This window comes from Sphingomonas sp. BK069 (assembly GCF_014193405.1).
Classification (GTDB): domain Bacteria; phylum Pseudomonadota; class Alphaproteobacteria; order Sphingomonadales; family Sphingomonadaceae; genus Sphingomonas.
On the sequence record NZ_JACHZH010000006.1, the window covers coordinates 113167 to 169909 of the forward strand.

Annotated in this window: 49 protein-coding genes and 1 pseudogene (2 of these 50 running past the window's edge); 30 read left to right on the forward strand and 20 right to left on the reverse strand. The window is 70.0% G+C overall.

The features are described 5' to 3' along the window. A protein-coding gene (locus tag FHY02_RS17475; RefSeq protein ID WP_183924594.1) for a long-chain fatty acid--CoA ligase crosses the window boundary here: on the reverse strand, positions 1-698 show its beginning. It extends 1135 nt beyond the left edge of the window; only the first 698 of its 1833 coding nucleotides appear in the window; it begins with the start codon at positions 696-698; the stop codon falls past the left edge of the window. 68 nt (positions 699-766) lie between these two features. On the opposite strand from FHY02_RS17475, the gene FHY02_RS17480 reads away from it, so the two are divergent. After that, positions 767-2065, forward strand: coding sequence for a M20/M25/M40 family metallo-hydrolase (locus FHY02_RS17480; RefSeq protein ID WP_183924596.1), 1299 nt, complete (start codon positions 767-769; stop codon positions 2063-2065). Between the two features lie 4 nt (positions 2066-2069). Here the strand turns inward: FHY02_RS17480 and FHY02_RS17485 are convergent, their stop codons facing one another. Beyond that, the gene (locus tag FHY02_RS17485; RefSeq protein WP_183924598.1) at positions 2070-2555 is read right to left on the reverse strand and encodes a GAF domain-containing protein; all 486 of its coding nucleotides are present in this window, start codon (positions 2553-2555) and stop codon (positions 2070-2072) included. Between the two features lie 216 nt (positions 2556-2771). Then, positions 2772-3077, reverse strand: coding sequence for a hypothetical protein (locus FHY02_RS17490; RefSeq protein WP_183924600.1), 306 nt, complete (start codon positions 3075-3077; stop codon positions 2772-2774). A gap of 188 nt (positions 3078-3265) precedes the next feature. Between FHY02_RS17490 and arfB the strand changes: the two genes are divergently transcribed. Continuing rightward, the gene (arfB, locus tag FHY02_RS17495; protein WP_183924602.1) at positions 3266-3688 is read left to right on the forward strand and encodes an alternative ribosome rescue aminoacyl-tRNA hydrolase ArfB; all 423 of its coding nucleotides are present in this window, start codon (positions 3266-3268) and stop codon (positions 3686-3688) included. Between the two features lie 21 nt (positions 3689-3709). On the opposite strand, the gene FHY02_RS17500 is transcribed toward arfB, so the two are convergent. Then, entirely contained in the window at positions 3710-4363 is a 654-nt protein-coding gene (locus FHY02_RS17500) for an RluA family pseudouridine synthase (protein WP_183924604.1), read from the reverse strand. On the opposite strand from FHY02_RS17500, the gene FHY02_RS17505 reads away from it, so the two are divergent. The 5 genes from FHY02_RS17505 (at position 4362) to FHY02_RS17525 (ending at position 8361) form a co-directional block, all read left to right on the forward strand. Then, positions 4362-5174: a M15 family metallopeptidase gene (locus FHY02_RS17505; RefSeq protein ID WP_260172968.1), complete on the forward strand. Its 813-nt coding sequence runs from the start codon at positions 4362-4364 to the stop codon at positions 5172-5174. The two genes, FHY02_RS17500 and FHY02_RS17505, sit on opposite strands and share 2 nt — an antisense overlap. Positions 5175-5487: 313 nt before the next feature. Next, positions 5488-6849: a S41 family peptidase gene (locus FHY02_RS17510; protein ID WP_183924606.1), complete on the forward strand. Its 1362-nt coding sequence runs from the start codon at positions 5488-5490 to the stop codon at positions 6847-6849. Then, positions 6846-7367 (forward strand): disulfide bond formation protein B, encoded by a 522-nt coding sequence (locus tag FHY02_RS17515; RefSeq protein ID WP_311722138.1) that lies wholly within the window; start codon positions 6846-6848, stop codon positions 7365-7367. Before FHY02_RS17510 ends, FHY02_RS17515 begins: the two co-directional genes overlap by 4 nt. Then, complete coding sequence (locus FHY02_RS17520; RefSeq protein WP_183924608.1) at positions 7364-7897, forward strand: demethoxyubiquinone hydroxylase family protein; 534 nt, start codon at positions 7364-7366, stop codon at positions 7895-7897. Before FHY02_RS17515 ends, FHY02_RS17520 begins: the two co-directional genes overlap by 4 nt. Before the next feature lie 11 nt (positions 7898-7908). Next, positions 7909-8361, forward strand: coding sequence for a hypothetical protein (locus FHY02_RS17525; protein ID WP_183924610.1), 453 nt, complete (start codon positions 7909-7911; stop codon positions 8359-8361). Between the two features lie 166 nt (positions 8362-8527). On the opposite strand, the gene FHY02_RS17530 is transcribed toward FHY02_RS17525, so the two are convergent. From FHY02_RS17530 to FHY02_RS17550, 5 genes are all read right to left on the reverse strand, one after another. After that, positions 8528-9388, reverse strand: a complete 861-nt coding sequence (locus tag FHY02_RS17530; RefSeq protein WP_183924612.1) for a DUF4394 domain-containing protein — start codon at positions 9386-9388, stop codon at positions 8528-8530. Between the two features lie 215 nt (positions 9389-9603). Next, positions 9604-10347 carry a MauE/DoxX family redox-associated membrane protein gene (locus FHY02_RS17535; protein WP_183924614.1) on the reverse strand — a complete coding sequence of 248 codons (744 nt, stop codon included), beginning with the start codon at positions 10345-10347 and terminating at the stop codon, positions 9604-9606. Between the two features lie 251 nt (positions 10348-10598). Beyond that, positions 10599-11606, reverse strand: coding sequence for a glycosyltransferase family 4 protein (locus FHY02_RS17540; protein WP_183924616.1), 1008 nt, complete (start codon positions 11604-11606; stop codon positions 10599-10601). Between the two features lie 177 nt (positions 11607-11783). Continuing rightward, complete coding sequence (locus FHY02_RS17545; protein ID WP_183924618.1) at positions 11784-13355, reverse strand: alpha-amylase family glycosyl hydrolase; 1572 nt, start codon at positions 13353-13355, stop codon at positions 11784-11786. A gap of 337 nt (positions 13356-13692) precedes the next feature. Further along, positions 13693-13881, reverse strand: coding sequence for a hypothetical protein (locus FHY02_RS17550; protein ID WP_183924748.1), 189 nt, complete (start codon positions 13879-13881; stop codon positions 13693-13695). On the opposite strand from FHY02_RS17550, the gene FHY02_RS17555 reads away from it, so the two are divergent. Genes FHY02_RS17555 through FHY02_RS17575 form a run of 5 tightly spaced genes read left to right on the forward strand, consistent with a single transcriptional unit; the run spans position 13847 to position 19206 of the window. Continuing rightward, on the forward strand, positions 13847-14671 hold the full coding sequence (locus FHY02_RS17555) for a c-type cytochrome (protein WP_311731875.1): 825 nt from the start codon (positions 13847-13849) through the stop codon (positions 14669-14671). The two genes, FHY02_RS17550 and FHY02_RS17555, sit on opposite strands and share 35 nt — an antisense overlap. Further along, complete coding sequence (gene ctaD / locus FHY02_RS17560) at positions 14668-17193, forward strand: cytochrome c oxidase subunit I (RefSeq protein ID WP_183924622.1); 2526 nt, start codon at positions 14668-14670, stop codon at positions 17191-17193. Before FHY02_RS17555 ends, ctaD begins: the two co-directional genes overlap by 4 nt. Beyond that, positions 17190-17591, forward strand: a complete 402-nt coding sequence (locus FHY02_RS17565) for a hypothetical protein (RefSeq protein ID WP_183924624.1) — start codon at positions 17190-17192, stop codon at positions 17589-17591. The genes ctaD and FHY02_RS17565 overlap by 4 nt, the downstream gene beginning before the upstream one ends. Next, positions 17588-18154, forward strand: a complete 567-nt coding sequence (locus FHY02_RS17570; RefSeq protein WP_183924626.1) for a cytochrome c oxidase assembly protein — start codon at positions 17588-17590, stop codon at positions 18152-18154. Before FHY02_RS17565 ends, FHY02_RS17570 begins: the two co-directional genes overlap by 4 nt. Beyond that, complete coding sequence (locus tag FHY02_RS17575) at positions 18151-19206, forward strand: c-type cytochrome (RefSeq protein WP_183924628.1); 1056 nt, start codon at positions 18151-18153, stop codon at positions 19204-19206. Before FHY02_RS17570 ends, FHY02_RS17575 begins: the two co-directional genes overlap by 4 nt. Before the next feature lie 341 nt (positions 19207-19547). On the opposite strand, the gene FHY02_RS17580 is transcribed toward FHY02_RS17575, so the two are convergent. Together FHY02_RS17580 and FHY02_RS17585 are read right to left on the reverse strand one after the other, a co-directional pair. Next, a complete protein-coding gene (locus tag FHY02_RS17580) occupies positions 19548-20306 on the reverse strand; it encodes an arginyltransferase (protein ID WP_183924630.1) in 759 nt (252 codons plus the stop codon). Positions 20307-20439: 133 nt separating this feature from the next. Then, positions 20440-21681 carry a threonine ammonia-lyase gene (locus FHY02_RS17585; RefSeq protein ID WP_183924632.1) on the reverse strand — a complete coding sequence of 414 codons (1242 nt, stop codon included), beginning with the start codon at positions 21679-21681 and terminating at the stop codon, positions 20440-20442. Positions 21682-21746: 65 nt separating this feature from the next. On the opposite strand from FHY02_RS17585, the gene FHY02_RS17590 reads away from it, so the two are divergent. Continuing rightward, entirely contained in the window at positions 21747-22073 is a 327-nt protein-coding gene (locus FHY02_RS17590; RefSeq protein ID WP_183924634.1) for a hypothetical protein, read from the forward strand. A gap of 185 nt (positions 22074-22258) precedes the next feature. Here the strand turns inward: FHY02_RS17590 and FHY02_RS17595 are convergent, their stop codons facing one another. Continuing rightward, positions 22259-22966, reverse strand: a complete 708-nt coding sequence (locus tag FHY02_RS17595; protein ID WP_183924636.1) for a DUF4163 domain-containing protein — start codon at positions 22964-22966, stop codon at positions 22259-22261. Positions 22967-23008: 42 nt separating this feature from the next. On the opposite strand from FHY02_RS17595, the gene FHY02_RS17600 reads away from it, so the two are divergent. After that, on the forward strand, positions 23009-24691 hold the full coding sequence (locus FHY02_RS17600; protein WP_183924638.1) for an amidohydrolase: 1683 nt from the start codon (positions 23009-23011) through the stop codon (positions 24689-24691). 270 nt (positions 24692-24961) lie between these two features. On the opposite strand, the gene FHY02_RS17605 is transcribed toward FHY02_RS17600, so the two are convergent. Beyond that, positions 24962-25231 (reverse strand): hypothetical protein, encoded by a 270-nt coding sequence (locus FHY02_RS17605; RefSeq protein WP_183924640.1) that lies wholly within the window; start codon positions 25229-25231, stop codon positions 24962-24964. A gap of 220 nt (positions 25232-25451) precedes the next feature. Between FHY02_RS17605 and FHY02_RS17610 the strand changes: the two genes are divergently transcribed. Further along, positions 25452-28385: a TonB-dependent receptor gene (locus tag FHY02_RS17610; RefSeq protein WP_260172969.1), complete on the forward strand. Its 2934-nt coding sequence runs from the start codon at positions 25452-25454 to the stop codon at positions 28383-28385. Between the two features lie 151 nt (positions 28386-28536). Here the strand turns inward: FHY02_RS17610 and FHY02_RS17615 are convergent, their stop codons facing one another. Together FHY02_RS17615 and FHY02_RS17620 are read right to left on the reverse strand one after the other, a co-directional pair. Continuing rightward, positions 28537-31272, reverse strand: coding sequence for a TonB-dependent receptor (locus FHY02_RS17615; protein WP_183924642.1), 2736 nt, complete (start codon positions 31270-31272; stop codon positions 28537-28539). Between the two features lie 215 nt (positions 31273-31487). Then, the gene (locus FHY02_RS17620) at positions 31488-31652 is read right to left on the reverse strand and encodes a hypothetical protein (protein ID WP_183924644.1); all 165 of its coding nucleotides are present in this window, start codon (positions 31650-31652) and stop codon (positions 31488-31490) included. 128 nt (positions 31653-31780) lie between these two features. Between FHY02_RS17620 and FHY02_RS17625 the strand changes: the two genes are divergently transcribed. The 6 genes and pseudogenes from FHY02_RS17625 to FHY02_RS17650 form a co-directional block, all read left to right on the forward strand. Further along, positions 31781-33769, forward strand: a complete 1989-nt coding sequence (locus FHY02_RS17625) for an autotransporter assembly complex family protein (protein ID WP_183924646.1) — start codon at positions 31781-31783, stop codon at positions 33767-33769. Positions 33770-33774: 5 nt separating this feature from the next. Beyond that, the gene (locus tag FHY02_RS17630) at positions 33775-37884 is read left to right on the forward strand and encodes a translocation/assembly module TamB domain-containing protein (protein ID WP_260172977.1); all 4110 of its coding nucleotides are present in this window, start codon (positions 33775-33777) and stop codon (positions 37882-37884) included. 87 nt (positions 37885-37971) lie between these two features. Next, positions 37972-39063 carry an alpha/beta hydrolase gene (locus FHY02_RS17635; protein ID WP_183924648.1) on the forward strand — a complete coding sequence of 364 codons (1092 nt, stop codon included), beginning with the start codon at positions 37972-37974 and terminating at the stop codon, positions 39061-39063. Positions 39064-39074: 11 nt separating this feature from the next. Further along, positions 39075-39560 (forward strand): DUF4142 domain-containing protein, encoded by a 486-nt coding sequence (locus FHY02_RS17640; RefSeq protein ID WP_260172970.1) that lies wholly within the window; start codon positions 39075-39077, stop codon positions 39558-39560. Positions 39561-39769: 209 nt separating this feature from the next. Beyond that, positions 39770-42055: a TonB-dependent receptor gene (locus FHY02_RS17645; RefSeq protein WP_183924650.1), complete on the forward strand. Its 2286-nt coding sequence runs from the start codon at positions 39770-39772 to the stop codon at positions 42053-42055. Between the two features lie 109 nt (positions 42056-42164). After that, positions 42165-42365, forward strand: a pseudogene (locus tag FHY02_RS17650) (DDE-type integrase/transposase/recombinase); the annotation flags it as partial. Positions 42366-42434: 69 nt separating this feature from the next. Here FHY02_RS17650 and FHY02_RS17655 read toward each other — a convergent pair. Further along, positions 42435-45044 carry a TonB-dependent receptor gene (locus FHY02_RS17655; RefSeq protein ID WP_183924655.1) on the reverse strand — a complete coding sequence of 870 codons (2610 nt, stop codon included), beginning with the start codon at positions 45042-45044 and terminating at the stop codon, positions 42435-42437. 337 nt (positions 45045-45381) lie between these two features. Between FHY02_RS17655 and FHY02_RS17660 the strand changes: the two genes are divergently transcribed. Genes FHY02_RS17660 through FHY02_RS17695 form a run of 8 tightly spaced genes read left to right on the forward strand, consistent with a single transcriptional unit; the run spans position 45382 to position 52156 of the window. Beyond that, the gene (locus FHY02_RS17660; protein ID WP_183924657.1) at positions 45382-46479 is read left to right on the forward strand and encodes an ABC transporter substrate-binding protein; all 1098 of its coding nucleotides are present in this window, start codon (positions 45382-45384) and stop codon (positions 46477-46479) included. Then, positions 46476-47351: an ABC transporter permease gene (locus FHY02_RS17665; RefSeq protein WP_183924659.1), complete on the forward strand. Its 876-nt coding sequence runs from the start codon at positions 46476-46478 to the stop codon at positions 47349-47351. The genes FHY02_RS17660 and FHY02_RS17665 overlap by 4 nt, the downstream gene beginning before the upstream one ends. Beyond that, a complete protein-coding gene (locus FHY02_RS17670; RefSeq protein ID WP_183924661.1) occupies positions 47348-48115 on the forward strand; it encodes an ABC transporter ATP-binding protein in 768 nt (255 codons plus the stop codon). The genes FHY02_RS17665 and FHY02_RS17670 overlap by 4 nt, the downstream gene beginning before the upstream one ends. Further along, positions 48108-48965 carry an NADPH-dependent oxidoreductase gene (locus tag FHY02_RS17675; protein WP_183924663.1) on the forward strand — a complete coding sequence of 286 codons (858 nt, stop codon included), beginning with the start codon at positions 48108-48110 and terminating at the stop codon, positions 48963-48965. Before FHY02_RS17670 ends, FHY02_RS17675 begins: the two co-directional genes overlap by 8 nt. 27 nt (positions 48966-48992) lie before the next feature. Then, positions 48993-50099 (forward strand): LLM class flavin-dependent oxidoreductase, encoded by a 1107-nt coding sequence (locus FHY02_RS17680; RefSeq protein WP_183924665.1) that lies wholly within the window; start codon positions 48993-48995, stop codon positions 50097-50099. Between the two features lie 26 nt (positions 50100-50125). Next, the gene (gene soxC, locus FHY02_RS17685) at positions 50126-51340 is read left to right on the forward strand and encodes a sulfite dehydrogenase (RefSeq protein ID WP_183924667.1); all 1215 of its coding nucleotides are present in this window, start codon (positions 50126-50128) and stop codon (positions 51338-51340) included. Beyond that, on the forward strand, positions 51327-51908 hold the full coding sequence (locus FHY02_RS17690) for a c-type cytochrome (RefSeq protein ID WP_260159373.1): 582 nt from the start codon (positions 51327-51329) through the stop codon (positions 51906-51908). The genes soxC and FHY02_RS17690 overlap by 14 nt, the downstream gene beginning before the upstream one ends. Before the next feature lie 2 nt (positions 51909-51910). Next, entirely contained in the window at positions 51911-52156 is a 246-nt protein-coding gene (locus tag FHY02_RS17695; protein WP_183924669.1) for an SDR family oxidoreductase, read from the forward strand. 16 nt (positions 52157-52172) lie between these two features. Here FHY02_RS17695 and FHY02_RS17700 read toward each other — a convergent pair whose 3' ends face one another. The 4 genes from FHY02_RS17700 to FHY02_RS17715 form a co-directional block, all read right to left on the reverse strand. Then, a complete protein-coding gene (locus FHY02_RS17700; protein WP_221190305.1) occupies positions 52173-52865 on the reverse strand; it encodes an EAL domain-containing protein in 693 nt (230 codons plus the stop codon). 107 nt (positions 52866-52972) lie between these two features. Continuing rightward, positions 52973-54106: an AMP-binding protein gene (locus FHY02_RS17705; RefSeq protein WP_183924673.1), complete on the reverse strand. Its 1134-nt coding sequence runs from the start codon at positions 54104-54106 to the stop codon at positions 52973-52975. Between the two features lie 23 nt (positions 54107-54129). Next, positions 54130-55419 carry a sensor domain-containing diguanylate cyclase gene (locus tag FHY02_RS17710; protein WP_183924675.1) on the reverse strand — a complete coding sequence of 430 codons (1290 nt, stop codon included), beginning with the start codon at positions 55417-55419 and terminating at the stop codon, positions 54130-54132. A gap of 10 nt (positions 55420-55429) precedes the next feature. Further along, positions 55430-55798, reverse strand: coding sequence for a phosphonate transporter (locus tag FHY02_RS17715; RefSeq protein WP_311731876.1), 369 nt, complete (start codon positions 55796-55798; stop codon positions 55430-55432). Between the two features lie 604 nt (positions 55799-56402). Here FHY02_RS17715 and FHY02_RS17720 point away from each other — a divergent pair. Next, positions 56403-56743, forward strand: partial view of a phosphatase PAP2 family protein gene (locus FHY02_RS17720; protein ID WP_183924677.1) — the start only. Its footprint extends 496 nt past the window's final position; 341 of the gene's 837 nt are visible here — the first part of the coding sequence; it begins with the start codon at positions 56403-56405; its stop codon lies off the right edge, out of view.

Below are 56743 nucleotides of genomic sequence, written 5' to 3' on the forward strand. Positions count from 1 at the left end.
TCGGCGATGATCACGATGCAGCCGTTGACGTTGTGCAGGATCGCGCCGTGATGCTGCATCACCCCGCGCGGCGCGCCGCCCGTGCCCGAGGTGTAGATGATGCAGGCGAGGTCGTCGCGCCCCAGTTCGGCGACGGCGCGATCGGCGGCGGCGCCCACCCCGGCGGGATGGCGCTCGATGAGCGCGCGCCAGTCGTGCACCTCTACGGGCGTCTGGCCGAGCCGCATCGGGTCGATGCCGATCAGCATCTGCGGGCGGATCGAGCGCAGGATTGCGGGCATCAGCGTGCGGGCGAGCTTGTCGGTCGAGACGATCACCGCCTTGGCGCCCGAGTTCTCGATCACGTGGGCGTGGTCGCGCTCGGTGTTGGTGGTGTAGGTCGGCACCGTCACGCAGCCCGCCGCCATGATCGCGAGGTCGGACAGGCACCATTCGGGGCGGTTCTCGCTGACCAGCATGACGCGGTCGCCGCGCTCCAGCCCGATCGCGCGCAGCCCGGCGGCGAGCCGTGCCACCGTCTCGGCCGCCTCGCGCCAGCTGGTCGCGCGCCACGCGCCGTCGCGCTTGCTCCACAGGAAGGGCGCGTCGCCCTTCTCGGCGGCGCGGGTGAAGAACATCGTCACCAGGTTGGGGAAATGTTCGAGGCGTCGAGTGATGGCGCCGCTCCTCTCGCTGATCGTTCCTGTGCGTCGCGTCATGCCTGAGATGCGGCGGCCTCGTCCAGCGAGTGATTGCGCCGTCCGCCGCGGCCCGCCACAAGCGACGGATGACGCTCCGCTTTCCCGCCGCCGCGCTGCTCGCGCTGACGCTCGCCACCCCCGCCGCCGCGCGCGATGCGGTGTCGCAGGAGCGGCAGCGCGCCACGGTGGAGAAGCTCGTTTCCTTCGGCACGCGCCACTCGCTGTCTTCGGCGACCGATCCGAAGCGCGGCATTGGCGCGGCGCGGACCTGGGTGGCTGGCGAGTTCGCGAAACTGTCGCGTGACTGCGGCGGCTGCATCACGACCGAGCGCCTGTCGCGCCGCTTTACCGGCCCGCGCGCGCCCGACGGCGTGGTGATCGAGGACGTGCTCGGCGTCCAGCGCGGCACCGATCCGGACCGCTACGTCATCGTCGGCGCGCACATCGACAGCCGCGTCACCGACGTGATGAACGTCACCAGCGACGCGCCCGGCGCCAACGACGACGCCAGCGGCGTCGCGCTGGTGCTCGAGGCGGCGCGACTGCTCCACCGCGAGCGCTTCCGCGCCAACATCGTCTACGTCGCTTTCTCGGGCGAGGAGCAGGGGCTGTGGGGCGCGACGCTGCTGGCCGAGACCGCGCGTGCGCGCGGCTGGCAGGTCGATGCGATGCTCAACAACGACATCGTCGGCAACTCGCTGGGGCAGGGCGGCGTGGTCAACGATCGCTACGTCCGCGTCTTCTCCGAGGGGATCCGCGCCAGCGAGTCGCTCCCCGAAGCGATCGAGCGGCGCGGCATCGGCGGCGAGGACGACGGCCCCAGCCGCGCGCTGGCCAAGATGATCGGCGGCGTCGCGACGACGCTGCCCGGCGGCTTCGCCGTCTTCGTCGATCGCCGCCCCGACCGGTTCGGCCGCGGCGGCGACCACGAGCCCTTCCTCAAACAGGGCTATCCGGCGGTGCGCTTCTCGGTGGCGGCAGAGAATTGGGACCGCCAGCACCAGGACGTGCGCACCGAGAACGGCCGCGTCTATGCCGACACGATCGAGGGGATGGACTTCGGCTATCTCGCCAAGGTGACCGCGATCAACGTCGCGACGATCGCGCGGCTCGCCGCCGCCCCGGCCGCCCCGGCGAGCGCGGCGATTTCGGGCGCGCTGTCGTACGACACCAAGGTGAGCTGGGCGCCGGTCGCGGGCGCGGCGCGCTACAAGGTCTATTGGCGTCGCGCCGACGCCGCGGCGTGGAGCGACTCGCGCGAGGTGACCGGCACGACGCTCGACGTCGCCGGTGTGCCGGTGGACGACCATTTCTTCGGCGTGGCCGCGATTGGCCCGGACGGCGCGGAGAGCCTCGTCACCTTCGCCGGCCGCGAGAAGAAGTAGCGCGTCAGCCCGCCAGGCGCGGGGCGAGCAGCGCCATCAGCCGCTCGCAGCCGCTCGCGTCGTCGGCATCGAACCGCGCCGGTGCCGGACTGTCGAGGTCGAGCACCCCGAGCAGCCGGCCCTCGTGCACGATCGGCACCACCAGCTCCGACCGGCTCGCCGCGTCGCAGGCGATATGGCCGGGGAAGGCGTGGACGTCCTCGACCAGCTGGGTGCGTCGCTCGGCGGCGGCAGTGCCGCACACGCCGCGCCCCAGCGCGATGCGGATGCACGCGGCTTTACCCTGGAACGGGCCGAGCACCAGCTCGTCGCCGATCATCCGATAGAAGCCCGCCCAGTTGAGCTCGGGCAGATACTGCCACAGCAGCGCCGCGGCATTGGCCATGTTGGCGATCGGATCGCGCTCGTCGCCGGTCAGCGCGTCCAGCGCGGCGAAGAGATCGTCGTAGCGGTGGGGCTTCGACTCGGCGGTGACGGCGAACTCGTACATGCCGCCGACCTAGGAGCTCACCCAGGATCGCGCCAGAGGCGGGTGCGTCGGGCGGCGCGGGGCCGCCACGACGCCGCCGCGCCGATCAGCTACGCACCGTCCAGTGCACCACCACCCGGCTGTAGCCGGCCTCGCACAGCGGCCAGGGAGGGTTCTCGCTTTGCGCAAGCGTGACCGCTGGTCGGGAAGCGCCGGCGCCCCAGTACCGCAGCGCCGTCACTGGCTGCCGCCTCCGCGCGCCGGGGCGAGCCCCTGCTGGTCGAGGAACTGGTTCAGCCCCGCCGCCAGCGCCTGCGCCCCCGCGACCGTCAGTGCGATCCGCCCAGCGACCACCCGCTCCACCACCGGGGTCTCGCCGGAATGATCGCAGCGTGCCGCCTCCGGCGTCAGCACCACCGTGCCGCCCAGGCTGGTGAAGCCGGCGCAGCCGGTCGCGAACAGCTCGGCGGCGAAGGGATTGTCGACCAGCGGCGGCGGGGCCTGGCGCGGCTGCGGCGCGCGGCTGCGGGACGAGATGTACATGCCAACTTCCTCGTTGCGCCGGCAGGGGAGGCCGGCGCGGGGCGAGGTGCGCCGCGCGCGTCTCGCTCGCGTGTCGCTGTGTTGCGTCCGTTTGGCCGTCATGTTGCGGCGGTGGCGGCTCGGCGCGAGGGCGCGGCATCGGCCTTCCGGGCCCATCGCACTCGCGCCAGTCGGCGTTATATACCGCCATGGCCCGCATCCCCGTGACCCGCTCGCTCTCGATCGAGGACGATCTGATCGACTATACCGCGACCCGCTCCGGGGGCGCGGGTGGCCAGCACGTCAACACCACCGACTCGGCGGTGATCCTGCGCTTCGACGTCACCGCGAGCGACCTGCCCGAGCGGGTGAAGGAGCGGCTCGCCGCGCTGGCAGGATCGCGGATGACGGCGGCGGGCGCGCTGGTGCTGCGGAGCGAGGGATCGCGCTCGCAGCACGTCAACCGGCAGGAGGCGCTGGAGCGCCTCGTCGCGCTGATCCAGGAGGCGACCGTGGTGCAGGCCAAGCGCCGCCCGACGCGACCGACCCGCGCGTCGCAGACCCGCCGCGTGGACGCCAAGAAAGGCCGGTCGGGCGTGAAGGCAGGGCGCAAGAAGCCCTCGTTCGACTGATCGGCGCCGGAGCGCGGCAGCTCAGCCGGCGGCGAAGCCGAGCGCGGCGAAGCGCTCGGGCCAGGGCGCCTCGGCGGCGGCATCCTCCTTGCCGGGTCGCGGCAGCGCGATCGCGGCGGCGTGGAGCATCATGCCCGCCGGATCGGCGCGGCCATAGACCGGATCGCCGACGATCGGCACGCCCAGCCCCTCGCGCGCGTGGACGCGCAGCTGGTGCGTCCGCCCGGTGTGCGGGGTGAAGGCGACCAGGGCGCGGCCGTCACGTGTGTCGAGCAGCTCCCAGTCGGTTCGCGCCGCCTTGCCGCGTGGGTCGACCGCGATGCGCCAGCCGCGCTCGGCGCTGGAGACCTTGCGCAGCGCCAGCTCGACCGTGCCGCGCTCTCCCTGGGGCAGGCCGTCGAGGATGGCGAGGTAGCGCTTGCGCACCTGCCCCGCCTCGAACGCCTGCTGGAAGCGCGCCTGCGCCTTGGGATTGCGCGCGAGCAGCAGGCAGCCGCTGGTGTCGCGGTCGAGCCGGTGCACCGCGACCGGCCAGCGGTGGAAGCCGAAGGTGAGCGAGCCGAGATGGTTCTCCAGGCTGAGCCCGCCGTCGCGCGGGGGATCGACCGGCAGCCCGGCGGGCTTGTCGATGATCAACGCCTCGCCGTCGAGGAACAGGACTCGGTCGCCTAACATGCGCCACGCCCTTGCCATCGCCGCGCCGCCGTGGCCAGAGGGCGCGATGCGCCGCGCCTCCCTGATCCTCGCCGTCCCGCTGTTCGCGCTGGCCGCGCCGGCACAGGCCCAATTGTGCGACAACAGCAACGTGCGCATGGGCGCGGACGGGCGCGCGTTCGGGCACCTGCCTTATGGCGACGCGCCGCCGGGCGAGCTGGTCGCGGTGCCCGAGGGGCTGGCGGTCGGGTCCTGCGTGCTGCGCCGCGACGTGGTGCCCGATCTCGCGCGGCTGATCGCGGCCTCGGGCGGGCAGGTGCGCGCGCTGTCGTGCCACCGTTCGATCAGCTACCAGCAGGCGGTGTTCTGCCGCGAGGCGCAGACCGCGGCGGGCGAGCGCGCGCTCTCGGTGGCGCCGCCGGGGCACAGCGAACATGCCACCGGCTACGCGCTCGATTTCGCCTTCCGCCCGCGCGTCAACGACTGCCCCGACGCCGAGGCGTGCGGCGCGGCGACCCCGGCGTTCCGCTGGCTCGTCGCGAACGCCGCGCGCTACGGCTTCGAGATGTCCTTCCCCGCGGGCAATCGCCAGCGGGTCAAGTGGGAGCCGTGGCACTGGCGCTGGGTCGGCGCCAGCGCGACCGCGCCCGGGGCGGCGCGCGCCCGAGCGCTGTTCGCCCGGGCGCGCGCGGCCTTCCCGGCCGAGCCGCCGGTGGAGCGCGACCCGGTGGTGATCGCGAGCGTGGCGGCGCCGCCGGTCTATGTCGGCGCCTATGCGCCGCCCGAGTGCCGCAAGGGCAAGTGCCGCCTGCCGAAAGCAAGGCGGCCGTAGCTCGCTGATCCTGTCCTTGCAGCGTTTTTCTGCGCTCTCCTCGGAACGCTTGTCACTCACCGTCGACCCGGACTTGTTCCGGGATCCACCTTTCCGCGTGAACTACGCTTTCAAAGTCTGCGGCACGGTGGATCCCGGACCAAGTCCGGGATGACGGAAGGGTTTTGCAGAAGAATCCTCCTTGAGGCGGATCAGCAGTAGAGCGCGACCGCCCTCATCCGCTCAGCCGCGGTTCAGCCGCGCGGGCGCTAGGATCGGTCGTGCAATTCCGCTACATCGCGGGATCGCTCTCACCGGGGTCTCGACCGTTCGCATGAAGTCCAAGCTGCTCCAGGCCGCCGCGCTGGTCACCACGATCGCGATGGTGCCGGTCGCCACCGGCGCGATGGCCGCCGCCGATACCAGCACCTATCGCGAGATGGACAAGTTCCTCGACGTCTACAATCGCGTGAAGGCCGACTACGTCGACAAGGTCACCGACGAGCAGCTGATCAAGGGCGCGATCGACGGCATGCTCGCCGCGCTCGACCCGCATTCCAGCTACGTCGACGCCTCCGACTTCGACAATCTCCGCATCCAGACCGAGGGCAATTACGGCGGCCTCGGCCTCACCGTCTCGATGGAGGACGGCGCGGTGAAGGTCGTCTCGCCGCAGGAGGACACGCCCGCCGGGCGCGCCGGGATCAAGTCGGGCGACTTCATCACGCATATCGACGGCAAGCTGATCTACGGCGGCACGCTCGACGAGGCGACCGCGCAGATGCGCGGCAAGCCCGGCACCAAGATCTCGCTCACGCTCGTGCGCCCCGGCCGCGACAAGCCGATCGACGTGACCCTCGTGCGCGAGGTGATCGTGCAGCGCCCGGTCAAATGGGAAGTGAAGGGCGACGTCGGCTACATCAACATCAACACCTTCTCGGAGGCGACCGGCGCCGACACGCGCGCCGCGGTGATGGCGATCGACAAGTCGCTCGGGCACAAGCCGCTGGGCTATGTCGTCGACCTGCGCGAGAACGGCGGCGGGCTGCTGACCCAGGCGATCGAGGTCTCGGACGCCTTCCTCGAGCGCGGCGAGATCGTCAGCCAGCGCGGCCGCGAGAAGGACGATATCGAGCGCTATTTCGCCAAGCCGGGCGACGTCGCGCACGGCCTGCCGATCATCGTGCTGACCGACTCGGGCACCGCCTCGGCCAGCGAGATCGTCGCCGGCGCGCTGCAGGACCATCACCGCGCTTTGGTGATGGGCGAGCGCAGCTTCGGTAAGGGATCGGTGCAAACGCTGCTCCAGCTCGGCCCGCGCACCGCGCTGCGGCTCACCACGGCGCGCTACTTCACGCCGTCCGGGCGGAGCGTGCAGGAGGGCGGGATCGAGCCCGACATCCGTGTGCCGCAGCTCTCCGACGCAGACTACAAGTCGCGCCCGGTATTCCGCGAGGCCGACCTGCGCCGCCACCTGATCAACGAGATCAAGTCACCCGACAACGCCGTGCTGGAGGAGGACACCAAGGACGACCCGCGCTTCACCGCGACCCCTGAGTCGCTCAAGAAGCAGGGCGTCGAGGACTTCCAGCTGTGGTACGCGCTCAAGACGATCGCGCGGCTCGGCGGACCGCAGCAGGTCGCCGCGGTGACCCAGTCGATGGCGAGCAATCCGCCGGCGGCGAGCAAGAAGTGACCGGGGCGGCGCTCGACCGGCCGTTCGGCGCCCGCTTGAGCCGGGGGCTGCGCACCGCGCGGCTGCTCGCGCTGCTGGTGCCCGCGGCGCTGCTCGCGGGCGCCTGGGCGTTCCAGCTGATCGGCGGGCTCTATCCGTGCGAGATGTGCCACTGGCAGCGCTGGCCGCATTACGGCGCCGCGGCGATGGCCGCGCTGGCCTTCGTGATCGGCACGCCGCGCGTCCAGGCGACGTTGGTGGCGGGGGCGGCGGCGCTGATCGTCGTCTCGGGCGCGATCGGCGTGTTCCACGCCGGGGTGGAATATCACTGGTGGCAGGGCGTGACCGCCTGCACCCAGACGACCAGCACCGTAGGCCTCTCCACCGACCAGGCGCTCAAGGACCTGCTCGCCGCGCCGATCGTTCGCTGTGACGCGGCGCAATGGTCGCTGCTCGGCGTGTCGCTGGCGGGATGGAACGCTCTGCTCTCCTTCGCCGGTGCCGCGCTGATCGTATCGCAGCTGTGGAGGCGCGCATGACCTGGAAACCCGGCGACAAACCCGCGGCGAGCGACTCGATGATCCGAGTCGACCAGGCGGGCGAGTTCGGCGCGATCCGCATCTATGCGGGGCAGCTCGCGATCATGGGGCAGCGCTCGCCGATGGCGCGCAAGATCTCGGCGATGGCCTTGCAGGAGGAGAAGCACCGCGCCTTCTTCGATCGCATGATCGTCGAGCGCGGGGTGCGACCGACGCTGTTCCAGCCGTTCTGGGACGTCGCCGGCTTCGCACTGGGCGCGGTGACGGCAGCGATCGGCCCGGAGGCGGCGATGGCCTGCACCGCCGCGGTCGAGACCGAGATCGACAAACATTATGAGGAGCAGCTCGTCGCGCTCGGCGACAGCGACCCCGAGCTGTCCGAGGCGATCCGCGAGTTCCAGGCCGAGGAGTTGGAGCATCGCGACACCGCGCTGGCGCACGGCGCCGAGAACGCGCCCGCCTATCCGCTGATGTCGGCGGTGATCCGGCTCGGCTGCCGGGTGGCGATCGCGACCGCCAAGAGGATCTGAGAGGGAAGGTGATGGTAGGACGGGTCTTCGCCGCGGCTTTGCTGCTGACCGCACCGGCGGCCGCGCTGGCGCAGAGCGGGCCGCCGTCGCCCAACGCGGTCCGCGCGCCGCGCACCACCGCCGCGGAGGGCGTGTCGCGCAACGCGCCGGTCAACGGCGTGCTGGTGCTCTACGGCAACGAGCGCTGCCCGACCAACGCCGACGGCGCCGAGGTGGTGGTCTGCACGCGCCGCCCCGCCGAGGAGCAGTTCCGCATCCCCAAGGAGCTGCGCAACTTCGAGGTGACGCCCGAGAACCAGGCCTGGGCGGCGAAGGAGGCGGCCAACTCGGGCGTCGGCGCGGTCGGGGTCGGCAGCTGCTCGACGGTCGGCGCGGCGAGCGCCACGGGATGCGTGGTGCAGAATGCGACGCGGTGGAAGCGCGAGCGCAAGGCCGCCGCCAAGGCCGCCGAAGATCAGCCCTGAGGGTGTCGAGGAGCGCGTGAGCGGCTGATCCCTTCGAAGTGAGACGTGCTCCCGCGCACGCGGGAGCCCAGGGCAGCAGGTGTTGGCGTCAGTGTCCCTGGGCTCCGGCTTCCGCCGGAGCACGCCTTCGCTTCGATGAATGACGCTCTCGCGCCCTCGATCCCGTTCAGACCAGCTGGGTGACGCGCACGCGCGCGGTGCGACGGCGCAGCGAGTAGCCCACCGCGCCGAAGCCCAGGATCATCATGGCCCAGGTCGCCGGCTCTGGCACGGGCGCGACCGCGATGCCGAACAGCTGGCGCGACGTGGTGCCGAGCGTCGCGAGCGCGCCGCTCTCGAGATTGACGCTGTAGAGCGAGCGGCCGTTGTACGCGAACGCCTCGCTCCCCGCGATGTCAAAGCTGGTGCGCGAGCCCAGGTCGCGGCCCAGGCCGCCCACCGTCGTCAGCACGCCACCGTTGTTGTTCTGCTTGGCGAGCACGTCGAGATCGGTGTCGATCACGTAGAGCTGGGTCGAGGTGCCCGGCGCGCCGAAGCTCGAGCTGGTATAGGCCGCCGCGCTCACGCCCGGGTCACGCCCGGCGTTCGGATCGCCCGCGGCATAGCCGAGCGGGCTGGTGGTCGGCGCACCGGTGAGCGAGCCGTCGTTGGGATTGTAGACGTAATTGTTGTTGGTGTTGCTGACGATGCGGACACGATCGATCGTCGGGTTGAAGTCGAAGCCGAAGACGCTGCCCTCGATCCCCAACGCGGCGCTGGCGGCGGTGGCCACGCCCGTCATCGTGTTGATGGTGTAGACGACGCGATCGGTGCCAAGGCCGTAGAGCATGCCGTTGAGCGGGCGAAAGTCGAGCGCCTCGATGCTGCTGTTGGTGCCGGTGATCTTCACGGAGGACGTGAACGTGCCCGGCATCGCGCTGCTGAACGTCACCAGCCTGTTGGTCTCGTCCACGCCGAAGATCGTCGCCGCCGACGCGCTCGCCGGCGCGAGCACGGCCGCGGTGGCCAGTAGAACTGCCTGTCTCATGATTGCAACTCCCTCTGTTGTCGTCGGGCGAAGCAGAGATCGCGACGTCTCCCGGATCGCGCTCGCCCGCGACCAGACAGCTTCTGGTTAACGAGGAGTCAACGACTTCGCCGTGACAGGCGTCCTCCAGCAGGATTACGTTTTGTGTCTGCGCGAACGGCGCATCTATTTGCGGAAAGTCTCGTATCTTTCCTCTCGCGCGTCGGCGCCGAGGGTCATCGCGCCGCCATCCATAGCGCCATCGCGACCATCATCACGTTCTCGGTGAGCGACACGAAGCCGAGCGGCACGCGGGTGGCGCCACCGACGCACGCGCATTTCAGCTCGCGCCGGTCGATGTAGACCGCCTTGACCACCGAGACCGCGCCGATGCCGCCGATCACCAGCGCGATCGGCACCGACAGCCAGTCCGCCGCGTGCGCCGCCATCAGCACGCCCGCCAGCCCCTCGGCATAGGGATAGACATAGCCGTAGCGCACCCAGCGTTGCGCCAGCAGGTCGTAGTTGAGGAACATGGTCGAGAAGGTCTCGACGTCCTGCAGCTTGAGCAACGCGAGCACGCACATGCTGAAGGCGATGAACCACTCGCCCGCGCGTACCGTCAACGGCGTGCCGTAGGCGGCGTGACTGGCCGCGAGCGCCATCAGCGCGGTCATCGCGAAGACCGCAACCACGGGGCGGTAGCTGGTCTCGCCCGCCGCCGCGACGCGCTGGCCGAAGTGGCGGCGCAGATCGTCGTAGCCGCCGACGCGCTCGCCCGCGATGAAGGTCTGCGGTGTGGTCCTGACGCCGTGCGCGGCCTTGAAGGCGTCGGTCTCCTCGCGCGTGCGCAGCGGATGGTCCACGACGGTGTAGCCGCGGCGCTCCAGCAGATCCTTGGCCTTGAGGCCATAAGGGCAGGTGTGGCCGGGCATGACCATGCGGTAGAGCGTGGCGCGGCGTTCGGGCGAAGCGGTCATGCCGTGGGAGATAAGGGCCGCGGACGCCGCTCGCCAGCGCGGGGTGGGTGCTAGTGGTGAGCGGCGGCTGATGGAGCTGAATGTCGGCCGCGCTCCGACGCTCTTCACCCGCCCTTCCGTCATCCCGGACTTGGTCCAGCATCCACCCCTCCGCCTGCTCGACGGCCGCTGAGGGCGCGGCGCCGTGGATCCCGGACCAAGTCCGGCATGACGGTACGGGTTGAGGCGAGCCGGGCGTCCGACTCGCGCCCTTAGCCGATAGTCCGCCGGTACAGCGCGGCATAGTCGTCGGCCATGCGCTCGACGCTGAAGCGTTCCTCGACGCGGCGGCGGCAGGCGGCGCGGTCGAGGTCGCCGACATGCTCGATCGCCTCCACCGCCTGGTCGACGTTCTCGACCAGGAAGCCGGTGACGCCGTGCTCGATCAGCTCGGGCATGGCGCCGCGACGGTTGGCGATCACCGGCGTGCCGCACGCCATCGCCTCCACTACGGAGAGGCCGAACGGCTCGTCGAAGTTGATCAGGTGCAGCAACGCGCGCGCACGCCCCAGAGCGGCGATCCGCTCGGCGCCGCCGACCGCGCCGTGCCACGTCACCCCCGCGCCGCCGAGCGCGGGCGCCACCGCGCGCTCGTGATAGCCTTGATCCTGGACGATACCGTAGAGATGGAGCTGGCGCCCGCTCGCGCGCGCCGCGGCGATCGCCTCCTCGGCGCCCTTGTCGGGGTGGATGCGGCCGAAGAAGAGCAGGTCGTCGCTGCCGTGCGGGTCGAAGGCGAAGTCGTCGAGCGGGATGCCGTGGTGGATCGTCGCGGCGTAGCGCAGTGCGGGGTGCCGGTCGGCGTCGCTGATCGCGACATAATGGACGCGATCCTGGAACGGCTGGTACATCGGCAGGATACGGTCGGACGAGAAGCCGTGGATCGTCGTCACCAGCGGCGTGTCGACCAGCCGCGCGAAGGCGTGCGCGGGGAAATCGGCCTGGTTGTGGATCAGGTCGAACTGGTCGGCCTGCTCGAACACGTGCGCGAGATGGCGGTATTCCCATACCTTGGCGTCGATGCTGGGATCCTCCGAATAGGGCGCGGGGACGACGCCGTCGAGCGTGCCCGCGGTGAGGCTGTCGACCGTGGCGAACAGCGTGACGTCGATGCCGCGCGCGACCAGCGCTTCGGTGAGCAGGTGCGTGACGAGCTCCCACGGGCCATAATGGCGCGGCGGGGTGCGCCAGGCGATCGGGGCGAGCATGGCGATCTTCATATGTGGTCCTTCGTCATGCGGGGCGTGGGCGTTCCCCCTTCTCCTGACGTCATCCTGAACTCGTTTCAGGATCCACGTCACCACGGGCATCGCGGCCGGTTCGTCTGCGGCACGGTGGATCCCGGACCAAGTCCGGGAAGACGGATGAAGCGACGGTGTCGGCGTGCGCGTACATACCTAACGCACCACCACGCCCTCGTCCCCTCGCAGCACGCCGTCACCCGCGCCGTCGAGCGTCGACAGCAGCACCTCGCCGCCGAACGGCAGCGGGCGCGGCTCGGCCGAGAGGTTGAGCGCCACGCGCAGCATCGCGTCGCCGTCGCGCCGCTCGTACGCCAGCACGTCGGGCGCGGCGTCGACCAGCGCGAAGTCGCCGACCGCCAGCGCCGGGTGCGCGCGGCGCAGTGCGATCAAACGGCGGTAGAGCGCCAGCATCGATTGCGGATCGGTCTCCTGCGCGGCGACGTTGCGCGTGCGCCAGTCCGGGTTGAGCGGCAGCCACGGCTCGACCGTGGAGAAGCCGGCGAACGGGCTCGAGTCCCACGGCATCGGCGTGCGCGAGCGGTCGCGGCCGATGCCGATGCCGGGCTGGCGCAGCTCCTGCGGGTCGCGCACGCGCTCGGGCGGTATATCGACTCGGCCGATGCCGAGCTCGTCGCCCTGGTAGAGCGTCGGTGTGCCGCGTAGCGTCAGCAGCAGCATCGCCGCGACGCGTGCCTGCGCTTCGCCCACCCGCGCGGCGATGCGCGGCGCGTCATGGCTGCCGATCACCCAGTTGGGCCAGCCGTGCGGCGGCAGCGACGCCTCATAGTCGCCGATCACGCGCCGCAGCGACGCCGCGTCCCACGCATTCTCGATCAGCTGGAAGTTGAAGGGCAGGTGTACCTGCGGCCGCTCGGGCGTGCCGTACCAGCGCGCGTGGCGCTCGTTGGGCAGGAAGATCTCGCCGATCAGCACGCGCTCTCCGTAGCTGTCCGCCAGCGCGCGCATCTCGGCGGCGATGGCGTGCGCCTCGGGCTGGTCGGTGGAATGCTGCTGGATCAGCCGGTCGCGCTCGGTGATGCCGGGGCGCCAATAAGGGTTGGCTGGGTTGTCGGGCAGTCCCTCCGCCTTGATGATATGCCACAGCACGTCGATGCGGAAGCCGTCGACGCCGCGGTCGAACCAGAAGCGCATGACGTCGAGCATCGCCGCCTTCAGCGCCGGGTTGCGCCAGTTGAGATCGGGCTGCTGCCTGAGGAAGGCGTGCAGGTAATATTGCCCGGTCGCGGCGTCATATTCCCAGGCCGAGCCGCCGAAGTCGCTGATCCAGTTGTTGGGCGGCCCGCCCTCGGGGGCGGGATCGCGCCAGATATACCAGTCGCGCCTCGGGTCGGTGCGGCTCGAGCGGCTCGCCTGAAACCAGGGGTGCTGGTCGGACGAGTGATTGGGGACGAAGTCGAGCAGCAGCCTGAGCCCGCGCGCGTGCGCGGCGGCGAGCAGCCGGTCGAAGGCGGCGAGGTCGCCGAACATCGGCTCGATCCCGCAATAGTCGGCGACGTCATAGCCGAAGTCGGCCATCGGCGAGGGGAAGATCGGCGACAGCCAGATGGCGTCGACGCCGAGCGCGGCGACATGGTCGAGCCGGCGCTCGATTCCGGCAAGGTCGCCGACACCGTCGCCGTCGCTGTCCTGGAACGAGCGCGGGTAGATCTGGTAGACCGTGCCGCTCTCCCACCAGGGCGGCAGCGCTTCGTCGGGGTGGCGCATCGCTGGGATAACCTTCCGGCGGACGAGATGTTGCGTGGGCTGGTCTCGTGCTCGGAGCCGGGAGGGATCGTAGGGATCGGGCGTCATCCTGAACTGGTTTCAGGATCCACTGTCGCGCAGGCGCCGCCGCGCTCTGTTGGGCGGCATGGCGGATCCTGAACCGAGTTCAGGATGACGCAACTGGGGAGAGATGCCGCTCGTCTTCATTGGCTGTTCCCCGGCGCAGGCGGGGCCCAGTTAGGCGACGCTGTTAAGTCGCACCGACGTTCCCCACCTGGACCCCGGCCTGCCCCGGTGTGCAAAGAGATGATGCAATCGATACCGCAGCAACATTTCGTCACCGCGCGGTCAGGAACAAAGCTTTATCAAGATCCTTCTCGACCGAGGGGGACAGGATCATCGGCTCGGGGCGCCAATCCGCATTCACGACATTCGGCACGGAGGCCGCCTGGCTCGCCGGGCTGACCGGATGGATGGTGCTCGGCGCGGTCGTGATCGCGCTGGCGCTCGCCGCGCTGATGGTCACCGCGTCGCGCTCGCGCGAGGGCGCGCTGACCCACCGGCAGGGGATGCGGCTGGTGTTGTGGGCGGGTGGTATCGTGCCCAGCGTCGTCCTGCTCACGTTGCTCGTCGCGACTTTGCCCGCGATGCGCCCGATCCGCGCCGCCCGCGATGACCTGCGCGTCACCGTGACGGGCGAGCAATTCTGGTGGCGCATGGCCTATCGACCCGCCGGCGCCGCCGCGGTGACCTCGGCCAACGAGCTGCGCCTGCCGGTCGGGCGGGACGTCGTGCTCGCGCTCGAGGGTGGCGACGTGCTGCACAGCTTCTGGGTGCCAGGGCTCGCCGGCAAGATGGACATGGTGCCGGGGCGCACCAACACGCTCGTCGTCCACGCGACGCGCGCGGGGCGGTTCCGCGGGCAATGCGCCGAGTTCTGCGGGCTGAGCCACGCGCTGATGGCGTTCGACGTGATCGCCATGGAGCCCGCCGCCTTCGACGCCTGGCTCGCCGCCGAGCGCCGCCCGGTCACCACCGCCGCCACGACGGGCGCGCGGCTGTTCGACGCCCATGGCTGCGGCGGCTGCCACGCGGTGCGCGGGACCGGCGCGGCGGGCGCGATCGGCCCCGACCTCACGCATCTCGGCAGCCGCGCGACCATGGCGGCGGGGATCCAGCCGCTCACCACCGCCAACCTCGTCCGCTTCATCCGCGATGCGCCCGCGGTGAAGCCCGGCGCGCGCATGCCCGCTTACCCGCAGATGTCCGTGCAGGACGCCGCCGCGATCGCGCGCTGGCTGGAGACGAACCGATGAGCCTCCACGCGCAGGACGATCCCGCACTGCGCGCAGCCCAGGAAGAGCGGCTGCGCGCCGTCTGGGCGCCGCCCAAAGGCCTGTTCCTGCGCTGGACCGACACCAACAACAACCAGGTCGGCGTGTGGTACACGCTGACCGCGTTCGGCTTCATGCTGTTCGCCGGCGTGCTCGCGCTGATCATGCGCGTGCAGCTGGCGCAGCCGGGCAACGAGCTGGTCACGCCGTCGACCTTCAACCAGCTGTTCACGCTGCACGGCTCGATGATGATGTTCCTGTTCGCGGTGCCGATGTTCGAGGCGGTCTCGATCATCCTGCTGCCGCAGCTGCTCGGCGCGCGCGACCTGCCGTTCCCGCGGCTCAGCGCGTTCGGATACTGGAGCTTCCTGATCGGCGGCGTGTTCGTCTCGGGCTCGATCTTCTTCGACGCCGCGCCCGACGGCGGCTGGTTCATGTACCCGCCCTTCACCACGCGCACCGACCTGAGCGGGCTCGGCGCCGACATCTGGATGCTGGGGCTGAGCTTCATCGAGGTGTCGTCGGTCGCCGCCGCGGTGGAGCTGATCACCGGCGTGCTCAAGTGCCGCCCGCCAGGCATGCGGCTCAACCTGATGCCGCTCTACGCCTGGTACATCCTGGTGGTCGCGGTGATGATCCTGTTCGCCTTCCCGCCGCTGATCGCCGGCGACGTGCTGTTCGAGCTGGAGCGGTTGCTCGGCTGGCCCTTCTTCGACGCGGCCAAGGGCGGCGACCCGATCCTGTGGCAGCACCTGTTCTGGATCTTCGGCCACCCCGAGGTCTATATCGTCTTCCTGCCCTCGATCGCGCTGTTCGCGATGATCGTGCCGACCTTCGCGCGACGCCACCTGCTGGGCTACCCGTGGATCGTGCTCGCGGCGGTGGGGACGGCGTTCCTCAGCTTCGGGCTGTGGGTGCATCATATGTTCACCACCGGGCTGCCCAAGATCAGCCTGGCGTTCTTCTCCGCCGCGTCGGAGGCGGTGGCGATCCCCACCGGCATCCAGATCTTCGCCTTTATCGCGACGCTCTGGGCCGGGCGCGTGACCTGGTCGACGCCGCTGCTCTACGTGACAGGCTCGATCGCGATCTTCGTGATCGGTGGGTTGACCGGCGTGATGGTGGCGATCGCGCCGTTCGACTGGCAGGCGCACGACACCTATTTCATCGTCGCGCACCTGCATTACGTGCTGATCGGCGGCACGCTGATCCCGCTGTTCGGCGGCCTCTATTATTACTGGCCGCTGATCACGGGAAAGAAGCTGTCCGACCGGATCGGGCGCACCGCCTTCTGGCTGCTGTTCGGCGGCGCCAACCTCACCTTCTTCCCGATGCATTTTTCCGGGCTGATGGGGATGCCGCGCCGCGTCTTCACCTACCCGGAGGAGCTCGGCATCGGCGGGCTCAACCTCGCCTCGACGATCGGCTCCTGGGTGTTCGCCGCGGGCGTGCTGCTGGTCTGCGTCGACCTCGCGCTGAGCCCGCGCCGATCCAAGTCGCCGCGCAACCCCTGGGCCGCGGGAACGCTCGAGTGGCTCGCCCATCCCGACGACGAGGACTGGGGGATTCGCTCGATCCCGCTGATCGAGAGCCGCTACCCGATCTGGGACCAGACGAACTTCGTCGCCAAGGTCGACGAGGGCCGCTTCTTCCTGCCTGACGCGGAAGAAGGCCGGCGCGAGACGATCGTCACCAGCGTGCTCGACGCACGGCCGGTGCAGGTGCTGCGGCTCGGCGGGCCGAGCGTGGTGCCGATGCTCACCGCGATCGCGCTGGGCAGCGTCTTCATCCTGACGACCTACCATCTCTACTGGCCGGCGCTGGTCGGGGCGGTAGTGACGCTGGCGCTGGTGCTCTACTGGCTGTGGACCGGCACCGCGGAGATCCCCGAGAAGGACTGCAAGCCGATCGGTCACGGCATCGTGCTGCCGCTGTATATTTCGGGCGCGTCGGCGAGCGGCTGGTGGGCGATGTTCATCACGATGATGGCAGATGCCACCGCCTTCTCGGGGCTGGTGTTCGGCTATTTCTTCTTCTGGACGCGGCACGAGGACTTCCCGCCCAGCGGCCCCGGCCTGGACGGCCCGGGCAGCTTCTGGCCGATGCTGGCGATGGCGGTGATGCTGGCGAGCTGGGCGCTGACCGTCGCCGCGCGCGAGCTCAACCGGCGTGAGGCGGTCGGCGCCGCGCGCGCGGCGCTGGGAGTGGCGGCGCTGCTGTCGCTCGGCGCGATCGGCGCGGGGCTGGCGGGGCCGTGGCTGAGCGGCCTGCAGCCCGAGCTCCACGTCTATCCCGCGATCGTGTGGACGCTGGCGATCTGGACGACCGCGCACTGCGGCGTCGGTGCGATCATGCAGCTTTATACGCTGGCGCGGAGTCTCGCCGGGCGGATGACGCCTCGCCACGACGCCGACCTGCGCAACATCACCGTCTACCAGCATTTCATGGCACTGACCGCGGTAGTGACCTACGCCACGATCGGCCTGTTTCCGGGGGCGGCATGAAAGAGGACGCCCCCCGCGGCCGGCAGAGTCTGGGTGAGCGCGTCCGCGGGCTGCGCGTCACCTTGTGGACGCTGATCGTGCCGCCGACCGTCTGGGCGGTGCACTTCCTCTTCTGCTACCTCTGGGTGGCGGTGAGCTGTGCCAAGCTCGGCGCCTTCCCGCGCTTCCCGGTCGCCTTCGTGGTCGGCACGGGGGCGGCGCTGGCGATCATCCTCGCCTCGGGCTGGATCGCCTGGGTGCAGTCGCGCACGCCGGGTGACGACCCGCCGCACGACGAGGGGACCGACATCGACCGGCTGCGCTTTCTCGCCACGGCGACATTGCTGCTGGCGGGGCTGAGCTTCGTCGCGGTGCTGTTCACCGCCGCGCCCGCGCTGCTGCTGACGGACTGCCGGTGAGAGCCGCGCCCGGCCTCGCGCTCGCGCTCGCGCTCGGCGCCACGGCGCTCGGCTTCGCCGGGCTCGGCATGACCGGGCATATGGCGGCGCACATGGGCGCGGTCGCGGTCGCCGCGCCAGCGCTCGCCGCCGCGCTGCCGCGGCGTCCGCGCGGCGCGGGGGCGCCGCTGCTCTGGGCGATGGTGGAGTTCGCGATCGTCTGGGCGTGGCATTTCCCCGCGCTGCGCGCGCTCGCCGACGCGCACGCCTTCGTCTCTCTCGCCGAGCAGGCGCTGTTCCTCGCCGCGGGCGTGGCGCTGTGGCGCGCCGCGCTGGCGCAGCCCGCGGCCGGCGCGGCGGCGCTGCTGCTCACCTCGATGCACATGACCCTGCTGGGCGCGCTGATCGGGCTGGCGCCGCGCCCGCTCTACGCGATGATGGCGATGCACCCCGCGCCGGGGCTCGACGCGCTCGCCGACCAGCAGCTCGGCGGTGTGGTGATGCTGGTGGTGGGCGGCGCGAGCTACTGTCTCGGCGGGCTGTGGCTGCTCGCTACCCTCTTGCGGGAGCCGCGTGCGGCATGACGATCCGGGTGACCTGGAAGCGGCTGGTCGCCGCGCTGGTGACGCTGGCGGCGGCAGGGCTGCTGTTCGCCTGGTCGGGCATCTTCAACATCGCCGCCTCGTCGGGCCATTGGGCGGTCACCGAGTGGTTCCTCCACTGGACCATGCGCAACTCGGTCAAGACACACAGCTTCTTCGACTCGCCCGACGACTCGATCGCGCGCGACGGCGCGATGGTGAGCGCGGCGGGCCATTTCGCGGCGGCCTGCGCGACCTGCCACGGCGCACCGGGCCAGCGCCCCTCGCCGGTGATGCAGCGGGCGATGCCGCCCGCGCCCGACCTCGCGGTCAACGCCACACAGTGGACCGACAAGCAGCTGTTCTACATCCTGCGCCACGGCGTGAAATATAGCGGCATGCCGGCCTGGGGCGGGAAGGGGCGCGACGACGAGATCCGCCGCATGGTCGCCTTCGTGCGGCGGCTTCCCGTGATGTCGGCGGCGGGATATCGTCTGCTCAGCGGCGGCGCGACCGGCGCGGGGACGACCGACGCGCGCACGCTCGCCGGCGCGACGCTGGCGGGCTGCGTCGCCTGCCACGGCGCCGACGGGCGCGGGCGCGGCCAGCCCGACATCCCCGTGCTCGGCGGACAGCGCGGCGGCTATCTCGAGGCGACGCTGGCGGCCTATGCCGACGGGCGGCGGCAGAGCGCGGTGATGGCCAATGTCGCCGCGGTGCTCACGCCCGCGCAGCGCCGCGCGCTGGCGGCGCATTTCGCCGCGATGCCGGGGCTTGGCGCGGCTCCGGCGCGCGACGCGCGCGCGCGGCTGATCGTCGAGCGCGGGTTGCCGGAGCGCCAGCTGCCGGCCTGCGCGAGCTGCCACGCGCCTGGCAAGCCGCAGCCGGTGCTCGCGGGCCAGCGCGCGGTGTATCTCGCCGAGCGGCTGCGCCACTGGCGCGGCGACGAGAAGATCGTCGACGCGCGTCAGCCACAACAGGTGATGCCGGTGATCGCACGCCGCATCCCCGAGGAGATGATCGAGCCGCTGGCGCGCTATTTCGCGGGGGAGTGAGGGGGGCGTCTTTCTCGAAGCGGTGTTCCCGCGGAGGCAGGAACCCAGAGTCGCGGGCGGTGCGCGCGGTGGCCTCGGGCTCCTGCGCAAGCGAGATCCTTGCAAGAACCCTCCGTCATCCCGGACTTGGTCCGGGATCCACCGTGCCGCACACTCATGTCGCGTTATTCTTGCGGAGGAGTGGATCCCGGACCAAGTCCGGGGTGACGGGAAGGGGGAGCCGCCTCTGCGACAATGAGCATACTGGGTTCTGAGCCGCGGTGCGAATCCTGAGACGACCTCAGAATGACGCCAGTGGACGGGGGCAGGCGTGCCGAGCGACCACACCGCTCCCCGATCCCTCACACCCGGAACGCGGCGCTCTCTTCCTCCGGCATCAGCGTCCAGCCGCGCGGACCGAGCATCTCGAGCGGGCGATAGCGCGTCTTGTACGCCATCCGCGCCGAGCCCTTCACCCAGTAACCGAGATACACGTAGGGCAGCCCGGCCTCGCGCGCACGCGCGATGTGATCGAGGATGATCAGGTTACCGAGCCCCGGCCGCGCATCCTGCTCGGTGGCGAAGAAGCTGTAGACCATCGACAGGCCGTCGGTCTGGCGATCGGTGAGACAGGCGCCGACCAGCCGACCGGGGCGGTCGCCGACCGCGGGCTCGCGATATTCCACCACCACCGAGTTGACCGGCGACTGCTCGACCATGTCGGCATAGTCCATCTCGTCCATCCCGATCATCCCGCCGCCGGGATGACGCGCCGCGAGATACTGGCGCAGCAGCTGATATTGCTCGTCGGTCGCCCAGGGGCGGCACGCGCTCACCTCGAGATCGGCGTGGCGGCGCATCAGCTTGCGCTGGCTCGCGTTGGGCTCGAACTGGTGCGTGAGCACGCGCACCGACACGCAGGCGGCGCAACCCGCGCAGCTCGGCCGATAGGCGACCGACTGGCTGCGGCGGAAACCGATGCGACCGAGCGCGTCGTTGAGCTCGCCCGCGTTGGGGCCGCTCAGCTCGGTGAAGACCTTCCGCTCCTGCCGGCCGGGCAGATACGGGCACGGCTGCGGGCTGGTGACGAAGAAGCGGGGGAATCGAAATGGCGCGGTCACCGCCTTCAGCCTCCTCTTCGACTCCGCCCCGGTGCGTGATCTCCCATATGTAGGGTCGCGCCGATGGTGAAAAGTGGATTCACCAAGATTTCCACGCCATTGCCCCGCTCAATTCGGTTCAGGCGAGATCGACTCAGGCGAGGTCGACGGGGCGCACCTCATAGCCGGCCTCGCGCAGCGCGACGATCAGCCGGTCGAGATGCGCGCGGTCGCGCGCCTCGCATTCGATGTCGGTGATCAGGCCCTTCGCGGGCAGCGTCGTGAACACGCGCTGGTGATAGATCTCGATGATATTGACCCGCTCGCGATCGAACACGCGCATCACGCCGTACAGCGCGCCGGGCTGGTCCTGCAGCTGGAGCCGCAGCCGCGCCAGCCGGCCCGAGCGCGCGAGGTCGCGCAGCAGCACGTTGGCGAGCAGCCGCGTATCGATGTTGCCGCCGCACAGCACGACACCCACGGTGCGCCCGCGGAAGCGCTCGGGATGCGCCAGCAAGGCGGCGAGCCCGGCCGCACCCGCGCCCTCCACGACGGTCTTCTCGATCTGGAGCAGCAGGCTCACCGACTCCTCCAGGCTGCGCTCCGAGACGAGCACGATCTCGTCGACCAGCCGCGCCACCATCTGCGCGGTGATGCCGCCCGGTTCCTTGACCGCGATGCCCTCCGCCAGCGTGTCGCCGGCGCAGGTGAGCTGGGTGGCGTTGATGCGGTTGTACATCGAGGGGTAGAGCTCGGCCTGCACGCCAACCACCTCGATCGGGCGCGCCGCCGCGCGCGCCACGGTCGCCATGCCCGAGATCAGCCCGCCGCCGCCGATCGGCACCACCAACGTATCGATGTCGGGGTGATCCTCGAGCATCTCGACTGCCACCGTGCCCTGGCCGGCGATGATCCGCGGATCGTCGAACGGATGGACGAAGGTGAAGCCGCGCTCGGACTCGAGCAGCCGCGCGTGCGCGTAGGCGGCGTCGAACGTGTCGCCTTCCAGGATCACGTCGGCACGGTGCGCCTGCGTCTGGGTGACCTTCACCGTCGGCGTGTTGCGCGGCATCACGATGGTCGCGGGCACGCCGAGCCGGTTGGCGTGATAGGCGAGCCCCTGCGCGTGATTGCCCGCCGAGGCCGCGATCACGCCCTTGGCCCGCGCTTCGTCGGGCAGCTGGAGCAAGGTGTTGAGCGCGCCGCGCTCCTTGTAGGCCGCGGTGAACTGGAGGTTCTCGAACTTGAGATAGACGGTCGCGCCGGTCAGCTCGGAGAGCGTGCGGCTGATCAGCGTCGGCGTGCGCACGATCGAGGGCGCGATGCGCGCGTGCGCGACGCGGACGTCGTCGATCGAGACGGGCAGGGCGGGATCGGACACGGGAAGGCTGGCCATCGCGCCGTGCTAGCCGATGATCGGGGAGAGAGGAACACCCCCGCGCCGACGCGCATTGGTCATCGGTGCAGCGCTACTTCTTCTCGCTCCGGATCGCGCTGCTGGTGATCGTCGCCGGCGTAGCGGTGAGCGCGATCGACCTGGCCACCCGCGGCTTCGTGGTGGTGTACGATCCGCGTGCGCTGATCGCGGGAGCGGTACTGGAGGACGGGCTCGGCGCGAGACGCCGGCCGCTGCGCGCGTTCGCCCGCGATTATTGGGCGACGCGCCCGGCGTTCGACGGCCAGGTGCGGCTGCTGTGCCGCAGCGGTCGCGAGGTGCTGCGCGGCGACGTCAGGCCGGGCGAGCAGACGAGCTACACCGTGTCGGCGGAGGACTGCCGACGGGGGTGACGGGCGCGATGTATACGCTGCTCGGGCGGTCTGCCCTCTTCGCCGTGCATTTCGCGGAGGCGGGGATCCAGACACGCGGACGTGGCGACTCCAGTATCGGCGCCAGCGCGACTGGATACCCGCCTTCGCGGGTATGACGAAGGAGAAGTAAGGAGAGGCTTGATCGCGGCCCGAGCGCCCCGGTCTCACCGTCCGACGCGAAACACCTCCTGCCAGGCGGGTCGCACCGCGGTTAGCAGCTCGGGCGTTACCGGCACGGTCATCTCGTACATCCCCTCGGCGTAGGCGCCCGCGACATATTGCCCGGCGATCAGCCCGACGCGGTCGATCGCGCGCCGGTCGCTCGAGCCGAGCAGCAGCGTCAGCTCGGCCACCTTCGGGCAGGGGAAGACGGGATCGTCCACCTCGTCCGCCTGCAGCCGGCGTGCGCGCTCGCGTGACAGCCAGACGCACCAGCGCGCGCCGAGCACGCGTTGCAGCGCCTCCGCCGACACGAACAACGCGCGCGGGTCCAGCCGCCGCGACCGCGCCTTGTCCCACACCAGCGACTCGATCGCGGTGCCGCCGTGCGCCCCGCCGGTGTAGCGATAGGTCTCGGCGGAGAGGCTGAGCAGGAACGGCGTCTCGGTCACCACCTTCCACGTCCGCGTGGCCTCGTGCTGGTGGAACGGGTAACCGTCCTTTGCCGCCTCGACCCGATCCGCCGCCGCCTCTGTCGCCACCGTCCGCCGGAAGCGCGCGCGGTCCCGGTCGAGCCACTGGCGCAAGCCGGGCGGACGCGTCGCGGCAGACGGCGCAACATAAGCGAAGGTGTAATCGGCCGTCTTCTCCGCCACCGCGGGTGCGCCCAGCAGCGCCGCGCCGATCGCGAACCCCCTCCACACCCGATGCATCGCACCCTCGCCAAAGACCGCGCGCGATCATATGGCGATCGCATGAACCGCCGCTTGCTCCCGCGCCTGCTCGGCGCCGCCGTCGCGTTGCCCTCGCTCGCCGCGGCGGGGCAGGCCGCGGCTGACGCGCTGATCGACAATGTCACCGGCCTCACGCTCGATCGCGACCAGCGCGTCGTCCGCTTCAAGGCGATGGTGATCGACGCGCAGGGCAAGGTGGTCCGGCTGATCGCACCCGACGAGCAGCCGCCCAAGCCGACCAAGAAGAACCCCGGCCCGCGCTACGACTGGCGCGCCGACATGAAGGGGCGCGTGCTCGTCCCCGGCATGATCGACGCGCACGGCCATGTTGTCCAGCTCGGCATCGCCGCGCTGACGCTCGACCTCTCCGACACGCGCACGCTCGAGGACGCCAAGGCCAAGATCGCCGCCTATGCGCGCGAGAATCCGGAGCGGCCGTGGATCGTCGGGCGCGGCTGGAACCAGGAAGTGTGGGGGCTCGGCCGCTTCCCCACCGCCGCCGACCTTGACGCCGCGGTGGTCGACCGCCCCGTGGTAATGACGCGCGCCGACGGTCACGCGGTATGGGCCAACTCGGCCGCGCTCAAGGCCGCCGGCGTCACCGCGACGACGCCCAACCCGGCGGGCGGCCGGATCGAGAAGCCGCTCGGCACACTGGTCGATCGCGCCACCGACCTGATGGAGAAGGTGATCCCGAAGGTCAGCCCGAAGGACCGCACCGCCGCCTTTCTCAAGGCGCAGCAGATCCTGCTCGGCTACGGCGTCACCGCGATCGCGGACATGGGGACCAGCCTCGACGACTGGATGACCTATCGTCGCATGGGCGACACCGGCGCGCTGCGCGTGCGGATCATGTCCTACGCGCTCGGCATCGACACCGCCGTGACGATCGGCGGCACCGGGCCGACGCCGTGGCTGTACGACGACCGGCTGCGGCTGGAGGGGGTCAAGCTCTACGCCGACGGCGCGCTCGGCTCGCGCGGCGCGTGGCTCAAGGCCGATTACGCCGACGCGCCGGGCCAGCGCGGGCTCGCTTTCCTCAGCGACGACCAGTTGCAGAACATCATGAGCCGCGCCGCGATGGACCGCTATCAGGTCGCGGTGCACGCCATCGGCGACCGCGCCGACTCGCAGGTGATCGACTCGATCGCCGAGCTGTCGCAGACCTATAAAGGTGACCGGCGCTGGCGGATCGAGCATGCGCAGGTGGTCGACCCCGCCGATTTCAAGTCGTTCGGCCGCTACGGCATCATCGCCTCGATGCAGCCGACGCATCAGACCAGTGACCGGCTGATGGCAGAGGCACGGCTCGGGCCGGCGCGGCTGGCGGGCGCCTATGCGTGGAAGTCGTTGCTCGACAGCGGTGCCAAGCTGGCGTTCGGCTCTGACGTGCCGGTCGAGCGCCCCGATCCCTGGGCGGGCTGGGCGGCGGCGTTCACGCGCACCGACGCGAACGGTGAGCCCGCCGGCGGCTGGCATCCCGAGCAGGCGGTGACGCGCGAGCAGGCGTGGTGGGCCTATACCGGCGGCGCGAGCTATGCCGGCTTCGCGGAGGATCGCTTCGGCGTGCTGGCACCGGGCCAGCGCGCCGACTTCCTGATCCTCGACCGCGACCCGATGCTCGCGGGCGCGTCGGAGCTCCGCCAGACCAAGGTGCTGGAGACGTGGATCGGCGGCCAGCGCGCGTGGGAGGCGGGAAAGTAGGGAGGCGGGGAGGTCGGATAACCGGAACCCTCATCCTCCCCTGGAAGGGAAGGTGGCGCGCGCGGCGCGACGGAGGGGTGTCGCCACGCGTGAGTTCAGCGACACTCGCCGCCCGGGTCACCCCTCCGTCAGCCCTGCGGGCTGCCACCTCCCCTTGCAGGGGAGGATCTGAGGGCATCGCCGATCCCGGTCAGCGACGCTGGCTTCCGCTCAGCCACTGACCGCTCCGATGCCGCGACAGGCGAGTAACCGCCAGCCCGCCTCTTCCCCTCACTTCGTGCCCGACATCGTGCCGTTCGACAGGTCGCCGAGCGTGTCGCTGTTCTCCATCATCATGCCGTTGCCGCTCATGGCATTGTCCGTCGCCATCACGTCGCCCGCCGCGCCCGAGGCTGTGAGGCCGTTGGCCTGGCTCTCGTTGGCGACGACATTGTTGTTCTCGTCGACCGTGATCGTCTGGTCGCCCTTGCCGCAGGCGCCGAGCGCGAGCGCGAGCGGGAGGGCGGCGAGGAAGGCGGCGCGGGGCAGGGCACGGGTCATGTCAGTCTCCGTCGGCTGAAGCGCGCCAACGTCGCGCCGGCCGCGCTCGTTCCCTCGCTGACGCCGCCGAAGCCGCTGTGTCCGACGCGCCACAGCCCGCCCCGAGGCGGCTGAATACGTATGTGGCTTTCTTGTGACGCGGTCCGGGGCGGGCCTAATCGGCGGCATCAGCCCAGGCACGGTCGCACCAACGCGGCCGCCGGGACAGGGGAGGATCATCTTGGACCGCTCGTCATCCATATCGTCGGCGCGCACGCGCCTCGTCTCGCACGGCAGCGCCAGCGCGCTCGCCGCGGCGCTGCTGCTCGTGGCTGCGGCCGCACAGGCGCAGGAGGCGCCGCCGCAGGCGAACGCGCCGACCGCTAACCCGACCGCCAAGGCGACGGTCGACCAGCCCGCGCCGCCGGCCGATCCCACGCCCGACGCCAATGCCAACCCCGATCCCACCGCGACCGACGCGGGCGCGGACGAGATCGTCGTCACCGGTATCCGCGCCAGCCTCGCCAAGTCGGCCGAGATCAAGCGCAACTCGACCATCATCGTCGACTCGGTCTCGGCCGAGGACATCGGCAAGCTGCCCGACGTGTCGGTCGCCGACTCGCTCGCGCGCCTGCCCGGCGTCACCGCGCAGCGCGTCGAGGGCCGCGACCAGAGCCTGTCGATCCGCGGCCTCGGCCCCGATTTCTCCACCACCCTGCTCAACGGGCGCGAGCAGGTCACCACCGGCGACAACCGCGGTGTCGAGTTCGACCAATATCCCTCGGAGTTCTTCAGCAACGTCAACGTCTACAAGTCGGCCGACGCGTCGCTGATCGCGGCCGGCGTGTCGGGCACGGTGGACCTGCGCATGCTGCGCCCGCTCGACCAGAAGGAGCGGCTGTTCGTCGTCTCGGCGCGCGGGCAGATGAACGGCATCGGCAAGCGCAACCCGGACGGCCAGCGCTACGGCTATCGCGCCACCGCCACCTTCGTCGACAAGTTCGCGGGTGACACGCTCGGCATCTCGATCGGCCTCGCCGCGCAGGAATCGCCGACCAACTACGACAAATACGAGGCCTGGGGCTATCCGGGGCTCAACGACCGCAACGTCAACTGCAACGCGGCGGGCGGCAACCCGTGCCTGCTCGGCGGCGCCAAGCCCTATGTCCAGTCGAACCTGCTCAAGCGCTACGGCGGCGTCGGCACGATCGAGTGGCAGCCGAGCGACTCGTTCCACTCGACCTTCGACGCGCTGTACACGCACTTCGAGGAGACGCAGCACCTGCGCGGGATCGAGTTCCCGCTGGGGTATAACGTCGCGCCCAACCCCGGCTCGGTGACGGTGCAGGACGGCTACGTCCAGAGCGCGACCTTCTCGCCGCAATACACCGTGCAGCGCAATGACCTCAACGAGCGCCGCGCCGACATGTACTCGTTCGGCTGGAACAACGACCTCAAGCTGTCGGACTCGATCCACCTCAACGTCGACGCGAGCTGGTCGCACGCCAATCGCCAGGACGAGCTGATCGAGACCTATTCGGGCACCGGCTATGGCGGCACCGGGCAGCGCGACACGATCACGATCACGCGCCAGAACAGCGGCATCTACTCGATCGTGCCGACGCTCGACTATACCAACACCGACGTGATCCGCATCACCGACCCGGGCGGCTGGGGCTATAACGGCACCAACGCGGTGGTGCAGGCGGGCTTCCAGAACCGGCCCAAATTCAGCGACGACCTCAAGTCGCTGCGCGCCAGCCTGGCCGGCGACTTCGCCGACCTGGGCGTGATCCGCGGCTGGGAGGTCGGCGCCAATTACTCGCAGCGCGAGAAGAAGGCGCAGTACACGTCGTATTTCTACTGCCCGTCGGGCACCGGCAGCAACTGCACGGTGGCGAGCGGCACCACCACCTCGATCGCGGTGCCGAGCGAGGTGGTGCTCGACCCGGTCTCGCTCGGCTTCATCGGCGTGCCCAACATCCTCGCGCTCGACTCGCGCGGCGTGCTCGACCTGCTTACCCCGGTGTTCGACAACCGCCCCGAGAGCCTCGCCAAGGTCTGGGGCGTGAAGGAGAAGGTGGCGACCGGCTACGCCAAATTGGTGTTCGACGGCACCGCCGGCGGCAAGGCGATGAAGGGCTCGCTCGGCGTCCAGGTGGTGCACACCGACCAGAGCTCGGACGGCCGCATCGCCGGCCTCAACGCCGGCGCGGTGACGCTGTCCGAGGTGTCGGGCGGCGCGAAATACACCAACGTGCTGCCGAGCGCGACGCTGTCGGTGGAGCTGATCCCGAGCGGCTTCGTCAAGATGGGCGCGTCGCAGACGATGGTGCGCCCGCGGCTCGACCAGGAGCGGATCTCGCAGAACGTCGCGATCACGCCGGGCAATGTCGGGCGCGGCTCGGACCCGCTCAACAGCCCCTTCTCGTCGGACGGCGGCAACTTCCAGCTGCGCCCGTACAAATCGACCAACATCGACATGTCGTTCGAGAAGTATTTCCCTGGCGGCGGCTATGTCGCGCTGACCGGCTATTACAAGCGGCTGACCGACTATGTCGATCCGAACAACAACGTGCTGTACGATTTCTCGCCGCTGCTCAGCTCGCTGACCCCCGAGCAGCAGGCGATCGTGCGCGCGCAGAACGCGCAGAACGGCCTGTTCAAGCTGCCGGCCAACTCGGGCCGCGGCGAGATCCTCGGCGCCGAGGCGACGCTGTCGCTGCCGCTGCGCATGCTGACCCGCTCGCTCGACGGCTTCGGCCTGTTCGGCAGCGGCAGCTACACCAGCTCGGCGGTGCGCTACGACAGCGCGCCGGCGGACACGCAGACGGTGCCGGGCCTGTCGAAGTGGGTGCTCAACGGCACCGCCTACTTCGAGAAATGGGGCTTCCAGGCGCGCACGACCTACCGCTATCGCTCGAGCTTCCTCGCCGAGGTGCGCGGCCTGTCGGCGACGCCGGAGCTGAACACCGCCAAGGCGGAGGGCATCCTCGACGCCCAGATCGGCTATGAATTCCAGAGCGGTCCGCTCCAGGGGCTGGCCATCTTGGCGCAGGCGAAGAACCTGACCGATCAGGCCTTCTACCAGTACACCAACGGCGACCCGCGCCAGGTGCGGCGTTACCAGCGCTATGGCACCGATTATTATGTCGGGCTGACGTATCGGTTCTGACCCAAGATCCTCCCCGGCACGGGGAGGGGGACCGCCCGGCAAAGCCGGGTGTTGGAGGGGGCTCTCCACTCGGCGCAGCGCCTGCGGACACCCCCCTCCACCGCCGCTTCGCGACGGTCCCCCTCCCCGCGAGCGGGGAGGAGCTTGAGGCTCAGAACTCCGCGCGCGCGCCGAACAGGATCGTGCGCCCGTAGTAATTGACCTCGCCGAAGCGCAGCTCCTTGTCATTGTACGTGTTCTGCCGCGCGCCGGCGAGGTTGATCCCCTCCAGGCTGAGCGTCAGCTGCGGGGTCACCTTGATCGAGAAGTTGCCGTCGAGCGAACCGAACGCCGCGACATAGCTCGGCGCCTGTACCGTGCTGCCGGTGCCGTTGAGATAGCGGTCGCGCCACACGTAGGAGAGCCGGGTCGACACCGGCCCCATGTCGTAGAAGCCGACCAGGTTGAAGCTGTTCTTCGACAGGCCGATCAGCTGGTCGCGGATCTCACGGTCGCCCGCCTTATAGTCCGCCTGCACCGAGGTGTGCGTGTACGAGGCCTGCGCGCCCAGCCCGTCGAGCGGCTTGGGCAGGAAGCTGAACACCTGGCTGTAGGCGAACTCGGCGCCATAGACCTTGGCGTCGCCGCCGTTGATCTGCGTCGACAGACGGACGTTGCCGCGGCCGGGGATCGTGATGTCGACGTTGTTCTGCGTGATGTAATTGTCCAGCGCCTTGTAGAAGAGCGCCCCCGACAGCAGCCCCGACGGCCCGAAATACCATTCGAGCGAGCCGTCGAACTGCGTCGCGAGGAACGGGACGAGCTGCGGGTTGCCACCGCTCGCGGTCGCCGCGTCGGTTGAGACGGTGATGCGGGGCGCGACGTCGGTGACGTTGGGGCGCGTCAGCACGCGGCTGGCGGCGAGGCGGCCGACCAGCTTGGTGGTGAGATCGGCGCGCAGGTTAAAGCTGGGCAGCCAGTTGTTGAAGGTCTTCGGGAAGCTCGCCGCCTGCGCGATGGACGTTCCATCCGGGATTGGTTTACCGTTTTTGTCCGTCTGGTTCTTGGCGGGAACGATGAGCGTGCCGCTCGCGACCTGGTCGGTATGAACGTAGCGCACGCCGACATTGCCGCTCACTGCCACCGCGCCGACCGGGAACTGATAGTCGGCGCGGACATAGCCGCCCGCGATCCGCTCGGTGACCGTGAAGCTGGAGCGCTGGTCGGCGAGCGACAGCGGCGCATTCTCCACCGCGGGCGTGAAGAAGGCGTCGAGATAGGCGCTCGTCACGGGCACGAGGAAGGCGCGCGGCGTGTTGCCGGGAACGCCCTTGAGGAAGTCGTCGAACGGCAGCTGCTCGTAGGCGCCGGTGCCGAGCACGCTCAGCGGCGTGCCGGCGGGCGGGTTGACCAGGAAGTCGCGGCGGAAATAGTCGCGCCGGCGCCGGTGATATTCGCCGCCCGCGGCCAGCTTGGAGAGGAAGCCGTCCAGGTCGCGCGCGACGTCGGCGCGCGTGTAGAGATCCCAGTCCTTGCTGTCCTTTGGCGCGATGTTGAAAGTGTAGAGGCTGTAGTTCGCCGGGTCGGTGGCGTCGACCGGCGTGGTGAGCGTCGGCAGCACCTTGTAGCCGCCGGTGGCGTCATAGCTGAGCGGCGCGATGAAGATCGCGCGGCTGCGCACCGTGCCCGCGCGATAGTCGGGGTGGTAGCTGTGCGCCGCCGACCAGTTGACGTCGGCCGAGAGGTGCCAGCGCTCCGGGTTCCAGCGCTGCTTGAGCCCGACCGTCAGCAAATCGTGGCGATTGAGGCTATATTCGCGCGACGCCATGAAGCGGACGTCGTTGATCGTCGCCTTGGTGATCGTGTCGCCGTCCGCGACGACCGAGCCCGGCACGATCGACGACCCCAAAGGATTGTAGGTGCCCTTGCCGTCGTCCGGATAGATGTCGAGGCCGAACTCGTCATAGGCGACGTCAAGCCGGGTCGCGACGACGTCCAGGGTGGTCTCCAGCTCGGCCGTCGGGTGCCACTGCGCCGAGATCATTCCCGATACGCGCTCGCGATCCTCAGTCTCCACGGTCGGTCGCGTGCGCGTCGGTGAGTAGAGGCCTTTGGGCAGGCCTCCGGCCGCGGTGGTGGCATAGCGGTCTGCGATCCAGCCAAACCCCATGAACCGATCGTTGCGAACCGACTTGGCCCAATATTGCGCGCCCGCGAGCAGGCCGAAGGTGCCGTCGTCGGTGACGGCGCTGGTCAGTAGCGTGGCGTTGGGACGCACCTTGTCGGTCTGCGTCGTGTAGGTGCCGCGCAGGTTGAGCGTGGTCTTGTTGCCCACCTCGAGCGCCCGGAAGGTGGTGACGTCGATGTTGCCGCCCAGCGCGCCCTCGCTCATGTCGGCGGTGGGCGTCTTCACCACGTCGATGCGCGAGGTGAACTCGGCTGGCAGCATCTCGAATCGGAACTGGCGGCCGTTGGCGCCGCCGTTCTCGATCAGGTCGTTGAGCGCGATGGTGCGGCCGTTCATCAGCGTGTTCTGGAACTGCGGCCCGAGCCCACGGACGCTGACGTACAGCCCCTCGCCGCGGGGGCGGGTGATCGCGACGCCCGGGATCAGCTGGAGCGCCTCGGCGACGTTCTGCGTCGGAAATTTGCCGATGTCGGTCGAGCTGATCGAGTCGACGCCGTACGCGGCGCGACGCTTGGTCTCGACCGCGGCGTCGATGCTGCGCGCGTAGGTGCCATTGACGACGATATCTTCGCCGGGCTGGTCGGTTGCCGCGGCGGCTGAGTCGCTCGCCTGCGTGGCGGGACCGGCAGGCGTGCCACCCTGTGCGTGCGCGGTCGCGGTCAGCGCGGCGATGGTGACGAGCGCGGCCGACGCCCGCAGCAGGCCGACATACGATACCATGATCTATTACCCCCAAAGCGGCATGAGTGCCGTCTCGGCGCGGGCCGCTAGGGGGGCTCGATGTAAACGTCGCGACGTTTTCGCGACGTTTTCGTTACGACCGCGTACTTTCCGGCGCGATATCGCTACTTCGGGTAGCTCGGTGCACCGGGAGGCGCGGTCCCGCTTCTGCTCGCGCTAGCGCAGGAACACGGCGGGTAGGTCGAGGTGATCGGCTAGCGGTCGCGCCACCAGACCCACAGAGCGATCGCCACCCCCAGCGTCAGGCCGACGAGGAAGCCGATCGTCGGCTCGCCGGCCATCAGACCGAGGATCGTGCCGCCGAGGATCAGGGCGGCGATGGGGAAGCCGCCGGCGAGCGGGGAGCGGGAAGGAGGCATCGGGGCGCTCTGCCACGCCGCCGCCGCGCACGCCAGTCGCGACCGACCGTGCCGGACGCGCGATCCCAACCGCGATCAGTCAGTTTTCCCCCCTTCTTCTCTCCACCTGCGGCGGCTAGACCGAGCACATGAGGCCGGACGTGGGGCGGCGCGGCGCGCTGCTCTGCGCCGTGGTCGGCGTGATGACAGGAGCTGTACCGGCGCGCGCCCAGCAGGCGCCGGCGACCGCGTCGCCGTCGCCGTCTCAGACCGACTCCGGCGCCGCGCCGACCGCGTTCGACGAGGTCGACCCGACCGCACCGCTCGCCGCCCTTCCCGACATCGGTGTCGACTGGCCCGATCTCAGCGCCGCCCCCGCCGCGCCGGTGGCCGAGCGCGCGCAGATCGGCGCCACCACGCGCTACGCCTGGCGCATCGACGGGCTTGACGCCGCGGGCACGCCGCTGCTGCGCCAGCGCTTCCAGGAACTGTCGGTGCTCGCCGGCAACGAGGGGAAGGAAGCCAATCCGGCGCAGCTCGACCGCCGCGCGCGGCAGGACGCCGAGCTGCTGCTCACGCTGCTGAAGGGCGAGGGCTTCTACGACGCCGCGGTGGCGACCCGCTTCGAGCGCGCCGAGAAGCGACCCGTGGTGGTGCTGGTGGCGACGCCGGGCACGCTCTACCGCTTCGCCGGCGTGACGCTCGCGGGCGTCGAGGCCGCGGGCGCCAAGGCGCAGACGCTGCGCGACGCCTTCGCGGTGCGCCCCGAGGACCCGGTCAACAGCGACGCCATCGCCGCGGCCGAGGCGAACCTGCGCACGCGCGCGGGGGAGGAGGGCTTCGCCTTCGCGCGGATCGGCGACGCGCAGGTGGTGGTCGACCGCACCGCGCAGAGCGCGACCGTGTCGGTCGAGGTGGCGCCGGGCACCGCGCGGCGGTTCGGGCGGATCACCGCCAACCCCGACAATCGCGTGTTCGACGCCGCGCACGTCGCCGATATCGCGCGCTTCAAGAGCGGCGACTCGTACGAGGCGTCGCAGCTCGACGACCTGCGCCGCGCTTTGGTGCAGACCGGGCTGGTCTCCACCGCCGAGGTGCGCGCGGTCGCGGCGGACGACCCGTCGGTGGTGGACGTGGCGGTGCGGCTCGAACCGGCGCCGCCGCGCACCGTTGCGGTTGAGCTCGGCTATGGCACCGGCGAGGGCGCGCGCTCGGAGGTCAGCTGGACGCATCGCAACCTGTTCCCGCCCGAGGGCGCGGTGACGCTCCGCGGCGTTGCCGGCACGCGCGAGCAGCTCGGCCAGGTCACGTTCCGGCGCAACAACTTCCACGCGCGCGACCGCGTGCTCACCGCGCAGTTCGCCGCCGCGCACCTGCTGCGCGACGCCTATGAGGCCAACACGCTCTCGCTGTCCGCGGCGCTGGAGCGGCAGACCAACATCTTCTTCCAGAAGACCTGGACCTGGTCGCTCGGCGCCGAGCTGGTCGCCTCGGACGAGCGCGACGTGATCCTCTCCACCGGCGAGCCGCGCCGCCGCACCTTCCTGATCGGCGCGCTGCCGACCAGCCTGGGCTATGACGGCTCGGACGACCTGCTCAACCCGACGCGCGGCTTCCGCCTCGCCGGTCGGGTCAGCCCCGAGCTGTCGCTGCAGAACCGCGCCTTCGGCTATACGCGCGTCCAGCTCGACGCGAGCGCGTACCGGCGGGTCGCCAAGGGAACGGTGCTGGCGGGGCGAGTCCGTGCAGGAACGATCCTGGGCGCGCCGCGCGACCAGATCGCGCCGTCGCGGCGTTTCTACGCCGGCGGCGGTGCCTCGGTGCGCGGTTACGGCTTCCAGTCGATCGGCCCGCGCGACCCCAACAACGATCCGATCGGCGGGCGCAGCCTGGCCGAGTTCGCGGTGGAGGCGCGGATCCGGGCGTTCGGCAATTTCGGCGTGGTGCCCTTCTTCGACGGCGGCAACATCTACACCGGCGGGCTGCCCGACCTCACGGGCTTCCGTTACGGCGCCGGCATCGGCGTGCGCTATTACTCGAACTTCGGCCCGATCCGCGTCGACCTGGGAACCCCGATCAACCCGCAGAAGGGCGACAGCCGGCTCGCGGTGTACGTCTCGCTGGGGCAGGCCTTTTGACCCGCCTGCTGCGCTATCTTGGGCTGGCGCTCGCGGGGCTGGTCGCGCTCTCGCTGCTCGTCGTGTTCGTGCTCGACACCGGCGTCGGGCACCGTTTCGTTGCGGACCGGGTTAACGCGCTGCGACCCGACAACGGGCTGCGCTTCCGCATCGGGCGGATTGACGGCTCGCTGTACGGACGCGCCGAGCTGGTCGACTTTCGGCTGTACGATCCCAAGGGGCTCGTGCTGACGGTACCACGCGCGCGGCTCGACTGGTCGCCGCTCGCCTGGTGGCACAACCGGCTCGACATCACCTCGCTCGACATCGCCAACGCGACGCTCGCCAAGCTACCCGAGCCGCGCGACACCGGCCGCAGCGGGCCGCTGCTGCCCAAGTTCGACATCGCCATCGGACGGCTCGCGGTCGACCGGCTGATCGTCGCGCCGGGTGTCACCGGCGTGGTGCGCTACGGTCGGTTGCGCGGGCGCGCCGATATCCGCGACGGCCACGCCTTGGTCGACCTCGCCGCGCTGGTGCAGGGCAGCGACTCCCTCGACCTGCGGCTCGACTCGCGCCCCGACGCGGGCCGGTTCGACCTGGAGGCGCGCGCGCGCGGCACCGCGCGCGGCGTGCTGGCGAAGCTGACCGGGCTCAACCGCGCGCTCGCGCTCGATGTCGCGGGCGACGGCGACTGGCACCGCTGGGACGGGCGCGCGGTGGCGCAGGCCGGCGCGGCGCGTGTGATCGACCTCGCGCTCGCCAATCGTGACGGGCGCTACCGGCTGATCGGCACGGTGGCGCCGAGCGCAGTGATCGGCGGCAAGCTCCAGTCGCTCACCGCGCCGCGCGTGGCGGTCGACGGGAACGCCACCTTCGCCAACCGGCGGCTCGACGGCGCGCTGTCGCTGCGTTCGCCCGCGATCGCCGCCGAGGTGCAAGGGATGGTCGACCTCGGCGCCAGCGCGTTCCGCAACGTCCGCGTCAGCGCGCGGCTGCTGCGCCCGGCGGCGCTGTTCCGCAACATGACCGCCCGCGACATGCGGCTGCGCGCCATCCTCGACGGCAATTTCCGCACCTTCTCCTTCGACTATCGCCTCACCGCCGACCGGTTCGCGTTCGACGACACCGGCTTCGAGCAGGCGCGCGCGGCCGGGCGCGGGCGCTGGTCGAAGACGCCAGTGCTGGTGCCCGCCCGCTTCACCGCGGCGCGCGTCACCGGCGTCGGCGACGTCGCCGGCGGCATCCTGCGCAACCTCAGCGTCGACGGGCTGCTCAAGGTCACCGCTACGCAGGTCACCGGCGACCGGCTGCGGCTGCGCTCGGACCAGCTCGCCGGCGAGATCGGGCTCCGGCTCGACCTGCGCACCGGGCGCTACGACGTCGCATTGAGCGGGGGGCTCGGGCGGTACCTCATTCCCGGCATCGGGCTGGTGCAGGTCGACTCGCGCCTTCAGGCAGTGCCGGGGCCGAACGGCCATGGCACGCGCGTGATCGGGCGCGGCACCGCGCGCGTGCTGCGGCTCGACAACGCCTTCTTCCGCTCGCTCACCGGCGGCCTCCCGCGGATCGAGACCGAGCTGGAGCGCACCCCAGACGGCATCCTCCATTTTACCCGCCTGGTGCTCACCGCACCGACGCTGCGGCTGGCGGGGAACGGCTATCGCCGCCGCGACGGCACCTTCTTCTTCGAGGGCGCGGGGACGCAGGGCACCTACGGCCCGGTGACGCTGCGACTCGACGGCCGGATCGAGCGGCCGACGCTCGATCTCGTCTTCGCGCGTCCTAATGCCACGCTGGGGCTGGCCGCGGTGCGCGCGCATCTCGATCCCAGCGCGCAGGGCTTCGCCTTCACCGCGGCGGGCGGATCGCGGCTCGGCGATTTCACCGGCGCGGGACAGATCGTGCTGCCGCCGGGCGACGGCCAGTCGCGGATCCTGGTCGAGCGGCTCGACGTCAGCGGCACGCGCGCGACCGGCGCGCTCGACATCGTCGACGGGGGTTTCCGCGGCCGCCTGAGCGTCAACGGCGGCGGGTGGAGCGGTGCGCTCGACTTCGCGCCCGGGGGCGAGGTGCAGCGCATCGCCGCGCAGCTCCAGGCGCGCAACGCCCGCATCGGCGGCGTCGCCGCGGTGCGCGTGGCCCAGCTGCAGTTCACCGCGCTGCTCGATCCCGCCGGCACCAAGCTCGACGCCAGCGCGCGCGGCGCCGGGCTGCGCCATGGCGCGCTGTCGGTGTCGCGCTTCGACGGCACGGTCGCGCTGGCGGGGGAGACCGGCGAGATCCGCGCCGCGATCGCTGGCTCGCGCGGGGTCGGCTTCCGTGTCCAGACCGTCACCGCCGTGACCCCCGACGGCTATACCGTGCGCGCCAGCGGCAGCATCGGCCAGCGCCCGATCCGGCTCGACACGCCCGCGGTGCTGCGCCGCGATGGCGACGCCTGGACGCTCGCCTCGACCAAGCTGAGTTTCGCGGGCGGCTCGGCGGAGGTGTCGGGACGGCTCGGCGACGACGACACGAGCGTCCGCGCCACGCTCGCCAACCTGCCGCTGGCGGTGCTCGACATCGGCTATAGCGGGCTCGGCCTCGGCGGCAGCGCGAGCGGCTCGCTCCGGCTCGACGCGCGCGCGGGCGCGGCGCCGACCGGGCGCGCCGACCTTACCGTGCGCGGGCTGACCAGATCGGGGTTGGTGACCTCGTCGACGCCGGTCGACATGGGGCTGGCCGCGGTGCTCGCGCCCGACCATGCCGGCGTGCGCGTGGTGATGCAGTCGGCGGGCAGGATCGTCGGGCGCGCGCAGGCGCAGCTCAAGCCGCTCGGCAGCGGCAGCCTGGTCGAGCGGCTGTCGCGCGCCGGGCTGTTCGCGCAGGTGCGCTACAGCGGCCCCGCCGACACCTTGTGGCGGCTCACCCGGATCGAGCTGTTCGACCTGACCGGGCCGGTCGCCTTCGCCGCGGACGTCACCGGCACCACCCAGGCGCCGCAGCTGCGCGGCGTGGTGCGCGCGTCGGGCGCGCGGATCCAGAGCGCGATCACCGGCACCTCGATCACCAATGTCGCGGCGAGCGGGCGCTTCAGCGGCTCGCGGCTCCAGCTCGATCGCTTCACCGGTGACACCGCGCGCGGCGGCAAGGTGTCGGGCAGCGGCTGGTTTGACCTCCGCCCGACCGGCGTCGCGCTCGACCTGAGCGTCGATGCCGACCACGCCGTGCTGATCGACCGCGATGACATCGGCGCGACCGTCACCGGCCCCATCACCTTCCGCTCCAACGGCGACGGCGGCGTGATCGGCGGCGACGTGCGGCTCGACACCAGCCGCTACAAGTTCGGCCAGGCCACGGTCGCGAGCGCGCTGCCGCAGGTGGCGGTGCGCGAGATCAACGTGCCCGGCGGCGACAATGCCGATGACGAGGTGGCGGCACCGTGGCGGCTCGACGTCCGCGCGCGCGCGCGCAACGGGCTCATGGTCACCGGCCTCGGCCTGTCGAGCGAGTGGACCGCGCAGATACAGATCGCGGGCACGCCGACCGACCCGGCGCTGACCGGCCGCGCCGACCTGGTGCGCGGCGACTATGAGTTCGCCGGGCGCGAGTTCGAGCTGTCGCGCGGGATCATCCGCTTCGCCGGCGAGGTGCCCGCCAATCCCGCGCTCGACATCGAGGCGAGCGCCAACACCACCGGGCTCAACGCGACGATCCGAGTCACCGGCGTCGCGCTCAAGCCCGAGATCAGCTTCACCAGCACGCCCGCCCTACCGCAGGACGAGCTGCTGTCGCGACTGCTGTTCGGCACCTCGATCACGAACCTGTCCGCGCCCGAAGCGCTCCAGCTGGCGGCGGCGGTGGCGGCGCTGCAGGACGGCGGCGGCGGGCTCAACCCGATCAACGCGGTGCGCCGCGCCGCTGGGCTGGACCGGCTGCGCATCCTGCCCGCCGACCCGCAGACCGGGCAGGGCACGTCAATCGCCGCGGGCAAATATGTGACGCGGCGGATCTACGCCGAGATCATCACCGACGGCGCCGGTTACTCGGCGACCCGGGTCGAGTTCCAGGTGACACGCTGGCTGTCGCTGCTGTCGTCGATCTCGACGCTGGGGCGGCAAAGTGCCAACGTGCGGGTGTCGCGCGATTATTGACCTAGGTCGCGTTTCACCGCCGGAATGGCGTGACGAACACGGGGGTCGAGGCGCTGCGGCGCGAGTGAGCGTGGGGGGGGGGCAGGAATGCGACGGGGATGGTGTGCGGCCGCGGCGGTCGCGCTGGCATGGGGTGTCGGCGCGGCGGCACAATCGCCGGCCGCGCTCAACGATGCGCCGCCTCCGCCGCCCGCCGCGGCCACGCGCCCGCCGACCGCTGTGGCGGACGACATGAGAGGCGTGCTGGAGCAGCTGCCGCTGCTCGGCGCACGACCGATCGCGACGCTCACCCCGGTCGAGGCGCGGCTCGAGCCCTCGGCGGCGGACGCGTACAACGCCGCCATCCGCAAGTCGGGCATGTCGGTCGCGCCCGATGCGACGGTGACGACGCAGGATCTCGCCTACGGCACGGACCCGATGCAATATGCGCGCCTCTACCGGCCGGGTGCGGCGGCGGGAACGGGCGCGCCGCTGCCGCTGCTGGTCTATTATCACGGCGGCGGCTGGGTACTGGCGGATCTCACCGCCTATGACGCGACCCCGCGGCTGCTCGCCAAGCAGCTCAACGCGATCGTGGTCTCGGTCGAGTATCGGCGCGCGCCCGAGTTCCGCTTCCCGGCGCAGCACGACGACGCCGCCGCTGCCTATGGCTGGGCGGTGCAGAACGCCGCCGCCTGGGGGGCCGACCCGGCGCGCGTCGCGCTGGCGGGCGAGAGCGCGGGCGGCAATCTCGCGCTCAACACCGCGATCTACGCGCGCGACCATGAACTGGCGCGGCCGGCGCACGTGCTCGCGATCTACCCGATCGCCAACAGCGACCCCGCGCTGCCGTCCCGGCGCGATTCGGCCGGCGCGACCCCGCTCGACACGGCGATGCTCGGCTGGTTCGCGCATTATCATAGCGCGAACGCCGGCGACGCCGCCGACCCGCGGCTCAACCTGGTCAAGGCCGACCTGCGCGGGCTGCCGCCGGTGACGATCGTCAACGCCCAGATCGACCCGCTGCGCTCCGACGGCGAGACGCTCGCCCAGGCGCTGCGCGGCGCCGGCGTGAGCGTGCAGCAGCGGACATACAACGGGGTGACGCACGAGTTCTTCGGCATGGGCCGGCTGGTGCGCGGCGCCTATGACGCCGAGCTCTTCGCGGTGGCGCGGCTCAAGTCGGCGTTCGGCCTGTGAGGAGAGGGATGATGCGCGCGATCGCCGGGCTGATGACGTTGGCCGCCGCGATGATGACCGCTCCCGCGGGAGCGCAGGCGATGTCGCCCGCCCGCTACCTCGAGGCGGCGGGCGCGGCGGACCTGTACGAGCGCGCGGCGAGCCAGATGGTGCTCGAGTCCACCACCGACGCGAAGGTGCGCGAGTTCGCCCGCATGATGCTGGCCGATCACGCGCGTGGCAGCGCGACGCGGCGCGCGGCGGCGGCGCGCGCCAGGGTGCGCGTGCCCGCGGCGGCGCTGACGCCGCTCCAGACCGAGCTGATCGTCGAGCTGCGCGCCGAGACCGGCCTGGCGCGCGACGCCACCTATGTCGCGCAGCAGCGCGCCGCGCACGCGCGGGCGCTGTCGCTGCATCAGGCCTATGCCGCGCGTGGCAGCGCGGCGGCACTGAAGGCGGCAGCAGCGCGCATCGCGGCGATGGTGGCACGCCACGCGGAGGCGCTGAAGGCGATGTGACGGGCCGCCCGGCGACCGCCCTCACCGTGGCGGGAGCGGGGTCGGGAAGGCCTGATCCGCTGGGGGGGGCACCGTGCTTCGTCCACAGATCGATCGCCGGCTCGCCGCCGCGGCCTCGCTCGCTCGATAAAAGATGCCCTCTTCGACGGGCGCGCGCGTCGAACCTCTACAAAGCCCTCAGGTCCGCAGGCGATCAGGGGGAGAGGCACATGCATTACAGGGCTTCGAGCGCCGGCTATCATCTGACCGCCGTCGCCGCGACCGCGCTGAGCATCGCCCAGGCGCACGCCCAAACCCCGACCGAGGCACCCAAGCCCGGCACCCTTACCGAAGCGCCGGACGGCGAGGTCGTCGTCACCACCACGGCGCAGAAGCGCTTCGAGAACATCCAGGACGTGCCGCTGGCGGTCCAGGTCGTCAATCCCGCGCAGCTGGAAGCGCAGGGTGTCCACCACTTCCAGGAGCTGGAGCAGGTGATGCCCTCGCTCATCGTCCGCCCCGCCAACCAGCCGGTGAACACCAACGTCTCGATCCGCGGCGTCGGCACCTTCGCCTATGCGATCGGCGTGGAGTCGAGCGTCGCCGTCACGGTGGACGGCGCGCCGGTCGCCTTTCTCGCGCGCGCCATCAGCGATCTGCCCGACGTCGCGATGATCGAGGTGCTGCGAGGGCCGCAGAGCACGCTCTACGGCAAGGCGGCCTCGGCGGGCCTGATCAAGATCATGACGACGCAGCCGACCAACGACCTGCACGTCCGGGCCACCGCGCGCCTCACCGACGATCACGAGTTCGCCGAGCAGCTCAGCCTCACCGGACCGCTGACCGACACGCTGGGCTATGTCGTCACCGGCGGCTTCACGCACTGGGACGGCAACCTCCGCGACACCGTCAGGGACAAGCGCGTCGGCGGGCGCGACACGATCACGACCCGCGGCAAGCTGCGATGGCGCGCGACGCCGGACCTCACCTTCACGCTCTCCGGCAATTACGTCGAGGGCAGCACGGACTTCGGCCGGCCGTTCATCCGGCTGGATCCCGCGGCCCGGCTGCGCAGCGACCCCGCGCTCACCCCGGCAGCGGTCCTTCCCGGCGTCGAGGTCGGCCCCGGCAATCAGACGGTCGCGTACAACGCAAGGTCGGGGACCGACTATCACGGCAGCGGCGCCCTGCTGCGCAGCGAATGGGATCTCGGCAAACTCAGCTTCCTGAGCCTGACCAACTATGATCGCTTCAAGCTCTACGATTATCTCGACTTCGACGACACCGCCTCGTCCGAGCGCCATGGCAACGCGCGCGAGATCGGGCGCTTCGAATCGCGCCTGTTCACGCAGGAGGTGCGCGTCCTCTCGCCCGGCGACTCCGCCTTCCGCTACGCGCTCGGCCTCTATTATGCCGACACCCGCTTCGAGCGACCGTTCGAGCGCGGCTCCGGCTTCGCGCTCTCCCATCTCTACGCGACCGCCGGCTCGCGCCAGATCGCCGGTTTCGGGCAGCTGGACTGGGAGTTCGTGCCCACGCTCACCGCCACCGCCGGCGGTCGCGTCCAGAACGAGCGCGTTCGCTACACGTTCGACGACCTGCTCGTCGCCCAGCGTGATCCGCAGGCGACGCATCACTACGCCGGCCATGACGGCGACGACGCCGCGACCTACCGGCTCGGCCTGGCGTATCAGGCGACGCGCGACCTGATGCTCTTCACCAATCATGCGACCGGCTACAAGGGCCAGGCCTACGACCTTACCACCGGCTTCGACCAGAAGCGGGCCGATGGCGGACCGATCCGCCCGGAACGGTCGCGCGACCAGGAGATCGGGGTCCGCAGCCAGTGGTTCGAACGGCGCCTCACCGCCAACCTCACCTTCTTCGACACGCATTACCGCGACCTGCAGGCGCAGACGGTCGAATTCTACCCCGACGGCAGCTATCGCAATCGCCTGACCAACGTCGGCCGGCTGGTCACGCGCGGCGTGGAGGTGGAGACCGCGGCGCGGCCGACCGGCGACCTCACCCTCGCCGCCAACGCCACCTACCTGCGCGCCCGCTATCTCTCCTTCCCCTCGGCGCCCTGCTTCCCGCTACAGACGGTCGCACAGGGCTGCGTCGGTACGCCGGCGCGGCAGGACCTCTCGGGCGAGCGCCTGCCGCAGGCGCCGACCTGGCGGCTCGACGCCAGCGCCGAATACGCGCCCGAGCTCGGCCAGCATTATCGCGGCGTGATGCAGGCGGCGTGGCAATATCAGGGCGCGCTGTCGTACGCGCCGCGCGATCCGGAGCTGTGGCAGCGTGCCTATCACATCGCCAACGTCAGTCTGGGGCTGCGCGAGGCGGATCGACACTGGGACGCCGCGGTCTTCGTCGACAATGTTTTCGATCAGCGGCATTATACGTCGCTCGTCAACAACGCGAACAACTTCGGCGGCCACGTCGCCACCGCGGCGCTGCTGCCGCGCGACTTCCGACGTTTCGGCGGTATCCGCGTGGGGCTCAGCTTCTGACGTCTGATCCATCCTGAAAGCGACGTGCTCGCGGTGATCCCGGCACGGTCGCGCCGGTCGTCGGACCAGCCGGTGAGATCCTCAATCGCTACGTCACCAAACACGAGAGAAGAAGGCGGCAGTCGCTTTCATGAAGAAGGCGCTCAAGCGCTACGGCCCGCCCGAAGCGATCACCACCGATGGTTTGCGCTGCTACGGTGCCGTGCTGACCGAGCTCGGCATGCGCGAGAAGCAGGAGGTGGCCCGCTGGGCTAACAACCGGGTAAAGCTGCTGTTCACGCGACAAGTGAGTTGGCGCAAGAATAAATAAGCCGAGATCGATCCGTCATGTGCTCTCTTGACGCCTGATCACCTCTACCTTGCTTCAGCGAAGCGAACGTTAGTACCGAGCCCGCAGTGTGATCCCATAGCGTGCCGGCTGGTTGTAGTTCACCGTTCGTCCCAGATAAGCGGTCACGCCTGCTCCGGAGGGCGCCGCGAGCAGCGCTTGCGAGATGATGTTGCGCTCGTTGGTGGCGTTGTTGGCGAAGAGCGAGATGTCGTAGCGGCCGCTGTTCAGCCGAAGGCCAGCGCGCAGATTCAGGTTGGATTGGTTCGGCACCTGCGTGTAGATCGACTGCGTGACCCCCGTCCCGTACCCAGTGGTGTGGGAGAATTGCGCGTAGCTGTAGAATTCGGTGCCCGACGCGACTTGCACGTCCCATGATGGCGTCGCGGAAAGCGCCCATCTCGGCGAGTAGGGCGCGCGCTGGCCTTCGGCGTCGATGTTGGCGATGCCGTTGTAGCTGAGCTCGGCGGGTGCCGGGAGCGACGGCGCTCGGGTATAGTTCGCATCGTTGTAATTGCCGTCGAAGGTCAGGCGGAAGCCGCCGCCGACGTTCGCGGCCACGCTCCATTCGAGCCCTCGCGCTCGAATGTCCCCCACGTTGGTGGCGCCGCGCTGCGGCGTGCCATCGGGCAGCACGAATGAGATCGACGTCTGGAAGCCATTGAGCTGCTCCTGGTACACCGCGAGCGACAAGGTGAGATGGCGGTCGAGCAGCGACGCCTTGAGGCCCACCTCGATGTTCTTCGTCGTCGTCGGCTGGATCGCCGGCGCCGACGGGCTGAGCGAGCGATTGTTGAGATCCAGCCCGCCGGCCTGGAAACCGGTCGCGTAGGTGACGTAGCCGGTCACATCGGGCGCGATCTTGTACGACAGGCTGAGCGTGCCCGAGAGATTATCGTTCGACGTCTCCAGGTTGAGCGGATAGCCGCTCGTCGCGGCCGCAGTCGGATAGCCGGGGATGCGATAGGTGACCCCGGGATTGCGCTGCACCGCGTCGATGGCGGTGTAGAAGGCGAGCAGCTGCGCGTTGGTGATCCCCGCCGGCAGCGTCGCGGGCATCTGGCTGGCATCGACCGGGCTGGAGCCGTTCTTGCGATCGTACGTGTAGCGTAGCCCGCCCGTCACATCGAGCCGGTCGGTGGCATGCCAGGTCGCCTGTCCGTACGCCGCGGCGGTGCGGTTCTTGACCGTCGTGTCCTCGATGATCTGCACGCCGGTCAGCTGAGAGCGGAAGGAGAGCGGGATGGGCGTGAAGTCGGCGCCCGCGACCGTGTTGAAGGCATTGTACCAGGGTATGACGTCGGCGCCGAACTGGTGAACGACGTAGTGATCCTTCAGCTTGGAATGATAGAGGAACACTCCCGCCTGCCACTCGAGCGGGCCGCGTCGACTGGAGGCGAGACGCACCTCCTGGCTGAACTGGTCGCTGTGGCTGATGGCCATGTTTTGGTAGATGTCGAGCGGCGACGTGTCGCTGTCCTGCGGCGGATCGAAGGTCCACAAGCGCCACGCCGTGATGGAGGTCAGCGTCGCCCAACCATAATCATAATCGGCGGTCAGCGAGACGCCGGCGTTCTTGGTCTTGGTCCGGTTGTAGTTGTTGATGATGCTGGTCCGCGGGTCGACCGCCGGCGCCCAGTTCTGCACGCCCCCGAAGTCGGCTAGGCGCCCGAGCGCCGCGAACGCGTTCGACACGCGCGTGCGCTGCGCCGCGGTGGCGTTGATCCCCCAATTGCCGGGGCCGAACAGCTCGATGATGCCGCCGCCCGAGCTGAAGCCCGCCGCGCTATCGTTCTCGACGTTGAGGTCGCCCGCCAGGTTGAGCGTCAGGTCGCCCGCGGTGAGCAGGAACTGCTGGCGCACGCCCCAGCGCTTGGTGCCCGCGGTCGTGCCCTCGGCGGTCGCGGTGGGCGCGTCAATACCCTGCCGCTCGGCCGCCGCCTTGAAGGCAGGGCGGAAGGGGGTCGCGATCCAGCCGTCGGCGCGCGTGCCGAACGCCACGGTGCGGAAGGCGAGATTGTCGGTGATCGGCCCCGTGACGATCGCCTTGGCCTGCGCGAAGTCATAGCGACCGTAGGTCAGCTCGACCGTCTGGCCGGACGTGAAGCTCGGCTTGTTGAAGGTGATATTCAGCGCGCCCGCCGCGGCGTTGCGGCCGAACAGCGTACCCTGGGGACCGCGCAGCACCTCGAAACTCTGCACGTCGACAAGGTCCTGCAGCACCTGGCCCGGCCGTGACTGGTACACGCCGTCGAAATACACGCCGATCGCGTTATCGAGCCCGTCGGCCGCGGTCGGCGCATAGCCGATGCCGCGGATCGTCACGGAGAAGTTGCGCGGGTTGCCGCCGGTCGAGTTGAGGCCGGGCGTCTGATCGATCAGGCTCTGCAGATCGATCGTGCCCTTGCGTTCGAGCGTCTCGCCGCTGATCGCCTGCACCGATATCGGCACGTCGCGGATGTTCTCGGCGCGTCGCCGCGCCGTGACCACGACCTCGCCGTCGCGGGCTGCGAGCGGCGCGGTTGATCCCGCCCGCGCCAGCTCGATGCCGTCTTCAGGCAGTCGGCCGGACGGACCCTCCTGTGCCCGGGCCATGGCGGGCGCGAGCAGCGAGGCGGTCGCCAGCAACGCGCGGACGAGAACGCGGCGGTTCTTTTTCATCTTTTCCCCCACTTGCCGACTTAATCCCGATCGGTTTAGTAGGGTTTCGTAGTTGGTTGAATTCAGATCGATAAAGTAGGGATTGTTTCAACGGTATGAAGTTTTTCTGCATCGCACCGTCCGACCCGCCGCCGCACTCTCCGGGTCGGCTTAGCGAGGGAGCAGATATGGCGCCGAGGAGAGCCTGGCGGGGGCGCAGCCTGGGCCGTCGCGTTTCGGGCGTGTCAAGCGATGAGGGCCGCGCCGCGCTCGAGCCCGCCGTCGCGCCGCGCTCTCTGCCCGGCGACACATATCGCGGACAGACCGCGTCGTTCACGACCGCACCGGTGCCCGCCTGATGGCGCAGGCCGCGGCCCGCCTGCCTCGGGGCTCGGCCGCGCTCGCCGCCTTCGTGGCGGTGTCGGTCGCGCTGCTGATACTGTTCGCGCCCGCGCGCCGGGCGGCGCAGGCCGCAGTGGGGCTCCCGCTCGCGGCGCCGCTGCCGCAGCGCGTTCCCCCGGACGTGGTGCTGCGGGTCGGCGATCCCGTCACACGCTGGGTGTTCGAGCACAACGGCTGGGAGAAGGAACTCCCGTTCCGCATCGAATGGGCGGAGATCACCGGCGGCCCCGACGTGACCGAGGCGTTCCACGCCGGCGTGCTCGATGTCGGCTTCGGCGCGAGCGTGCCGCCGATCCACGCGGTGTGGACCGGCATACCCGTGCGTATCATCGCCTTTCGCGAATATGCCGAGCGTTCGGGGCGGCAGGCCTATGTCTTCGGCATCGCGCCGCGCGCTAAGATCAGGACGATCGCCGACCTGCGCGGCAAACGCATCGCCTTCAGCCCCAGCCAGGTGCAGGCGCAGGTCGTGATCGAGACGCTGAGGGCCGCGGGCATCCCGCGCGATCAGGTGACGCTGGTCGAGCTGCCGTCCAGCATCGGCGGGGATGTCTATTCGAACGCGCTCGCATCGGGCGCGGTCGATGCGGCACCGATCCGCAACGATCTGGTCGCGCAGCGGTATCTGCGCGACAATGGCGCGCGCGGCGCGCGGCTGCTCGAGCACCCGCCGTTCCGCGACGACGGCGGCAACGTCTACGTGCCCGAGGCAGCGCTCACTGACCCAGGCAAGGCGGCCGCGCTGCGCCTCTTCGCCGCCTATTGGGGCCGCGCCCAGGCGTGGATCAACGCGCATCCGGAGGATCTGGCTCGCGGCTATTACGCCGGCCAGCGAGGGTTGCCACTCGATGACGCGCGCATGCTCGCCAAGTACATCACCAACGTCTCGGTGCCGCGTCGCTGGAAGGGCGCGATCGCCTACGAGCAGGCCGCCATCGACACGCTCGGCCCGGAAACCGGCCGTCCGCGTCTCGACGCCGCGACGCTGTTCGACCGCCGCTTCGAATCGATCGCTGGTGACGCCGCAGCGACCGACAGGAGAGATCCGTCATGAACGCCATCTCGCAAGATCTGAGCATCGCTAAGGCGGAGGAGCGGCGGCCCATCGACCCGCCGGTCGCCTACCTGCCGCGAAGCGCGCGCGTACCGCGGCGATCGCTGAGCCCGGGCGCGCCGGCGCGCTATGGCAGCCTGCTCGGGCCAGGTCTGTTGCTGCTCTACTGGTCGGTCCTGTCGATGTCGGGCTGGCTCGACCCGCGCATCCTGCCCGCTCCCTGGACCGCGATCACGACCGGGGCCGAGCTGATCCGCGAGGGCCGGCTTCAGGAGCATCTCGCCGTGTCCGCCGGTCGCGCGATGACGGGACTGGGCGTCGGCGTCGCGATCGGGACCGCGCTGGCGCTGCTGTCGGGCCTGTCGCTGCTCGGCGGCTATGTCATCGACGGGCTGGTGCAGATCAAGCGCGGCGTGCCGATCCTGGCGCTGATCCCGTTCATGATCCTGTGGCTCGGCATCGGCGAGACGATGAAGGTCACGCTGATCGCCACTGCGGTCTTCGTCCCCGTCTACATCAACACGCACAATGCCTTGCGCGCGATCGACCTCCGCCATGTCGAACTCGCCGAGACGGTGCGGCTGACGCGGTGGCAGTTCCTCCGCCATGTCGTCGTGCCGGGATCATTGCCCGGCTTCCTCACCGGTCTGCGCTTCGGCGTCACCTCGTCCTGGCTCGCGCTGGTGGTGGTGGAGCAGCTCAACGCGACGAGCGGCATCGGCTATATGGTCACGCTTGCGCGCAACTATGCGCAGACCGATGTCATGCTCGTCGGCCTCGTCGTCTATGCGCTGCTCGGCTTCGGTTCGGACGCGCTGGTACGCCAGCTCGAACGTCGCCTGCTCGGCTGGCGCCGGACGCTCGGCCGATGAGCGGCTGGGGGCCATCGCCCGCGGTGCAGGTGCGCGCGCTCACTCGCTCCTTTACCGCAAAGGGCGTGTTGAACGGCATCGACCTCGACATCGCGCCGGGCGAGTTCGTGGCGCTGCTTGGGCGCAGCGGATCGGGCAAGAGCACGCTGCTGCGCGCGCTGGCGGAGATCGACCACGAGGCCGAGGGTTCGGGCGAGATCCGCCTCCCGGAGCGACTCTCGGTGATCTTCCAGGATGCCCGGCTGCTGCCGTGGATGCGCGTGCTCGACAACGTGCTGCTCGGTGTCTCGGGCCAGCGCGCACGGGCCGGCGAGGTGCTCGCCGAGGTCGGTCTCGCCGGGCGCGAGCGTGCCTGGCCGCACGAGCTGTCGGGCGGCGAGCAGCAGCGCGTCGCTTTGGCGCGCGCGCTGGTACGGGAGCCCAAGTTGCTCCTGGCAGATGAGCCGTTCGGTGCGCTGGACGCGCTGACACGGGTGCAGATGCACGCGCTGCTGCGGCGCCTGGTCGACGCGCATCGCCCCGCGGTGCTGCTCGTGACGCACGACATCGACGAGGCGATGCTGCTCGCCGACCGGATCGTGCTGCTCGACCAGGGCCGGCTCGCAGCTGACCTGCCGGTCGCGCTGCCTGGTGCCGGCGTCGCCCGGCGCGCGCGCATGGCCGAATTGCGTGCGACGCTCCACCGCCTGCTTGGCGTCGAGGACGTGGCCGAAGATCATACGGAGGCTGCGCCTCCTCCCGCCACGGAGGTACGATATGGCTGACGCGACCTCCCTCGCGTACCGCACCGATGTGGCCGCCGGACGGCGCGACACGCGGCTGTACGATCGCTACCGCACGCCGCTCGACCTGTCCGTGGCATGGAACGAGACGCTCGACACGATCGTGGCGCATCGCTCAGTGCGCGCCTATCGCCCCGATCCGGTGCCTGCGGGGGCGGTCGAGCTCGCGGTCGCTGCCGCGCAGTCGGCGCCGACTTCATCCAACCTTCAGCCATGGACCGTCATCGCGGTCGCGGACCCCGACCGCAAGGCTCGGCTGGCGGCGCTCGCGGGCAACCAGAAGCAAATCCTCCAGGCGCCTTTGTTCCTGCTGTGGATCGTCGACCATCAGCGCCTCACCCGGATCGGTGACCGGGTCGGCACCCCTGCGGAAGGGCTGCACTTCCTCGAGAGCTTCCTGCTCGGAGCGGTCGACACGTCGTTGGCGGCGCAGAATGCCGTCGTCGCGCTCGAGGCGATCGGGCTGGGAAGCTGCTATATCGGCGGCATCCGCAACAAGCCCGCCGAGGTCGCCGCCGAGCTCGCGCTGCCGCCGCGATCCTTCGCGCTGTTCGGCCTTACCGTCGGCTATCCCGATCCCGCCGCGCCCGCCTCGGTCAAGCCGCGACTGCCGCAGAAGGCCGTGCTGTTCCGCGAGCGCTACGGCGCGAGCGACCACGCCGGCTTGATCGCCGCCTATGACGCGCGGCTGCGCGGCTTTCAGCGCGAGCAGGCGATGCCCGAGCGCGACTGGAGCGAACAGGCGAGCCAGCGCGTGCGCGGCATCGACTCGCTCGCCGGCCGCCACCTGCTGCGCGACGTGCTCCACGGTCTCGGCTTCCGCCTCGACTGATCCGCGACCCTTCAGCCGGAGATCCCCATGACGAACCCCTCCGAATTCCTCTGGTACATCCCCAACCAGGTCGAGGGCGGCCACCGCGGCGACGTGAGCGATCATGACTCGTCCGGCCTCGAGACGCTGACCGCGCACGCGCGCGCGCTCGAGGAGCATGGCTGGCAGGGCGCGCTGATCGGTACCGGTTGGGGGCGACCGGACACCTTCACCGTGGCCGCCGCGCTCACCGCGCGCACGACCACGTTCGAGCCGCTGATCGCGGTCCGGCCGGGCTATTGGCGCCCGGCCAATTTTGCCTCCGCCGCGGCGACGCTTGACGCGCTGAGCGGCGGTCGGGTGCGGGTCAACATCGTGTCCGGCCAGGACAATCTAGCCGCGTACGGCGACAGCGAGGGAGATCAGGCGCACCGCTACGACCGGACGAAAAGCTTCATGCGACTGGTGCGGCGGCTGTGGACCGAGACCGACGTGACGTTCGAGAGCGAGCATTTCCACGTCGCCAACTCCACGGTCGTTCCGCGCATCACGCCGCGCGGCGAGCGCCGGCACCCGCGGCTCTACTTCGGCGGCGCGTCCGCAGCGGCCGAGCGCGTGGCGGCGGCCGAGGCCGACGTCCAGCTCTTCTGGGGCGAGCCGCTCGCCGACGTGGCCGAACGGATCGAGCGGCTGAAGCGCCTCAGCCGCGACCTCGATCGCGACCTGCCGCCACTCGAGTTCGGGCTGCGCATCACCACGTTGGTGCGCGACACCACCGAACAGGCGTGGGCGGACGCCGAGGCGAAGGTCGACGAGATGGCCGCGCGCCAGGGCAAGGTCGACCAACATCGCGCCTTCAAGGCGGTGGGACAGCAACGTCTGCTCGATCTCCACGCCCGCGGCGAGGTGCTCGACGGCAACCTCTACACCGCGCCCGGTCGCTACGGCGGGGGTGGGGCCGGCACGACATGGCTCGTCGGCTCGGCCGCGGACGTCGCGGCATCGCTGCGCAAGTATCGCGATCTGGGAATCAACAGCTTCATCCTCTCCGACACGCCCTATCTCGCCGAGATCCGACGCCAGGGCGACCAGCTGCTCCCGCTGCTGCGCGACGTGCCCGCGGCGCCCCCGCTCGCTGCCCATCAGGCCGCGTGACCCATCGAGCCAGAGCGGATGACGAGATGGTAGCAGGCGGGGGTCTGCTCCACCGTCGCACCCTGCTGGCCGCCGGCGCGGCATCGGCGGGCGCGCTGCTGGGTGGTGCAGCGGAGGTCGGCACGCGCTCGCCGGCATGGATGCTGACGCCGGGAGCGCCGCTCTCGCGCGGCGGCAGCGGCGACGGCATCACGCGGCTCGTGCCCGACCTTCCCTTCGCCGGCAGCGGCTCGTCGCGCACCCCGATCGATCTGCTGGCGGGGACGATCACGCCGTCCGCGCTGCACTTCGAGCGTCATCACAACGGCGTACCCGCGATCGATGCCGATCGGCACGCGTTGCTCATCCACGGCTTGGTGCGCCGGCCGCTCCTGTTCCGCTACGATGACCTGCTGCGCTATCCGCGACACACGCGCACCCTCTTCATCGAGTGTTCGGGCAATAGCGGCTCGATCGCCGCGCCCGAGCCGGAGCAGGCGAGCGCCGGCCAGATCAACGGGCTGCTCTCCTGCTCCGAATGGAGCGGCGTGCTGCTGTCGACCCTGCTCGACGAGGCCGGGGTCGATCCCGCCGCGCGCTGGATGCAGGCCGAGGGCGCGGACGCCGCGGCGATGACGCGAAGCATTCCGCTCTCGCTGCGCGACGACGCCATGATCGCCTTGCTGCAGAACGGCGCGCCGCTGCGTCCCGAGCAGGGCTATCCGATGCGGCTGCTGTTGCCCGGCGTCGAGGGCAATGCCTCGGTCAAGTGGCTGCGTCGGCTGCGCCTGCTCGCCGCACCCGCTTTCTCGCGCGACGAGACGTCGAAATACACCGACCTGCACGCGGACGGCACGGCCGACGCCTTCTCGCTGCGCATGGGCGCCAAGTCGATCATACTGCGCCCGTCGTTCGGCCACGATCTCCGCGCGCGCGGCGCGATCGAGATCAGCGGGCTCGCATGGTCGGGGCGGGGGCGCGTGCGCAGCGTGGCGGTGTCGGCGGACGGTGGCAGGAGCTGGGCCGATGCCGCGCTCGACCGCCCCGTGCTGCCGCAGGCGCTCACCGCGTGGCGCATCCCGTGGCGCTGGAGCGGCGCTCCGACGACGCTGATGAGCCGGGCCATCGATGAGACCGGTGCGGTGCAGCCCACACGCGCCGCCTGGCGCGCGCGCTATGCTCCAGGCCAGCGCTACCATGCCAACGCCGTCCAGAGCTGGGCGGTCGACTCCCGCGGCCGGATCACGCATGTTTATGCGTGAAGCCGCGCTGCTGCTCGCCGCACTCCTCGGTGCCACCGGGTGCAGCGGCGGCGACGATGGCCCGGATGCCACGCCTCACCTCGGTCGTCCCGCGCCGGCCGATGTCGTGCGCCGCGAAGACATCTCGATCCTGTCCGACGGCACCGGACTGCCGCCCGGCTCGGGTACGGTGGCGCAGGGACGCGCGACCTTCAGCGCGAAATGCGCCGCCTGCCACGGCGAGGCGGGGGTGGGCGGAGCGGCGGAGCGACTGACCGGCGGCATCGGCACGCTCGCCGCGCCCCAGCCGGTCCGCTCGGTGGCGAGTTACTGGCCCTATGCGCCAACGCTGTTCGACTACATTCGCCGCGCCATGCCGCTCACCGCGCCGCAATCGCTGACCGACGACGAAGTTTATGGTCTTGCCGCCTATCTGCTTTCGATCGACGGCATCGTTGGCGCTGACGTTCGGATCGACGCGGCGACGTTGTCGCAGGTCAGGATGCCCAACCGCGACGGCTTCGTCAGCCTGGAACCCCGGGCGTTCGACGGCAACATCGACCGCGTGCCCAGCCCTCAGGAGAAGTGAACGTGAAGACTGCGATCGTAACCGCCGCCACCTCAGGTATCGGCGAGGCGACCACCCGCGCGCTGGTGCGCGCCGGCTGGCAGGTGATCGCCACCGGCCGCCGCGCTGAGCGGCTCGAGCGACTGGCGGCCGAGCACGGCGGCCGCGTCCACATCGCCGTGTTCGATGTCACCGACCCGGCTGCGCTCGACCACGCGCTCGACTCGCTGCCTGACGGATTTGGCGGCATAGCAGGGCGCCGGGAGTGACCGCTTACGGGTCGGGTCACGAGGGCAATGACAAGGAGGGTAGAGCCTCGATCATTGGACGGGCGAGCACGTATCCCTGGCACAAAGTAATCCCGAGCTCGCGGACCGTACGAAGTTCCGCGGCAGTCTCGATGCCCTCTGCGATGCAGCGGACGCCCAGCGCGTCTGCCATCTGCACCACACCTGCGACGATGATCTGGCGCGCGGTCGACGCATCGATGCCGCGGATCAGAGCCATGTCCAGCTTTAACATGTCGGGGTGCAGGTCGGCGAGAAGCCCCAGCCCGGCGTAGCCCGCGCCGAAATCGTCGATCGCCGTCGTGAACCCGCGTGTCCGGTAGGCGTCGATGATGTGGCGGACATGCGGCACGTCGCGCATCCGTTCATCTTCGGTGAACTCGAACATGAGCCGACCAGGGTCGAAGCCGACACGTCGCGCCGCGGAGAGTGACGCGCGGATGCACGCGTCGGGCTCGTACACGGCGTTCGGCATGAAGTTGATCGACAGCTTTGCGCCGTCGTCGGGAGCGAACAAGCGACCGGCCAGTTCGATCGCCTTCACCCGGCATGCCTGATCGAACCGGTAGATGAGCTCGGGCGAGACAGCGGACAATATGTCACCCGCAGATCGGCCGTCGACGCCACGCACCAGCGCCTCATAGGCGAAGACATCGCCTGTGCGGATATCTACGATGGGCTGGAACGCCATCGTGATATCGATTGGTAGCGCGGCGCCGCTGCGGCAGTCGCGACAGGGTTTGACAAGCGGTGACGCGGACGATCGGGCGACGTTCTTGGCCGAGATTGACGTGTGGATCATGACCAGTCTTCGAGTTTGCCCATGGCGTTGCGCGGCAGGATGGTGCCGAACCGCAGAAGGCGCGGGCGCTCCGCCACCGACAGCCGCTCGGAGATCGCGCGATCGACCAGCGGGGACAAGCTCGCGACGTCGTGGCCGTCGGCTGGGACGATGAACGCCTTTAGCCGGCCATTGCCGTTCAGGCGCACTGCCGCGTCGGCGATGCCGTCAAGCCCACGCAGCATGGCCGCCACCCGCTCAGGCCAGACGTTCTGTCCGCCTACCTGGACCGCGCCATCGCGTCGACCAATCAGGCGCAGGCGGCGTTCGCCGACCCGCTCGATGTGATCGGGCAGCGGGTAGCGGCCGCCGTGAGCGTCAACCAGCCCCCACTCGCCGTCGCCTTGTGGCAGCAACCGCCATCGGGGCAGGAGGTCGTAAAAGGTCGCCGGGTGGAGGCGGAAGGCGATTCCGCCGGTCTCGGACGAGCCATAGACGTCGAGGAGGTGGGTAAGCCCCGAGGCTTCGAGCTCGGCTGCGAGGGCCGCGTCGAGTGGTCCGGCCGAACTGATACCGATGATATCGGCAGGAAAGCGGCGCGTCAGGCGCGATAGCGCCTGCCATTGATCGGGCACGCCGACGACCAGGTCGCCGGGGGTCAGGTCAAGCGCCGTGCCGATCGTCGGGGAGACGACAGGCACACCGAGCACGTCCGGCAACAACGCCGTCCAGATGAGGCCGTACATGTGATGTGCCGGTACAAGCGCCACCACGCGACGCCGCCCTGGCAGCTGGGACGCCATGAACCGCGCCTCTTCAGCGAGGTCAGCGACGGCGTGCGAGCACAGCACGGGTTCGCCCGTCGAGCCCGATGACCTGACAGTTATCCGACCTTCGCCTGCGCCGTGGTGATGCATGATCCAGTCTGTCCACGCGCCGACGGTGCCAGGCGGTTCAAGGCCGAGCATGGCATCGTCCAGCTCGAACGCCTCCGCGAGCGCTCCGAGGGCGGCCAGCCGCTCGAGCGAGTCGAGGCCAAGCCCCTCGTCGGCGATGGCCGTCGTGCTCGCCCACGGGGGCGGCATCGGCAGATCGCCGCCGCGCAGGCGGCGCATCTCCGCCGCGACGACGGCGCAGGCGATCCGGTGCATCGCCTCGCGTGAGGGACAAGACGTCATGCAGCGTCGGCAGTCAGACGATGGACCTGGTTCCGCCCGGCCTGCTTGGCGGCGTACAGTCGCTCGTCTGCCAGCTTGATCAACGAGTCTATCGAGCCGCCCGCCTCGTCCAGCGTAGCGCAGCCGAGGCTGGCCGTCGCCGTCAGAGCACCGTCCGGCGTCTCAATCGAGATGGCCGCTATGCGATGGCGCATCTGCTCGGCCAGTCCGAGCGCCTGCTCGCGGTCATATCGGGGCAGTAGCGCGCCGAATTCCTCTCCGCCGAGACGCGCGAAGATCCCACGGGGAGGGAGCAGCGTCGCACAGACCTCGGCGACCCGGCGGAGGAGGAGGTCACCCATCGGATGGCCATAGGTGTCGTTCACCGATTTGAAATGGTCGAGATCGAGGACGATCAGCGACAGGCTGTGACGCAGTTCACGCCAGTGGGCCTGCTCACGCTCCAAGGCTTGGCTGAAATGGCGTCGATTAGCGGCCCCGGTGAGATGGTCGCACGTCAACAGGCGCCTCACGTCCTCAGCGGCCGCCTCGCGTCGTGGCACGTCGCGCAGGATGACGGAGAAGCCAGTGAACGGCGATGTATCCAGCTCCGACCGAGCCACGACGAGGCGCTGACACCAATAGCGCTCGCCGTTCGCTCTCGCCTGCCATCCTTCCTGCAGGTGCCAGCCGTCTCGACCGGCGATCTCGATCTGCTCGCCGAGCCGCAGATCACCGCCCGTGTTGTCGCACTGAAGCACCTCGGCCAGGTTGCGGCCCATTGTCACTGCGCTATCGAAGCCCGTCTGACGCGTGAAGCAGGCGTTTGCTGCGGTGATCACCCCCTCCACATCGATCGCGACCGCCGCGTAGTCGTTGACGCCGTCCAGCAGGGTCGCAAACCAGGTATCAGCTTGGCGTAGCCGCTCCTCCTGCACGACCTGCTGGCTGATGTCCGACAGCGTCACCATCAGGCGATCGGCGCCGAGCTTCACCATCGTACATGCGAGAACGCGAGGAGCCTTCGTGCGCGGCCCCGGCCCCAGATCGACGAAGATGCGATGGCCGTCGCAGACCCGGCCCATCGTGGCCTGGTAGGCTGTTGCCATGCTTCGCAGTTCAGGCGCATAGTGTTCCAGCGCCGCGAACAGGTTACCGGCATCGCGCCGGCCCGCGAGCGGCAGCAGGTGCTGCATGGCATGGGGGTTCATCATGACGATGTCGCCGGCGAGATCGCACTCGATCAAGCCGACCGGACAGGCATAGAGGAACTCGAGGAGCTGCTCCTCGCTGGATTTCCCGCTCATCGCCGCGGTCTCATCGCTCGATGAGAACGTAGCGGCGAGGCATGTCCGGCGCGGCAAGCAGCTTCAGCCGGACCTTCGTGGGTCGCATCCGCAGAGTCAGAACATAGGGCACGATGTCGTCGAGGCGAGGTTCATCCTCGAAGCGCTGCGCGACCATGAAGTTGTTCATGCATTGTGCGACTGCATCGAAGAAGGGCACGCCGAGCACGGTGGACGGGTCTAGCCCCGACATCTTCGCTTCGGTGGCATTGTAGGTTTGAACAACCGTATTAGGCCCGAAGCCCACGACGCCGAAAGGCAGGGCGTCCTGCTCCGCGGTGCTCATCGACTCGAGATCGTGCAGGCTAACGGCTTCGAAACACGTTTCTTCGATCGTCACGAACGGCCTCCCTCGAACATCCGATCGTACCTCATGGAGCGTTAAACAGCGGCTAAGAATGGCGATCTGTCGCTTTGTCGAGAACTGCAGACCGGGGGGCCTGGGTCCCGCAGCGTTCCCTCTGAGATGACGCGAACGCGGGCACGGATAAGCGTCCGAAATTGGGAGGGCGCCAGATCGCCCTGGCCCGCCGCTTCTGGATCTCGGCACACTGCGTTTCACGGATCATACGCTCTTGAGCTTCGATGTGGCGGATAGCCGAGCGGCTGGATACCCTGTCAGTTGCTTAATCGCTCGTCCGTTCGAGCAGCGCAGCGGCGTTGAGAGTCAGGATCGCGCGCGCTCAACCTCATCAGGTGGCGTTTCCGCCTAACCCGAGGAACGCCATAGCGTTGAACCCTATCGGATGGTCACGGGCCCGTCTCGGGAAAAGTCGCGTTATGGGATGATGCGTCCGCCTACCACGACCACTCTCTATGCCGATGCCGTCACATGGTCTGTCATCGGAGGCTTGGCGCTGAGCTGTGTGCTGCTAAGCCAGGTGCTTGGTTTCAGCCTATCGCCTGCACACGCTGTCTTCCCTACGTTAGGAGTCGCCGCGCTGGTGGGTGCGCTGGTGATTGGGCGGGTTCGAGCCGATGCACGCCTGGTCGCAGGAGCCACGTCGTTTCTGCAGATAACCTTGTTCACCATCCTGGGCGTGGTGCTTGCCTATCTCCTGGCTGCAGCGAGCGGTCCGCTGTGTGATAATTGGCTGACAGTAGTGGATAAACGATTGGGCTTCGACTGGCCTGCCATATTTGCGTTAGCGGACAAACTGCCGAAGCCGATCCTGCTGATCGCCGGGATCGCCTATCACAGCCTGGTGCTGCAGATGGTCGCGTGCGTGCTGGTGCTCGCCGGAACGGGTAGGCTAGCGAGACTGCAAAGAACCATGGCCGCGGC

What these genes read in the sequence shown, in the direction of transcription:
- FHY02_RS17490 (WP_183924600.1), bottom strand. Translation starts at nt 3,077, where the DNA reads ATGTACATCTCGTCCCGCAGCCGCGCGCCGCAGCCGCGCCAGGCCCCG.
- FHY02_RS17500 (WP_183924604.1), bottom strand. Translation starts at nt 4,363, where the DNA reads ATGTTAGGCGACCGAGTCCTGTTCCTCGACGGCGAGGCGTTGATCATC.
- soxC (WP_183924667.1), top strand. Translation starts at nt 50,126, where the DNA reads ATGGTAGCAGGCGGGGGTCTGCTCCACCGTCGCACCCTGCTGGCCGCC.
- FHY02_RS17670 (WP_183924661.1), top strand. Translation starts at nt 47,348, where the DNA reads ATGAGCGGCTGGGGGCCATCGCCCGCGGTGCAGGTGCGCGCGCTCACT.
- ctaD (WP_183924622.1), top strand. Translation starts at nt 14,668, where the DNA reads ATGAGCCTCCACGCGCAGGACGATCCCGCACTGCGCGCAGCCCAGGAA.
- FHY02_RS17615 (WP_183924642.1), bottom strand. Translation starts at nt 31,272, where the DNA reads ATGGTATCGTATGTCGGCCTGCTGCGGGCGTCGGCCGCGCTCGTCACC.
- arfB (WP_183924602.1), top strand. Translation starts at nt 3,266, where the DNA reads ATGGCCCGCATCCCCGTGACCCGCTCGCTCTCGATCGAGGACGATCTG.
- FHY02_RS17520 (WP_183924608.1), top strand. Translation starts at nt 7,364, where the DNA reads ATGACCTGGAAACCCGGCGACAAACCCGCGGCGAGCGACTCGATGATC.
- FHY02_RS17710 (WP_183924675.1), bottom strand. Translation starts at nt 55,419, where the DNA reads ATGAGCGGGAAATCCAGCGAGGAGCAGCTCCTCGAGTTCCTCTATGCC.
- FHY02_RS17565 (WP_183924624.1), top strand. Translation starts at nt 17,190, where the DNA reads ATGAAAGAGGACGCCCCCCGCGGCCGGCAGAGTCTGGGTGAGCGCGTC.
- FHY02_RS17535 (WP_183924614.1), bottom strand. Translation starts at nt 10,347, where the DNA reads ATGACCGCTTCGCCCGAACGCCGCGCCACGCTCTACCGCATGGTCATG.
- FHY02_RS17620 (WP_183924644.1), bottom strand. Translation starts at nt 31,652, where the DNA reads ATGCCTCCTTCCCGCTCCCCGCTCGCCGGCGGCTTCCCCATCGCCGCC.
- FHY02_RS17635 (WP_183924648.1), top strand. Translation starts at nt 37,972, where the DNA reads ATGCGACGGGGATGGTGTGCGGCCGCGGCGGTCGCGCTGGCATGGGGT.
- FHY02_RS17675 (WP_183924663.1), top strand. Translation starts at nt 48,108, where the DNA reads ATGGCTGACGCGACCTCCCTCGCGTACCGCACCGATGTGGCCGCCGGA.
- FHY02_RS17680 (WP_183924665.1), top strand. Translation starts at nt 48,993, where the DNA reads ATGACGAACCCCTCCGAATTCCTCTGGTACATCCCCAACCAGGTCGAG.
- FHY02_RS17480 (WP_183924596.1), top strand. Translation starts at nt 767, where the DNA reads ATGACGCTCCGCTTTCCCGCCGCCGCGCTGCTCGCGCTGACGCTCGCC.
- FHY02_RS17505 (WP_260172968.1), top strand. Translation starts at nt 4,362, where the DNA reads ATGCGCCACGCCCTTGCCATCGCCGCGCCGCCGTGGCCAGAGGGCGCG.
- FHY02_RS17540 (WP_183924616.1), bottom strand. Translation starts at nt 11,606, where the DNA reads ATGAAGATCGCCATGCTCGCCCCGATCGCCTGGCGCACCCCGCCGCGC.
- FHY02_RS17595 (WP_183924636.1), bottom strand. Translation starts at nt 22,966, where the DNA reads ATGCATCGGGTGTGGAGGGGGTTCGCGATCGGCGCGGCGCTGCTGGGC.
- FHY02_RS17640 (WP_260172970.1), top strand. Translation starts at nt 39,075, where the DNA reads ATGCGCGCGATCGCCGGGCTGATGACGTTGGCCGCCGCGATGATGACC.
- FHY02_RS17575 (WP_183924628.1), top strand. Translation starts at nt 18,151, where the DNA reads ATGACGATCCGGGTGACCTGGAAGCGGCTGGTCGCCGCGCTGGTGACG.
- FHY02_RS17705 (WP_183924673.1), bottom strand. Translation starts at nt 54,106, where the DNA reads ATGCACCGGATCGCCTGCGCCGTCGTCGCGGCGGAGATGCGCCGCCTG.
- FHY02_RS17655 (WP_183924655.1), bottom strand. Translation starts at nt 45,044, where the DNA reads ATGAAAAAGAACCGCCGCGTTCTCGTCCGCGCGTTGCTGGCGACCGCC.
- FHY02_RS17600 (WP_183924638.1), top strand. Translation starts at nt 23,009, where the DNA reads ATGAACCGCCGCTTGCTCCCGCGCCTGCTCGGCGCCGCCGTCGCGTTG.
- FHY02_RS17660 (WP_183924657.1), top strand. Translation starts at nt 45,382, where the DNA reads ATGGCGCAGGCCGCGGCCCGCCTGCCTCGGGGCTCGGCCGCGCTCGCC.
- FHY02_RS17645 (WP_183924650.1), top strand. Translation starts at nt 39,770, where the DNA reads ATGCATTACAGGGCTTCGAGCGCCGGCTATCATCTGACCGCCGTCGCC.
- FHY02_RS17605 (WP_183924640.1), bottom strand. Translation starts at nt 25,231, where the DNA reads ATGACCCGTGCCCTGCCCCGCGCCGCCTTCCTCGCCGCCCTCCCGCTC.
- FHY02_RS17530 (WP_183924612.1), bottom strand. Translation starts at nt 9,388, where the DNA reads ATGAGACAGGCAGTTCTACTGGCCACCGCGGCCGTGCTCGCGCCGGCG.
- FHY02_RS17665 (WP_183924659.1), top strand. Translation starts at nt 46,476, where the DNA reads ATGAACGCCATCTCGCAAGATCTGAGCATCGCTAAGGCGGAGGAGCGG.
- FHY02_RS17625 (WP_183924646.1), top strand. Translation starts at nt 31,781, where the DNA reads ATGAGGCCGGACGTGGGGCGGCGCGGCGCGCTGCTCTGCGCCGTGGTC.
- FHY02_RS17525 (WP_183924610.1), top strand. Translation starts at nt 7,909, where the DNA reads ATGGTAGGACGGGTCTTCGCCGCGGCTTTGCTGCTGACCGCACCGGCG.
- FHY02_RS17545 (WP_183924618.1), bottom strand. Translation starts at nt 13,355, where the DNA reads ATGCGCCACCCCGACGAAGCGCTGCCGCCCTGGTGGGAGAGCGGCACG.
- FHY02_RS17485 (WP_183924598.1), bottom strand. Translation starts at nt 2,555, where the DNA reads ATGTACGAGTTCGCCGTCACCGCCGAGTCGAAGCCCCACCGCTACGAC.
- FHY02_RS17585 (WP_183924632.1), bottom strand. Translation starts at nt 21,681, where the DNA reads ATGGCCAGCCTTCCCGTGTCCGATCCCGCCCTGCCCGTCTCGATCGAC.
- FHY02_RS17510 (WP_183924606.1), top strand. Translation starts at nt 5,488, where the DNA reads ATGAAGTCCAAGCTGCTCCAGGCCGCCGCGCTGGTCACCACGATCGCG.
- FHY02_RS17700 (WP_221190305.1), bottom strand. Translation starts at nt 52,865, where the DNA reads ATGGCGTTCCAGCCCATCGTAGATATCCGCACAGGCGATGTCTTCGCC.
- FHY02_RS17690 (WP_260159373.1), top strand. Translation starts at nt 51,327, where the DNA reads ATGTTTATGCGTGAAGCCGCGCTGCTGCTCGCCGCACTCCTCGGTGCC.